This is a genomic window from Sphingopyxis sp. GW821-FHT02C12 (assembly GCF_059421785.1).
Genome location: NZ_JBWKVQ010000002.1, coordinates 782956 through 840315, shown reverse-complemented (window position 1 = coordinate 840315; position 57360 = coordinate 782956). Strand labels below are relative to the sequence as shown.

Here is a 57360-nt window from a genome sequence, read left to right as displayed (position 1 = left end):
GCGCCGCTGCTGCGCGCCACCGACGCGATGCTGCTCGACAATAGCGACATGGATGTGGCCGAAGGCATCGCCGCCGCGATCGCCTTCGTCGCCGAACGGGTCAGGCGACCCAGCTGATCTCGGGCAGCGCGTCGACCGCGGGCTTCGCCGGCGCGGCGTGATAGACGGCGGTTTCGCCGACGCCCTTCAACATTTCCATATGCGGCGGGCCGAATGCGCCGCGGTCCTTCGCCCGCAGCCAGGTGCTTTCCGAAATCGCGATCCCGTTGACCGGCGCCGTGCTCTCCAGCCGCGCCGCCATGTTCACCGTTTCGCCCCAATAGTCATAGGCCATGCGCGTCGCGCCGATCACCCCGCCGACCACCGGTCCGCTGTGGATGCCGACGCGCAGCCCGGTCTCGACCCCGGCGAGCGATTGCAGGTCGTCGACGACTTCGAGCACCGATCGCGCAAAGGCGATCGCGGTATCGGCGCTGTTGCGCGCGGTCAGGTTACCGCCGGCGATCGCCAGATAGGCGTCGCCGATCGTCTTGACCTTTTCGACCCCGTGCTGCGCCGCGCAGCGGTCGGCGTGGTTGAAAAAGGTGTTGAGCAGTTCGACCAGATGCCCCGGCGACACCCGCTGCGCCAGCTTGGTAAAGCCCGCCATGTCGATGAAGATCACGCTCGCGTCGGCATAGGAATCGGCGACGAGGCGCCCGTCGCGAATCCGCTCGACCGCCGCGACCGGCAGCATGTTGTAGACCAGTTCCTCGTTCCGCTTGCGCTCGGCCTCGAGCGCTTCGGCCAGCGCGAAGGCGCCGCGGCTCGACCGGTCGATCGCGAAATTGATCGCGACCATGATCATCGCGCCGCTGAGGTACGACAGCAGCGCATACCACAGCCCCGCGCCGTGGCTTTGCACCGCCAGCACCGTCGAGAGGAAAACCACGATATCGAGCGCCAGCCACAACAGGAACAGGCGCGGCCGGCTCGCCAGAACGACCGCCGCGAAGGCGCTGACCGAGAGCCTGTTCATGACGCCGACCGCGTGCATTTCCTCCTGCATGTCGATCAGTTCGTCGAACAGCACCAGATTGATATGGCCGAGCAGAAAGACGATGCCGAGCAGCGCGGCGAAATCGATTCCCGGCCGTGCGACATATCCGGACCAGAAGGTAGCGCCGATATAGGCGCCGGCGAGGATCAGCATGCAGCCGAAATAGACCGCGAGCGTCGCCGTATCCTCGTGACTGACAAACAGCGGATTGGCGATCGTATAAGCGAGCGCGACGAGCATGAAGAGCACGCCATAGATGCGCACGAAGGGCAGCCGCAGCATCCGCGCCGTTTCCTGGAAACGCGCCTCGACCGCCGGATCGGCGAAACTGCCACGATATGCCGTTTGCATGAGCCCCCTCTCGATTGCAGCGGGACGCTAAACCCAACATCTTACGATGGCGTTTATCCGTGCTTTCGCCTTGCCCGCGCTGCGCCGTTCGACTATAGGCCGCCGCGTCCGACGGGTGTTTTTGCCGGTCGAGGCACGGATGAACCGCCGCTCGTTCCGAGCGTCGGGCGTGACGGGGCGCACCCGTCGCGCCCTTTTTGCTTTGCCCGTCCCTCGCCGATGAAGGTCCGGAGGATGCTGTGCAATGCATTCGGCAGGCACGGCATATCGGCCATTAAGACCAGCGGAACCAACCGCTTGGCCGGAACAAACGAAGTAAGGAAGACACATCTATGGCCACTACGGCTTTCCCGACGCGCGACGATTTTGCCGCGATGCTCGATGAATCGCTTGGTGGTGCCGACGGCGGCTTTGAAGGCCGCGTCGTCAAGGGCACCGTGACCGCGATCGAAAACGACCTGGCAGTGATCGACATTGGTTTGAAGAGCGAAGGCCGCGTGCCGCTTCGCGAATTCGCCATGCCGGGCCAGAAGGCCGACATCAAAGTCGGTGACGAAGTCGAAGTCTATGTCGACCGCGTCGAAAACGCCAATGGCGAAACCATGCTGTCCCGCGATCGCGCTCGCCGCGAAGCCGCCTGGGACCGCCTGGAAGAAGAATTCAACAAGGAAGCGCGCGTCGAAGGCGTCATCTTCGGCCGCGTCAAGGGCGGCTTCACCGTCGACCTCGGCGGCGCCGTGGCGTTCCTTCCGGGTTCGCAGGTCGACATCCGCCCCGTGCGCGACGTCGGCCCGCTGATGGACCTGCCGCAGCCCTTCCAGATCCTCAAGATGGATCGCCGCCGCGGCAACATCGTCGTGTCGCGCCGCGCCATCCTCGAAGAAACGCGCGCCGAACAGCGCTCGGGCCTGATCCAGAACCTCGAAGAAGGCCAGATCATCGAAGGCGCCGTCAAGAACATCACCGACTATGGTGCGTTCGTCGACCTCGGCGGCATCGACGGCCTGCTCCATGTCACCGACATGAGCTACAAGCGCGTCAACCACCCGAGCGAAGTCATCAACATCGGTGACAATGTCCGCGTCCAGATCATCCGCATCAACCGCGACACGCAGCGCATCAGCCTCGGCATGAAGCAGCTCGAAAGCGATCCGTGGGAAGGCGTCGCCGCCAAATACCCCGTCGGTGCGAAGCTGTCGGGCACGGTCACGAACATCACCGATTACGGTGCATTCGTCGAACTCGAAGCCGGCATCGAAGGCCTGGTCCACGTCAGCGAAATGTCGTGGGTCAAGAAGAACGTCCACCCCGGCAAGATCGTTTCGACCAGCCAGGAAGTCGACGTCATCGTCCTCGAAGTCGACAGCGACAAGCGCCGCATCTCGCTGGGCCTCAAGCAGGCTCAGTCGAACCCCTGGGGCGCGTTCGCCGATGAGCATCCGGTCGGGTCGGTCGTCGAAGGCGAAGTCAAGAACGCAACCGAATTCGGTCTGTTCGTTGGCCTGCCGGGCGACGTCGATGGCATGGTCCACATGTCGGACATCGCTTGGGGCATCTCGGGCGAAGAAGCGCTGCACCTCCACCGCAAGGGCGAGGCCGTGCAGGTCGTCGTTCTCGACGTCGACGTCGAGAAGGAACGCATCAGCCTCGGCATCAAGCAGCTTGAAAAGGGTGCACCTGCCGTTGGCGGCGGCGTCGCCGCTGCCGGTTCGGTGAAGAAGAACGACGTCATCACCGTCACCGTCCTCGAAGTTCGCGACAACGGCCTCGAAGTCCAGGCCGGCGACGATGGCGCCACCGGCTTCATCAAGCGCGCCGACCTCGGCCGCGACCGCGACGAACAGCGCGCCGAACGTTACCAGGTCGGCCAGAAGTTCGACGCGATGGTCATCGGTTTCGACCGCTCGAAAAAGCCCAGCTTCTCGGTCAAGGCGATGCAGATCGCCGAAGAGAAGCAGGCCGTCGCGCAGTACGGTTCGTCGGACTCGGGTGCGTCGCTCGGCGACATCCTCGGCGAAGCGCTGAAGGCCGGCAAGAAGGGCTGATCCCAGCCCCTTGTCACCAGAATGAGACAGAAGGCCCGCCGGATGCGTCCGGCGGGCCTTTTGATTCGGCGATATCTTTTGCGCCCCGCTTGATTCATGTTAGTCTGGCGGCGCGTTGGGAGGGGTCTCACGCACCGAACCGGCAAAGACCGGGAGCCTGCATCCAGCGATGCGCGTGAAAAATAGGGGAAGCCAATGATCCGGTCGGAACTGGTTCAAAAGATCGCTAGCGAAAACAACGATCTGCGCCTCGAAGAGGTGGAGAAGATCGTCGATGTGTTTTTCGATTCCATCGTGGACCAGCTCGCCTCGGGCGGCCGTGTCGAATTGCGCGGCTTCGGCGCCTTTTCGACCCGCGGTCGCGAGTCGCGCACCGGCCGAAATCCGCGCACCGGCGCGGCGGTCGATGTGCAGGCCAAAAGCGTGCCCTATTTCAAGCCCGGCAAGGAAATGCGCGAGCGGCTCAACGACTGAGTTGCCAACGATCGTCCAGGTCCCAAAACTTCGTCATTGCGAGGAGCGAAGCGACGCGGCAATCCAGGTTGGCGTGAACCGCCCTGGATTGCTTCGCTTCGCTCGCAATGACGGAGCGCAATATTCCGCGCTCAATTCTTGAGGCGGTAGCCGGTCCGGAACATCCAGAAAATCACGCTCAGGCAGAGCGTCAGAAACAGCGCGACCGCGCCCATGCTGACCTCGATGCCTACGTCGCCCTGCCCGAAGAAGGTCCAGCGGAAGCCGCTGATCAGATAGACGACGGGGTTGAACAGCGTGATCGTCCGCCAGGCGGCAGGCAGCATGTCGAGCGAATAGAAGGCGCCGCCCAAAAAGGTTAGCGGATAGACGACGAGCAGCGGGATCACCTGCAACTGCTCGAAGCTTTGCGCCCAGATACCGATGATGAACCCGAACAGGCAGAAGGTCACCGCCATCAGGATCATGAAGGCGACCATCCACAGCGGATGGACGACCTGGACGTCGACGAACAGATGCGCTGTAGCGAAGATGATCGCCCCGATGATCACCGACTTGGTCGCCGCGGCGCCGACATAGGCGATCACCGTTTCGAGCGGCGACAGCGGCGCCGACAGCATCTCATAGATCGTGCCGGTCCATTTGGGCATGTAGATGCCAAAACTCGCGTTGCTGATGCTTTCGGTGAACATCGTCAGCATCATCAGCCCGGGGACGATGAAGGCGCCATAGGGCACGTTGCCGACTTCGCTCATCCGGCTGCCGATCGCCGAGCCGAAGACGACGAAATAGAGCGCCGTGGTGATGACGGGCAGCGCAAGGCTGGTCCAGACGGTACGCCCGAAACGCGCCAGTTCGAACAGATAGATCGCGCGGACGCCGCGCCAGTTCGCGGTCATGCGGCGGCTCCCTTCGCGCCCCGGGGCTCGTGGACGAGCCCGACGAAAATATCCTCGAGCGAGCTTTGCCGGGTGTGCAGGTCCTTGAACCCCACCCCGATGTCGCTCATCCGGCGCAGCAGCGACGGCACCCCGGTCGCCTCGGCCTGGCTGTCGAATTCATAGACCAGCTCATGCCCGTCGCCCGCCAGTTCGAGCTTCCAGTCGGCCAGCTCCGCGGGCACCGCCTCGAGCGGCTCGGCGAGGTTCAGCGTCAACGTCTTGCGTCCCATTTTCTTGATCAGCGCATTCTTCTCTTCGACCAGGATCAACTGCCCCTTGCTGATCACCCCGACGCGGTCGGCCATTTCCTCGGCCTCCTCGATATAATGGGTGGTCAGGATGATCGTGACCCCGCGTTCGCGCAGCCCGTGGACCATCTGCCACATGTCGCGACGCAGCTCGACGTCGACCCCCGCCGTGGGCTCGTCGAGGAACAGGATTTCGGGTTCGTGGCTCAGCGCCTTGGCAATCATCACCCGGCGCTTCATGCCGCCCGACAGCTCCATGATCTTGGAATCGCGCTTGTCCCACAGCGACAGGTCGCGCAGCAATTGCTCGATGAAGGCCGGGTCGCGGCGTTTGCCGAACAGGCCGCGCGAGAAGCTGACGGTCGCCATCACCGTCTCGAACGAGTCGGTATGCAGTTCCTGCGGCACCAGCCCGATCATCGACCGCGCGGCGCGATAGTCGCGGGCATGATCGTGCCCGGCCACGGTCACCGTCCCGCTCGTCGCGGTGACGATGCCGCACACGATGCTGATCAACGTCGTCTTGCCGGCGCCGTTCGGCCCGAGCAGCGCAAAAATCTCGCCCTTGTTGATGGTAAGGTCGACCGACGACAGCGCGGTGTGGCCGCTCTTGTACGTCTTGCCGAGTCCGGCGATGGTGAGAACAGCTTCCATGGGCGGTCATCTAGCTGACGGAACCGGACGGGTGAACCCGCAAACAGCGCTTGACCTCATCGGGGGCATCGGCTTGACCGGCACCGCTGGGCGGACGTGGCGAAATCGGTAGACGCAGCAGACTTAAAATCTGCCATCCTCTGGATATCCGGGTTCAAGTCCCGGCGTCCGCACCAGCGCCCCACCCTTCAAGGCCCCGCGGCGCGTTAGCACCCTTCCGGTTTCGCGCCGCTTGGCTATGATGACCGCGATGCCCCTGCACATTCCCCTTTCGCGAACCATCGGACGCCTGACCGCCGCCGGCCTGCTGGCGCTCGCGCTCGTCAGCTGCGGCCTGTTCGGCGAGCGCGGGCCGGTGCGGATCGCGGCGATCGGCGCCCTCAACAGCGCCGCCAACCCGATCAACGGCGAATTGTCGGCCGCCAATGCGGCGCTGCTCGACGCGACCTCGCAGGGGCTGGTCAGCTTCGACGGCGAGGGACAAATCGACGTCGGCCTTGCCGAGCGCTGGACGGTCACCGCCGACGGACGCAGCTATGTCTTCCGCATCCGTGAGGCCAAATGGGCGAACGGGCGCAAGGTCACCGCCGCCGACGTCGCCAACATCCTCGAGGGCTATCGCGCGCCGCGCAGCAAACATGTGCTCAAGGATGATTTTCCCGAGATCGAGACGATCAAGGCGATGACCGACAGCGTCATCGAAATCCGCCTGTCGGTGCCGCAGCCCGGGATGCTCGAACTGCTCGCGCAGCCGTCGATGGCGATCGTCAACCGCGGACTCGGCTGGGGTCCGATGCGCCCGAAACGCACCGGCCGCGCGATGCTGCTGACCCCGGTCGCCGATCCGCTCGCCGAGGATCCCGACGCCGCCGAAGCCGCGGCCGCCGATCCCGCCGCGTCGATCGAACTCACCGGCACCTCGGCGGCGGGGGCGCTCGCGCGCTTCAAGAACGGCTATGCCGACGGCGTCGTCGGCGGGCGCTTTTCGACCCTGCCCTATTTCGTCGCCTCAAACATCGGCCGCTCGCGGCTCGTCGTCGATCCGGTTCCGGGACTCTTCGGCCTCAGCATCGTCAGCATCGACGGTTTTCTCGGCGTCCAGGCCAATCGCGAGGCGCTGTCGCGCGCGCTCCGACGCGAGCGGATCGTCGGTGCGTTCGGGCTTCAGGAATGGGAGCCGCAAGTCACGCTGCGCCCCGACCTTTACACGCGCGACGTCGGACCGACCCCACTGCTGCCCGCCTGGGCCGACTATCCCGAACAAATGCGCTTCGAGCAGGCGAAACGCGCCGTCGATGCGTGGAGAGATAGCGGAAATGTCGTCGAACCATTGCGCATCGCGGTGCCGGACTCGCCGGGCGGCCGCATCCTTTTTGCTTATATCGCCGCCGACTTCACGCGCATCGGCATGCCCAGCCGCCGCGTCGCCATGACCGCGACGGCCGACCTCCGACTGATCGACGAAGTGATGCCCAACGACGATGCCCTGTGGGGGCTGCGCCGCCTGTCCTGCCGCGCCGACACAATGTGCCATCGCGACGCCCAGCAACGGATCGACGAAGCGACCGCCGCAACCAGCGCCGCCGACCGCGCGCGCCTGATCGGCGAGGCCGAGCAATTGCTCGCGGGCTATTCGCCCTTCATTCCGATCGCGACCCCGCTGCGCTGGTCGGTCGCATCGCAGCGGCTGACCGGGCTGCGCGCCAACGGCCGCAGCCAGCACCCCTTGAATCACTTGATTGCCCTACCCAACTAATACACCGAATAATGTTGGCGCGCTCCATTTCGAGCGCTGCTTGAAAGGACCCCGATGGCCCCTTCGTCTCCCGACACCGACGCGCTGTTCGACGCGCTGATCCAGAATCGCCGCGACCCCGCCGCGCTGCGCAAGCGGGTCGAGACGCTCGAGATCATCCTCGAACGCAGCTTCGTCATCCCGGGCATCAACCGCCCCGTCGGCCTCGACGCGATCGTCGGGCTGGTGCCGGTGGTCGGCGACGTCATCACCGCGGTCATGGGCGCCTATCTGATCTGGGAGGCGCGCAACCTCGGCATGCCGAAATGGAAGATCTGGCGCATGGTCGGCAATCTGGGAGTCGACACAACGCTCGGCGCGATCCCGCTCGTCGGCGACGCCTTCGACTTCCTGTTCCGGTCGAACACGCGCAACCTCAAGATCATCAAGAAGCATCTCGACAAGCATCATCCGGGGACGATCATCATCGATCAATGATATTCATCGTCGTTGCGAGGAGCCGATGGCGACGCGGCAATCCAGAGTGTACGGTAACCGCCCTGGATTGCTTCGCTTCGCTCGCAAAGACGAGGCTTATATTGCAGCGGCGGCTCTTCCCCTGGGCTGTATCGAGGTGCTAGCACAGCAGCACACCCCGGGGAGATTTCCAGATATGATCCGCGTTACACTTGCCGGGCTCGCCTTGAGCTGTTCCTTCGCCACCATCGCAGTCGCCGCCGAGAAAGAGGCCAAAGACCCCTATCTCTGGCTCGAGGACATCGACGGCCAGAAGTCGCTCGACTGGGTCAAAAAGGAAAATGCCGAGACCGACACGCTGCTCCTGTCGCGCCCCGGTTTCGAGGCCGATCGCAAGCGCGCGCGCAACATTCTCGACGACGACCGCCAGATCGCAATGCCCGGCGAAGTGATGGGCCCCACGATCACCAATTTCTGGCGCGACGCCGCCAACCCCCGCGGAATCTGGCGGCAGAGTCCGCTCGACGCGTATCTCGCGGGCAAGCCCGAGTGGAAGACGCTGATCGACGTCGACGCGCTCGGCAAGGCCGAGAAGCAGAGTTGGGTCTGGCACGGCGCCGACTGCCTCGCCCCAGCCTATACGCGCTGCCTCGTCTCGCTCAGCCCCGGCGGCACCGACGCCGATATCGTCCGCGAATGGGACCGCAGCACCGGAAAATTCTTCGACGGGGGCTTCACCGTTCCGCTCGCCAAGAGCAGCGTGACGTGGGAAAATGCCGACACCCTGCTCGTCGCGACCGATTATGGCGAAGGCAGCATGACCGCGTCGGGTTATCCGCGCATCGTTAAGCGCTGGAAGCGCGGCACGGCGCTGGCATCGGCCGAGACGGTCGCCGAAGGAGAAACCGAAGACGTCGGCATGAACGTCTTCGCCTTCACCGACGGCGACAAGCGCTGGCCGATGATCAGCCGCGGCAAGACCTTCTACACCGCCGATTACAAGCTGCCGAACATCGACGCGTCGCGCTATATCTCGACGATCGTCCCCGACACCGCGAGCGTGCGCGACGTCATCGACGGCCAGCTCGTCATCTTCCTCAACAAGGAATGGGCGGGCATCGCCGCGGGGTCGCTCGTGTCGTTGTCGCTCGAGGATATGTCGGCCGACCGTCAGATGCCCATCGTCACCGCAATGACGCCGACGAGCGCGCAGGCGATCGAAGATGTCGCCGCGACCGACAATATCCTGTGGGTGAAGGCGCTCGACGATGTCGAGGGCAAGCTGTTCGCGTTGCGCCGCGACCCCCATACCGGCAAATGGAGCCAGAAGGACGTCGCGCTCGCCGACAATGCGACGGTAACGATCGCCGGTGCCGTCGCAAAGCGCGACATCATCCTCGCGACCGCCGAAACGATGCTGATGCCGCCGACGCTTTACGCGGTGTCGGAGGGCAAGGCGGCCGCGGCGGTGCAGAGCCTGCCCGCGACCTTCGACGCCAAGGACATGACCGTCGAAAAGCGCTTCGCGACGTCGAAAGACGGGACGAAAATTCCCTATTTCCTCGTCCGCAAGACCGGCGCCACCGGCCCCGTCGCCGCGCTCGTCCATGCCTATGGCGGCTTTCGCGCCGCGCAGACGCCGGGCTATCTCACCGGCCAGCCCTATCGCGCCGGTCCGCTCGGCCTCTTCTGGGTCGAGGACGGCAATGCCTATGTCCTCGCCAACATCCGCGGCGGCGGCGAATATGGTCCCGCCTGGCATCAGGCGGCGCTTCGCGAGAAGCGCCAGAACAGCTTCGACGACCTGCACGCGGTCGCCGAGGATCTGGTCGCCACCGGGGTCAGCGCCAAGGGCAAGATCGCCATTTCGGGCCGTTCGAACGGCGGTGTTCTTGTCGGCGCGGCGATGGAACAGCGGCCCGACCTCTATGGCGCGGTCATTTCGGGTTCGCCGCTGAAGGATATGCAGCGCTACAACAAGCTGCTCGCCGGCGCCTCGTGGGTCGCCGAATATGGCGATCCCGACGTGCCCGAGGACTGGGCCTTCATGTCGAAATATTCGCCATACCAGAACATCAGGAAGGGCGTAAAATATCCGCCGATCTTCCTCTATTTGTCGACCAAGGACGATCGCGTCCACCCCGGCCACGCGCGCAAATTCGCCGCGCGACTGAAGGAACTCGGCAATCGCGTCTATTATCACGAATATATGGAGGGCGGCCATTCGGTCGGCGCCGACCATGCCGAAGACGCGATCCGCGCCGCGATGCTTCACGCCTTTCTGCTGCGCGAACTGGTCGAGAAGAAGTAAAGTAATAGCGCCGTAAAGTTAACCCCCTAGTATCGATTCGATTTTTCTGAGACGATGCTCCGTTCGCGCGAGTCGCGACCGTTGGCGTTCGATGCCGGACCAGGACATCGCGGCCAACTTGATAGTCAGGGGGCTGACATGAAAATCGATGCATATGACACGGCCACATTGGGTGGCCGGGCGAACAAGGCGTTGCCGGGCGACAACCAGTCGGCGGGCCGTCAAACCCTTTCGTCGCGCCAAAGCGACACCGCAGCGCAGGCAGCGAAACCGGGCGCCACGGACGGCGGCGCCGTCGATGCCGGACCGATCTTTACCGTCGGCTGGGGTGACTCCAAGTCCGCGCTGTCCGCCACCCACCTGTCCACCCTGACGTCGGCCGGCATGGTCGCCGCGGATGCCGATTTCGGCAAATTGCAGTTCGGCCTCGGCGACCTGTTCGTCGAATCGAGCCTCGCGGTGATGGGGCTGAACGACACCGCGCGCGCCAGCGCGCTCGCCGATTTTCAGAGCAGCAACAGCATCGCGCCGGTCGTCGAGGGCTATGTCGCGATCGACGCGACCGCACTCGACGGCAATGGTGCGGCCTTGCTCGCGCAGCTCGAAGCGCTCGGCTTCGAAGGCGGCATCGCCTATGGCGCGCTCGTCGGCGGCTATATTCCACTCAGCGCGATCGACGATCTGGCGGCGCTCGCCAACCTGAATTTCGCGCGGCCGGCCTATTCGATGTCGAGCGCCGGTTCGGTGCAAAGCCAGAACGTCTTTTCGGGCAACGCCGATTTGGTGCAGAATCATTACGGCCTCGACGGCAGTGGTGTGAAGATCGGCTTCATCTCCGACAGCTTCAACACCGCGACGCTGACCACCACGGGCGCCGCGCTGACCATCCACTATGCGCAGGACGTCGCCAGCGGCGACCTGCCCGCCGGGGTGGAGGTGCTGCTCGACAGCACCCTCGCCCAGAACCGCGACGAAGGCCGCGCGATGATGCAGCTCGCGCACGACATCGCGCCAGGCGCGACTCTGTCGTTCCACACCGCGCAGGGCGGTCAGGCGGTGTTCGCCGCGGGCATCCAGGCGCTCGCCGACGCCGGCGCCCATATCATCGTCGACGACATCATCTATTTTGCCGAACCGATGTTCCAGGACGGCATCATCGCACAGGCGGTCGATGCGGTGACGACGGGCGGCGTCCAATATTTCTCGTCGGCGGGCAATCAGGCGCAGCGCTCCTATGAATCGGTGTTCCGCGATTCGGGCGAGACCTTTACCGCCAACGGCATCACCTATCGCCTGCACGATTTCGATCCCGGCGCCGGGGTCGATTCGACCCAGTTGATGTCGCAGACCGGCTCGGTCATCTACGACCTGCAATGGGCGCAATCCTTCTTCTCGGCGAGCGGGGTCGGCGGGAATTCCGACCTGGCGCTTATCTTCCGCCAGACCAACGGCACGGTGATCACGATCATCGACAGCAACAATATCAACGCCGACGCCCTCGAACTCGCGCAGTTGAACGGCAACGGCAGCTTCACCCTCTCGATCGGCGTCGATCCTGTCGGCACCAATCCGACCTTCATCAAATATGTCACCTTCGGCGGCACCTGGTCGGCGAGCGAATATGCCACCAACAGCTCGACCTCGTTCGGCCATTCGAACGCGGCGGGCGCGATCGGCGTCGCGGCGGCGGACTGGTTCAACACCCCCGCCTTTGGCCAAAGCCCGCCGCTAGGCGAAAACTTCACCTCGCGCGGCGGTCAGCAAATCTATTTCGACACCGACGGCAATGCGCTGGCGACGCCCGAGACGCGCACCACCGTCGACATCACGATGGCCGACGGCGGCAACAACACCTTCTTCGGCAGCGACATCAGCAGCGACCTCGACACCCTGCCCAATTTCTACGGCACGTCGGCGGCGGCGCCCAATGCCGCCGCGATCGCGGCGCTGCTGCTTCAAGCGGCGCCGAATGCGACCCCGGCGCAAATCCAGGCCGCGCTCGAAACGACCGCGATCGATATCCAGGCGCTCGCCACCGGCCGCCCGACCCACAACATCGGCGTGCTCACGGGCACGGGTTACGACATCGACACCGGCTGGGGGCTGATCCAGGCCGATGCCGCGCTGGAAGCGCTGATCGGCGCCCGGGCGACGGCGGTCGGCGAAACGACGCAGGTTCGCGAGAATGTGACCGTCAGCGGCAATCTGATCGCCAACGATATCGTGGCATCGGGTGGCCAGTCCGCGGTCGTCCGCTCGGTCAATGGCGACGTGATCACCTTCGGCACCCCGATCACCTTGCCTTCGGGCGCGCTGCTGACGGTGAACAGCGACGGGACCTATACCTACGACCCGAACCACAAGTTCGACTATCTGATCAAGAACACGCTGGCGATACAGCTCGGCGCGGCCAACGGCTATGTACCCGACACCTTCACCTATAGCCTGGTCGGCGGGTCGACCGCCACGGTCACCGTGATGGTCCGCGGTCTCGAAGGCCCGGGCGACGAACTGCATGGCAATGGCGCCAACAATGTCATCACCGGCACCACGGCCAACGACATCTTCAACCTGTCGCAAGGCGGCGACGACACCGTGTCGGGGCTTGTCGGCAACGACCTCTTCTACTTCGGTGCCGCGATGACCGCCGCGGATCGGGTCAATGGCGGCGGCCACACCGACACGCTTGTGTTGCAGGGCAATTACAGCGCGGGCCTGACCTTCGCCGCGACCAGCCTGGTCAGTATCGAGCGCATCAATCTGTTGTCGGGCAGCGACACGAGCTTCCGCGATACCGCCGGAAACACCTACAGCTACGTTATCACGACCGTCGACGGCAATGTCGCCAGCGGCGCGCAGCTGATCGTCGATGCCAAGCCGCTTGGGGCGACCGAGACCCTGAACTTCGACGGATCGGCCGAAACCAACGGGACTTTCGTGCTGCGCGGCGGGGAGGGCAACGACACCATGGTTGGCGGCCAGGGCAACGACCAGTTCGCCGGCCGCGGCGGCGCCGACATCTTCCGCTTCTTCGCGGATTCAGGCCAGGATCTGATCACCGATTTCTTGTCGGGAACCGACAGGATCGACCTCTCGCAGCGCGGATTTCTGGACTATCAGGCTGTGATCGATGCGACCCAGGATGTCGGCGGCAACGCGGTCATCGATCTGGGCGGCGGCGATCTGGTGACGCTGCGCGGCGTGACCAGGGCGCAATTGCAGTCGGGCGATTTCATCTATGCCAGCCCGGCGGCGCAGGGTGCGGCGGCCGGTGACCTGCTGATGGCGTCCGGCGGCTGGGGCGGCGACTGGGGCGGCGATCTGTTCCTGGCGCCTGTCGGTTCCGGCACGACCGGACACGATAGCCTGGTGTTCGACACCGGCGGATTTGCCTCGCATTGGACGGCGGATACCGCACCCGATCAATGGACCGACTGGCAGATTGGATTGCAGCGGCACGACATCCATCTGTTCTGACGCGAACGCGCCGATCGCGCCGCGACAATAGGGGTCAGAAGGTGAGCACGACCTTCGTCCCCGGCGCGGCGTCGCCGATCGCCATCCGCCCCTCGTGCAGCGCGACGATCGCCGCGACGAGCGGCAGGCCCAGCCCGGTGCCCGGTTGCGCCGCCGTCTCGGGCAGGCGAAAGAAACGTTCCTTCACCCGCTCGCGATAGGCGGGCGCGATCCCCGGCCCGCTGTCGCTGATCGCGATACGCGGACGCCCGCCGACGCTATCGGCCTCGACACGGATGCTGCCGCCCTCGCCGCCATATTTGACCGCATTGTCGAGCAGGTTCGAAATCGCCTGGAACAGCAGGTTACGGTCGGCCTCCATGGTCAGCCCCGGTGCGATCCGCGCGGCGATCGTCTGGGCATGATCCTCGGCGTCGGGTCCGTGCAGTTCGACCGCGTCGGCGAGCAACAGCGAAAGGTCGACCGGCTTCATCCCGGCGAAATGCCGTCCGCTCTCGATCCGCGCGATCCGCAGCAGCGCATCGAAGATCGCCTGCAACCGTTCGGCTTCGGCGACCGCCTGTTCGGCGAGCCGCTCGCGCTCGGCGTCGTTGTCGGCCGTGCGCAGTTCGTCAAGGTCGGCGTGAAGCCGCGCCAGCGGGGTGCGCAGTTCATGCGCGACATTGTCCGACACCCGCCGCACCGACTCGACCGCTTCCTCGATCCGCCCGAGCATCAGGTTGAGCGTTTCGGCCAGCTCGTCGAAATCGTCGCCGGTGCCGCGCAGCGGGATACGCTCGGTCAGGCTGCCTGCCATCACGCGCCGCGCCGTGCGGGTCACCGCGTCGATGCGTCGGCTGATCGCCGCGCCCATCGCCAGGCTGCCACCGACCGCGAGCAGCGCCGCGATCGCGATCATCCACGCCGAATTGAGCGTGAACATCTCGTCGCGGTCGTCGATTTCCTCGACATCGCGCCCGACGATGAGGCGCGCGCCGTCGGCCAGGCGGCGCTCGACGACCAGCGCTTCGAAATCGATCTCCTGCCCTTCGAAATAAAGGTCGGCCTCCAGCAACTGCCATCCCGCGATCTGCTCGCGCGGCCAGCTCGGCAGATTGGCCGTCGCGACGACACCGCCGCTACCGACCAGCGCGTGGAAGGCGCGCGTCCGTCCGGCCGCTTCGCGCCGCCGGTAGAGCGCCCGGATCAACGCCGTGCGCCCTTCGTCCGCGTCGACGCGAACCAGCGCCGCGGCTTCGGCGCGCACCCGGTCGGCTTCGGCGGTCAGCGGGCGATGGACCCCGATCCACCAGGCGGTGCCGAACAGCAGGGCCAATGACGTCACGAACAACGCGACATAGATCAGCCCGAGCCGAAAGGTCAGGCTGCGCAGGACGCGTCGCAGGCGCCCGCCGCTCATCCCGCGCGCATCAGATAACCGGTGCCGCGCACCGTGTGGATCAGCGCCGCGTCGAAGCCGCGATCGACCTTTTGCCTTAACCGGCTGACATGCTGATCGATGATATTGGTCTGCGGGTCGAACTGATAGTCCCACACATGTTCGAGCAGCATCGACCGGGTCACCACCCGTCCCTCGTTGCGCGCGAGATAGGTCAGGATGCGATATTCGCGCGTCGTCAGGTCGATCGCCTTGCCCTGCCGTTTCACCTGCTGGCCGAGCAGGTCGATTTCGAGGTCGCCGACCGCAAGCTTCGTTTCGGCGACGATCGCCGGCCCGCGCCGCGCGAGCACGTCGACACGCGCGAGCAGTTCGGACATCGCAAAAGGCTTGGTCAGATAATCGTCGCCGCCGGCGCGCAGTCCCGCGACGCGTTCGTCGACCTCGCCCAGCGCGCTCAGGAACAGGATCGGCGTCGCGTCGCCTGTCGCGCGGATCGTCTGCACGATCGTCAGCCCGTCGACATGGGGCAGCATGCGGTCGACGATGATCAGGTCGAAACCGTCGGTGGTGGCGCGGATCAGCCCGGCGCGGCCGTCGGCTTCGTGCGTGACGACATGGCCGGCGCTTTTCAGCCCCTTGCCGATATGCTCCGCGACGCGGGCATCATCCTCGATCACCAGGATTTGCATCCCCTTCCCTTAGGCAAGCGGGCGGCGCACCGCCACGCTTTCGAACATTTGATTTTCGTCATCTTCGCCCCGCGATGCCAAACATGGCCAAAATCAAATCTTCGGCCCACCAAGGCGATAACCGCCGCCGCCATGGCTCGCTCCGGACAAGGAGCAGAACATGGGTCGGGCGGAAATGCATATTGCGGCGCGGGCACCGCAAACCGTCATCGCGCCGGCTCCGGCCCTGCTGTCGGTCTTCGACCTCGACCGCACCCTCTCCATCCTGCCGACCTACACCCCCTTTCTCTTCTTCGCGGCGCGCACGCGCGCGCCCTGGCGAATGCTGCTCGTGCCGCTGCTGCTGCCTCTCGCGCTGCTCTATGCGCTGAAGCTGCTGCCGCGTTGCCGGATGAAGCAGGCGATGCACCGGGTCGCGCTCGGCAGTGCGCTGCCCGAGCGCGAGGCCGCGCGCCTCGCCGATCGCTTCGCCCAGCACCTCGTCGCGCGCGGCCTCTATCGCCAGGGCCTCGCCCTGATCGAGCGCGAACGCGCCGCCGGCCGCCGCATCCTGCTCGCGACCGCGGCGCCGCATTTCTACACCGCCGCGCTCGCCCGCCGGCTCGGCATCGGCGATGTCGTCGCGACGGGCTCGTCGTGGCGCGATGGCCACCTCGTCCCCGCGATCACCGGCACCAACTGCTACGGCGCCGACAAATGCGCGATGGTTCAGGCTTTCCTCGCGCGCGCCGGCATCGCCCGCGACGCCGCGCATATCCGCTTCTTTTCGGACCACGCCTCCGACCTGCCGCTCTTCGACCTCTGCGACGAACCCGTCGCGGTGAACCCTTCGCCCCGGCTTGCCGCCATCGCCGCCGCGCGCGGCTGGCCGGTGCTCGACTGGCGCAAGCCCAAGGACTGACCCCATGCGCATCGGTTTCCTGTTCAACCACAGCGGCGGCCATCAGGTCGCCCACGCCCTCCCCGTCGCGCTGGCGCTCCGACGCCTGTCGAACCGCGCCGACATCCGCATCCTCGTCTCCGCTGGCAGCGAAGCCGAGGTGACCCGCCTCGTCGATCGCGAAGCCGGGCCGCGCCCCGACATCGTCCGCCTGCGCCCGGCATCGCGTCTGGCCCGGGCCACGCACCGAGCCAGCGGCCGCGCGCTCCCTACCGACAGCCTCTCGGTCCTCCGCCGCAACCTCGACCATTTCCGCGACCTAGACGCGCTCGTCGTCCCCGAAAAGACGTCGCTGCTGCTCAAGACGCATTTCGGGCTCGACAATCTCAAGCTGATCCACACCCGCCACGGCGCCGGCGACCGCGCGATCGGCTTCGACAAGGCGAGCGGCAAGTTCGACCTCGTGCTGATGTCGGGCGCGAAGATCCGCGACCGGCTGGCCGACGCCGGACTGCTGCGCGAGGATGGCCATGCGATCGTCGGCTATCCCAAGTTCGACCTGCCGCCGCGCAGCCCGCGCCCGCGGCTGTTCGTCAAGGACCGGCCGACCGTCCTCTATAATCCGCACCCTTCGCCCGCGCTGTCCAGTTGGTACCGCATGGGGCCGCAGATCCTCGACTGGTTCGCGCAGAGCGACCAGTATAACCTGATCTTCGCGCCGCATGTCATGCTGTTCCAGAAACGGGTGACCGCGTCGCTGTCGCCCTTCGCGCTCGGCTGGAACCGGCTGCCCGATCCGGCGCACTACGACCGCGACCATATGCTGATCGACACCGGTAGCCCGGCCAGCCTCGACATGACCTACACCGACGCCGCTGATATCTACCTCGGCGACGCGAGCAGCCAGGTTTATGAATTCCTCCGCCGTCCGCGCCCCTGCGTCTTCCTCAACCCGCGCGGCCACGCCTGGCGCGGCAATCAGGATTTCGCGCATTGGCAGGCGGGTCCGGTGGTCGAGACGCTCGAGGATTTCGCCGCCGCCTTCGAAGAGGTGCCGATGCTCGAACCCGCCGACCGCCGCCGCCAGCGCGACCAGTTCGCCTATAGCTTCGACCTCGACGAGCGTCCCTCGTCCGAGCGCGCCGCGATCGCGATCCTCGACTATATGGGGCGCGCATGACCGGCCTCGCCGCCCCCGCGCCCGTCGGCGCCTTCATCGAATATGGCCTGTTCAAGACGCTCGCCAAATGGCGCGCCCGGCTGTTGTCGGCGCTCCGCCGCACCGCCGCCGATCCGGTGCGCACCCGCTACGGCGTGCTGATGCGCGCCAACTGGCGCGACCGCACCTTCCAATATTGCTATCACGCCACCTATGGCCGCGTCCTTGCCGACTATCTGGCGGACCAGCGCCGCCCCTTTTCTTTCATCGACATCGGCGCCAACCAGGGGCTCTACAGCCTGATCGCCGCCGCCAATCCGCATTGCCGCACCGTCACCGCCTTCGAACCCGTCGCCGCGACGTTCGCGCGGCTGGCCGACAATATCGCGCTCAACGGCGACAGCGAAAAAGTGTGCGCCGTCGATGCCGCGGTCTCGCTCGAATCCGGCACCGCGACGATCGCCACCGACGCCGCGCACAGCGGCACGGCCAGCCTGCGCCACGGCGGCGCGGGCGGCGAAACGATCCGCATCCTCGGCATCGCCGATGTCGACGCGGCAATCGACGAACGTTTCCCGCTGGTCGTCAAGGTCGACGTCGAGGGACATGAGGAAACCGTGATCGAAGCCCTGGCGGCCTCGACGCACCTGCCGCGCATCGCCGCGATCTTCTATGAGGTCGACCGCCGCTGGACCGACGCGGCGGCGATCGAGGCCCGGCTGCGCGGCGCGGGCTTTGCTCGCTTCACCCGCTATGGCTTCGGGCGGCACTATGACGTGCTGGCGGAGCGCGCCTCATAGGCCCAGCAGCCAGCCCGCGACCCCGCCCGCCAGCACCAGCGCCGGAATCACGAACTTGCCCTTCAATTTCCACACCAGAACCAGCGCGACCGCGAAGATCAGCACCGGCGCCACGAACCCCGACGCGCGCTCGGCGGTCGACCAGCCGAGTTGGACCAAAGTCGCCGCGATGACCCCGACGACCGCGGCCGCAACGCCCGCGAGCACGCGGTGCAGCGCCGGATGTTCGACCACCGCCTCCAGCCGTTCGAAAAAGATCATCGAGAAGGCGAAGGCGGGAAGGAACATGCCGACGGTGATCGCGATCGCCCCGCTGAACCCGCCGGCGACATAACCTGCGAAGGTCGCGAAGATGACGAGCGGCGCGGGCAGGATGCCCGCCAGCGCGACGCCGTCGAGGAACGAACCGTCGGACAGCCAGCCGCGCCCGACCGTATCGGCGCGCACATAGGGAATGGCGGTATAGGCGCCGCCGAAGGTCAGCAGCCCGCCCTTCAGCCCCGCGATGAACAGGGCGAGCGTCGTCGCCGGACCCGACACCACCACGCTCGCTGCGGGATGGAAGCCGTTCGACGTCGGGATGAACCACGCCAGCGCCGCCGCCGCGACGAGGACCATCGCGGCAAGCGTTTTGCGCGCCGACAAGGCATAGACCAGCCCGCCGGCCAGCAGCGGAATCCAGAACGGCACCCCGGCGAGCGTCGCGGCAAAACTGACCCCCGCGATGATCCAGAGCGGCATATCCTCGAGGATATGGCTACCGATCCTTTGCACCGCGCGCAGGATAATCGCGAGCACGGCGACCTGGACACCGAAGAAGATGCTCGCCGTCCCCGGCTGGCTGACGATCCAGCTGTCATAGAGCCAAGCGGCGAGCAGCATCAGGAAGAAACCCGGCAGCATGAATCCCAGGCCGGCGAGCAGCCCGCCGATCCGCCCGCGCGCGACCATGCCGAGATGGACGCACAGTTCATGCGCCTCGGGCCCGGGCAAGACCTGCATCACCGCGAGCAGCCGGTTGAAACGCGTCGAGGAGATCCAGCGCTCCTCCTCGACAAGCACCTGGCGCACCATCGCGATCTGCGCGACCGGCCCGCCGAATGCGAGGAAGCCGAAGCGCAGGAACTTCAGGAACAGCCGGAAAAGTCCGAGCGAAGGGGGAGAAGGTTCAAGATTCGTCATGCCAAGCGCGCTCCTGCCGCGAAATGCGGCCCGTGGAGCGGAACTTGGGCGGCGAGCCGCCTGGACGGGCGTCCGCGTTTGCCCGTTCGCTTCCTTTATCACGGCGTTCCGTGAAGGAAATATAGTCTTGCTATCGCGGCTGCGAGTTTGGCTTTGGTTTGGGCTGGGGCTTGCCCTCCCTGCAGCCGAAGATACTCGGAAAATTGATCATGGGTCCCGCCGGCTTTTCGTTTAGAGCGTCCCCATCTCATCACCAGCGGGAGGCGATCTTGGCCCATTTGTTCAACCCGATCGACATCGGCGCACTATCGCTGCCCAACCGCATCGTCATCGCGCCGATGTGCCAATATTCCGCCGACGATGGCTGCATGACCGACTGGCATCTGATCCACCTCGGCCAGCTGGCGATGTCGGGCGCCGGCGCGCTGACGATCGAGGCGACCGCGGTGACGCCCGAAGGCCGGATCAGCTACGCCGACGTCGGGCTCTACGACGATGCAACTGAAGCCGCGATGGCGCGGGTGCTGACGTCGATCCGCCGCTTTTCCAACATCCCCGTCGCGATCCAGCTTGCCCACGCCGGGCGCAAGGCGAGCACCGCGAAGCCATGGGACGGCGGCGGCCAGATCGCCCTCGGCGATGCGAACGGCTGGCAAACGCTCGCGCCATCGGCGATCCCCTTCCTCGACGCGGAGAATGCGCCCCTCGCGCTCGACGACGCCGCGCTCGACCGCATCCGCACCGCCTTTGCCGACGCCGCGCGGCGTTCGGCCCGGCTCGGGATCGACGCCGTGCAACTCCACGCCGCGCACGGCTATCTGCTCCACCAGTTCCTGTCGCCGCTGTCGAACCGGCGCGACGATTCCTATGGCGGCAGCCTCGAAAACCGGATGCGCTTCCCGCTCGAAATCTTCGACGCCGTGCGCGGAGCTTTCGCGGGGCCGGTCACCGTCCGCGTGTCGGGGACCGACTGGGTCGACGGCGGCTGGACGATCGAGGAAACGATCGCCTTCGCACGCGCCCTCGAAGCGCGCGGCTGCGCGGCGATCAACGTGTCGAGCGGCGGACTGCACCCGGCGCAGCAAATCGCGCTGTCGCCGGGGTATCAGGTGCCGCTCGCGCGCCGGGTCAAGGATGCGGTCGCGATGCCGGTGATCGCGGTCGGGCTGATCACCGACGCCGCGCAGGCCGAGGCGATCGTCGCGAACGGCGACGCCGACATGGTCGCGATCGCCCGCGCCGCGCTCTACGACCCGCGCTGGCCGTGGCACGCCGCCGCCGCGCTGGGCGCGACGATCGCGGTGCCGCCGCAATATGAACGCAGCGAACCGCGCGAGCATCGCGGGCTGTACCGGATCGAGCGGGGTTAAACCCCCATCATGCCCGCGGTGGTCGCGCCGTCGATGACATAGTCGGCGCCCGAGATGAAACCCGCCTCGTCGCTCGCGAGGAACGCGACGAGCGCGCTCACCTCATCGAGCTGCGCCATGCGCTTCATCGGCGCCATGCCCTCGAATGCCGCGCGCGCGGCGGCGGGGTCGGGCGAACGGTCGATGACGCCGCGGATCATGTCGGTTTCGACGACGCCCGGCAGGACCGCGTTGACGCGAATCTTGTATCCCTTGCCCGCGCAATGGATCGCCGCCGATTTGACGAGCGCGACGACCGCGGCCTTGGTCACCGAGTAAGCGGCATAATTGCCCATCGCGCGGTGGGCGTTCATCGACGAATTGACGATGATCGATCCTGCCGCGCCGCCGGGATTCCGCGCCATCGCGCGAATCGCGTGCTGGACGGTCAGCATCACCCCGGTCTGGTTGACCGCTACGATATGGTTCCACGCGGCGATGTCGATATCCTCGACGCTCGCGTCGCCCGCCTCGGTCCCGGCATTGGCGAAGGCGATGTCGAGCCGGCCATATTCGGCCTCGATATCGGCCATCAGCGCGGGCCATGCCGCGGCGTCCTCGACGCGGTGGGTGCGGAAGATCGCGCCGGTGTCGGCTTCGACCTTCGCCGCTGCCGCAGCGTTCGAGCCGGTGAAGACGACGCGCGCGCCTTCGTTCGCCAGCCGTGCCACCGCCGCCGCGCCGATCCCGCTCGTCCCGCCGGTGACCAAAGCCACCCTGCCTTGCAGTCGTTGCTGCATCGCGCTTCTCCTCTCGCCTGCCCTCTTGCCAGTTTCAGCGCGAACGGGAACCTATCAATACAGCAAGGTGACGCCTGCGGATCATGCCCGCATGATGGCGCCATAACAGGAGGAGAGGACCGACGATGAGCGACAGCGAACATCCGCCCCGCATCGATTGCGTGCTGATCTGCGGCGGCGTCTGGCACGATATGGATTTCGCGCGGCTCGAACTGCTCCAGCTGCTCGCCGAGGACCCGCGCATCCGCACCCGGGTGTTCGAAAATTACGACAATATCGCCGCGATCGAGGCCGCCGATATCCTCATCAGCTATACCTGCGACGTCACCCCGTCGCTGCCGGCGCAGGAGGCGCTGCGCGACTGGCTGAAGCGCGGCGGACGCTGGTATGCGCTGCACGGCACCAATTCGATCCTGCGCCTGCTCGATACCGGCGTCTGGGACGCGCCGCGCTGGGCGCCGCTGATGATGGACCTGCTCGGCTCGCAGTTCATCACCCACCCCGCGATCGAACCCTATACGGTGCGCGTCGCCGACCCCGAACACGCGCTGACCAAAGGCATCGAACCCTTCGAGACCACCGACGAACTTTATCACCTCGAAACACATGGCGACCTGCATGTGCTGCTCGACACCGAGTGCACCGGGCCGGGCACCGGCTTCGTCGAGGCCGAGGATGCGCCGGGAACCTATCCGGTCTTCTACATCAAACAGCATGGCGCGGGCGCGGTGCTGTACCTCACGCTCGGCCATTGCCGGGGGCATTACGACCTGCAGCCGATGATGGACTGGTGGCCGACGGTCGATCGCTGCGCGTGGGACCTGCCGGTCTTTTACGACCTGCTGCGCCGCGGGATCGGTTGGCTGAAAGAGCGCGAGAGCGTTTGAGGCTCAACCACTTCGTCATTGCGAGCGCAGCGAAGCAATCCAGAGTTGCGTAAACCGCTCTGGATTGCTTCGCTGCGCTCGCGATGACGGGTCTAAGCCACCGCCCGCAATCGCCGCCGATCCTCGTGGATCAGCCCCGCCGCGCGGAGTGCCAGCGCCATCGCGGGGGCGTTGGTGTTGCCGGTCACCGGCGACGGCATCACCGAACAGTCGACGACGCGCAGACCCCCGACGCCGTTGACGCGCAGCCGCGCATCGGTAACCGCGCGATTGTCGCTGCCCATCCGGCACGTACCGACCCCGTGCAGCCCGCAGGTCGCGAGCCGGCGGAAGGCGGCAAGGATTTCGGCGTCGCTCTGCACCGCCGCACCGGGCAGCAATTCGCGCTCGACCAGATCGGCGAGCGCGGGCTGCGCCATATAGCGTCGCATCGCATGGACCGCCGCGATTGCCGTTCGCTCATCTTCCTTGGTCGATAGCCAGTTGGGCTTGATATCGGGCGCGGCATCGCTGCCGGGACCGGCGATCAGGATGCTGCCCTCGCTGGTCAGCCGCAGCAACTGGCCATAAATGGTCATCCCCGGCTTGCGGTCGATGGTGCTGAGCGGCACCGGATGCTTGTCGTCGCCGAGCGCGAAGGTGTAGCCGCCGAGATAGAGCTGCAGGTCGGGCCGGCCGTCGCGGCTGGTCAGGTTGAGGAAGGCGCCGACCTCGAACGGCCCGGTCGCCATGATGCCGCCGCGCGTCAGCAGATATTGCGCCATCGCGCGCGCCAGGCCGAGGCCGTAAAAGCTGCGGTTGCTGCCCACATCGCGCGACAGCCGGTGCGGCATGCTGAACCCCAGATGTTCGCGCAGCCGTCCGCCGACGTCGGGCGAATCGAACACCGGCTCGACCCCGGCGGCGCGCAGCACGTCGGCGGGACCGATCCCCGACCGCTGCAGCAGCAACGGGCTTTCGAGCGTCCCGCCACAGACGATGACCTCGCCGCCGCAATCGAAGCGGCGCGGTTGACCCGCAACCTTCGCCTCCACGCCCGTCACGCGTCCATTCTCGACGACCAGCCGTTCGGCCATGGCATGCGTCACGACATGCAGGTTCGGCCGCTTCTTCGCCCGCGCGAGGAAAGTCGTCGCCGCGCTCTCACGGCGTCCGCGCCGGACATTGTGCGCGTAAAAACCGACGCGGTCGGCCGTCGACGCATTGAGGTCGTCGACCGGCTTCAACCCCATCTCCATCCCCGCCTGCACCATCGTCTCGGCGAGCGGATAGCTGTGGATCTTCGGCGCGACCCCGACCGGCCCGCCCCGCCCGCGCATTTCGCTCGCGCCCAGCCCATGATCCTCGAGGCTGCGAAAGGCGTCGGTCATCGCGGCGCCGGTCCAGCCGGTGCAGCCGAGCTTTTCCCATTCGTCGTAATCGGCGGGCTCGCCGCGGCTCCAGATCATGCCGTTGACCGCCGACGATCCGCCCAGCCCCTTGCCGCGGATCCATACCTCGCCCGGCGCGCCGCCGTCGCCGCGTGGCTGCGACACGCCATAGGCCCAGATATGGTCGGGATTGGTGACGAGCTTCGCGACCCCCTTCGGGATCGCGACCCAGCGGCTGTCGTTGCGGCCGCCGGCTTCGAGCAGCAGCACGCGGACGTCGGGATCGGCGCTCAATTGTTCGGCCATCACGCAGCCCGCCGATCCCGCGCCGACGACGATGTAATCCCAGCTTTCCGCCATGGCCCTCTCCTCGCATCCGACCTGACAGCGGCGCGGCACGCTCGCACCTAGCGCAATAAATAGTCCCCTCGGGTCGCCGGCGGCATGATAGTGGCCGCATAAACACGGAGGATGGCATGGTAGAGGATCGCGGGCGGATCGCCGGCAAGACGGCGTTCGTCACCGGCGGCGCGTCGGGGCTGGGTCTCGACATCGTCCGCCGCTTCGTCGCCGAAGGCGCCAGCGTCGTGATCGCCGACATCGACACCGCCGCGGGCGAGGCGCTCGCCGCCGAACTCGGCCAGCGTTTCGTGAAACTCGACGTGTCGAACGAAGGGGAATGGCTCGCCGCGCTCGGCCCCTGCGACCGGATCGACATCCTCGTCAACAATGCCGGCATCACCACCATGGGTTCGATCGAGGACCTGACGCTGGCGGCCTTTCGCCACGAATTCGCCGTCGATGTCGACGGCGTCTTCCTCGGCTGCAAACACATCATTCCGAAGATGAAGGATCATGGCGGGTCGGTGATCAACATGTCGTCGATGTGCGGAGTGCGGGCGCAGGCCGACCTCGCCGGCTATAATGCGGCCAAGGCGGCGGTCACCCACCTCACCAAGTCGGTCGCGCTCCATTATGCCGCCAAAGGCTATGGCATCCGCTGCAACTCGGTGCATCCGGGAGCGATCCACACCGCGATGATCGACAAGGTGATGGCTCAAGTCGACGACCCCGAAGCGCTCTACGCCGGTTTCGTCGCCACACATCCCGTCGGCAGGCTCGGCAAGCCCGAAGAGGTTTCGTCGATCGTCCTCTATCTCGCTTCCGACGAGTCCGCCTTTGCCACCGGCGCCGAATTTCGCATCGACGGCGGCAGTTCGCTCTGATGGCGGGGCGCCTGGAAAGCCGTACCGCGCTCGTCACCGGCGCCGGTTCGGGGATCGGGCTGGCGATCGCCCGGCGCCTCGCCGCCGACGGCGCGCGGGTGCTGACGACCGACCGCGCCGGCGAGGTCGACATCGTCGCCGATGTCACCGATCCGGGCGCCAACGCCCGTTTCGTTGCCGAAGCCGAAGCGCGTTTCGGCGGACTCGACATCCTGATTCCCTGCGCGGGCATCACCGGCATGCAGCCGCTCGACGATCACAGCGATGAATTTTTCGACCAGATGATGGCGGTCAACGTCACCGCGGTGTTCCGGCTCGTCCGCGACGCATTGCCGCTGCTCAAACGCTCGCCGCACGGCCGGATCATCCTGATCGGGTCGGTGATGTCGAGTTTCGGCGAGGCGGGAATGACCGCCTACGGCGCGTCGAAACACGCGGTGCTGGGCATGACCAAATCGATCGCCGCCGAGGTCGGTGCCCATGGCATCACCGCCAACTGCATCCAGCCCGGCGCGATCGATACGCCGATGACCGCGCCCGCCTTTGGCGCCATGCCCGCGTTCAAGCAGCACTGGATCGACAAGGCGGCGCTCGGGCGGCTTGGCCAGCCCGAAGATATTGCCGACGTCGCCGCGTTTCTGGCCTCCGACGACGCGCGTTTCATGTCGGGCCACGGGCTGTTTGTCGACGGAGGCTCGACACAAAGAACCTGAATTCAACGCGTTGACTGCCTTTGCGGGACGCCTGATATTTTTGATGATTGTTCAAACCCGGCATAAAGCGGACCTTGCCTTCCAACGTGACCGACGAGCCTATGCGGCGGCACGAGAGGGAGGAAATCCGATGTCCACGCATGCCCGAATGCTGCCCGCCGTCTACGCGACCGTGTCGCTCGCTGCACTTGCCATCGCCACGCCGGCGTTCGCGCAGGACGCCCCCGCCACCGACGACAGCGGCGGCGCGCTCCGCGAAATCGTCGTCACCGCGCAGAAGCGCTCCGAAAGCGTCCAGTCGATCCCGATCGCGGTCACCGCGCTCGACCAGACCGCGCTCGAATCGGCGACGATCGACGACATCCGCGACATCGCCGGCCGCGTCCCCAGTCTCGTCGTCGACTCGGTCGGCGCCGGGCCGAGCGCCGCCGCCATCTCGATCCGCGGCATCAGCTTCGAGGATATCGAGAAGAGCTTCGACCCCGCGGTCGGCGTCGTTGTCGACGGCGTCTTCATCGGCACCAACACCGGCCAGCTGCTCGACAGTTTCGACCTCGAACGCCTCGAAGTGCTGCGCGGTCCGCAGGGCACCCTGTTCGGCCGCAACACCATCGGCGGCGTGATCAACGTCACCCGCACCAAACCGACCGACGATTTCGGGGTGCGCGGCCAGTTCGGCTATAGCCGCTTCGATACCAAGCGGGGGCGCCTGGTGGTCAACACCGGCACCCTCGGCGGCTTCATCGCGCTCAAGGCGTTCGGCTATTACGACAAAACCGACGGCTATTATTACAACGTCACCAAGGGCCGCCGCGAGGGCAAATATGAAACGCTGACCGGCGGCGTCACCGCGCTGATCACCCCCAGCGACGCGATCACCGCGCAGGTCACCTATCAGCACAGCCGCGAGCGCGGCGAAACGATCGCCGCGGCGCTGTCCGAAACCCGCCGCGACGTGATTTGCGCCGCGCCAGGTGCACCGGGCTTTTCACCGCTGACCGAATGCAACCGCTCGTTGCTGCCCAACCGCGGTCTGTATACGACCTTCAGCAACATCGACGCGCCGGTTCGCAACGATGTCGACAGCATCACCGGCAATATCGACATCGACCTCAGCGACGCCATCACGCTTTCGTCGGTGACCGGCTACATCAAGAACAAGGAGTCGGTGACGCAGGATTTCGACGGCAGCTCGGCGAATTTCTTCGAAACCAAGCGCAACCAGAAATATCACCAGTTCAGCCAGGAGCTTCGCCTGCTGGCCGATTTCGACATGGTGAACCTGCTCGTCGGCGGCTATTATTTCGACAGCGGCTACACGCTCGACCAGTCGACCAACTTCGGCGTCGTGCTCGGCGGCGGATCGACGGCGGTGCTGCGCCAATATGTCGATCACAGCGCGCGATCCTACGCCGGCTTCGCCGACGCGCAGATCAAGCTCAGCGACCAGTTCAAGGTGTCGCTCGGGGCCCGTTATACCGATGACAAAAAGACGATTTTCAACAATTACGGTCGCATCGGCGCGCTCGTCCGGATCACCCAGCCGACCTTCGACGGCACGACATGCGTCGCGGTGACCGGCACGATCAGCCCTGCGCCGGGGGTCGTCCTGCCCGCCTATAGCCCCGCCAACAATTGTTCGGGCAGCGACAGCTTCGGCAAGTTCACCTGGCGCGCCAATGCCGAATATACCTTCGAACCCGGCAAGCTCGCCTATGCCTCCTTCTCGCGCGGTTTCCGCTCGGGCGGCTTCAACGGCCGCGCGGCGTCGCCGACCTCGCTCGGGCCGTACCAGCCCGAAACGGTCGACGCCTATGAGGTCGGGCTGAAGGCCGACTGGCTCGACCGCACGCTGCGCACCAACCTCGCCTTCTACTACACCAAATATGACAACAAGCAGGAAGAGGTCGTCCAGCCCTCGCCGCCGGGATCGTCTAGCCCGCAGGAAACCGTGGTGCGCAACGCGTCGTCGGCCGACATCAAGGGGTTCGAGGCCGAGATCATCGCGCAAATGTCCGACGCGTTCAGCTTCAACGCTTCGTTCAGCTACACCGACGCCAATTACAAGAATTTCTTCAACGATGTCGTCGGCCTGACCCCGGGCAGCGCGCAGGATGGCATCCCCGACGACGTCTCGACGCTGACGCTGCGCCGCGCGCCCAAATTCGCATGGTCGGCGGGGCTGAACTACAGCAAGGAGATCGGGTCGGGCCGCTTCGACGCCTCGACGCTGCTGCGGTACCAGAGCAAATATGCCACCTGCATCGCGCCCAACAAGCCGATCACCCCCGGCGCGGTCACCAACGACAACCGCTGCTTCACCGAGGACCGCGAAAACCTGTCGGCGCAGATCGGTTATACCTTCCTGCTCGGCGACGATCGCGAGGTCAGCATGTCGCTGTTCGGGCGCAACCTGACCAACCACAAGGGGCTGTCATCGACCCTGCCGGTCGCCGGGCTCTTCACCTTCGGCGCGGCGCAGCAACCGCGCACCTATGGGGTCGAACTGGGCTTCCGTTTCTGACGGATTGAAACTTCCCGCCCCGGGCACGGCGGGAAGAAAGGGGGAGCAAGGGGCGGCGCGTTGCACCGCCCCTTGTTCGATCAAGCCCAGCGAACCGCACAAGGACCAGCGATGACCCAGGCCTTTTTCGACCATCCCTATCTGTCAGGACACCACCAGCCGGTGCGGTTCGAGGGCACCGCCCCCGACCTGATCGTCGAGGGCGAGATTCCGACCGACCTCGTCGGCGTCTTCTATCGCAACGGCCCCGAGCCGCTCTATCCGACGCGCGAGGGCGAGTATCACTGGTTCGACGGCGACGGCATGGTCTATGCCTTCCACATCGAAGGCGGCCGCGCGGCGATGCTCAACCGCTGGGTGCGGACCGAGAAATTCGAGCTGGAGAAAGCGGCGGGCAAGCGCCTGTTCGGGCTGTTCGGCAACCCGATGACCGCCGATCCCTCGGTCGCCGGCAAGCGCTACAACACCGCCAACACCAACATCATCGTCCATGGCGGCAAGCTGCTCGCGCTGATGGAAGGCGCGCCGGCGGTCCAACTCGACCCGCGCACGCTCGAGACCTTGGGCGAGGAACATTATGGTGGGACGATCACCACCACCTTCTCCGCCCATCCCAAGATCGACCATTTTACCGGCGAACTGATCAACATCGGCATGGCGATCAATGGCCCGATGGGCGCCCCGCAAATGCGCTACGACGTGATCGCCGCCGATGGCAGCGTCCGCAAGGCCGAAGTCATCGACATGCCGCACAACGCGCTGATGCACACCTTTTTCCTGACCGAAAACTGGGTCGTTTTCCCGGTCATTCCGATCGACGCCGACTTGGGTCGCTTCATGAAGGGCGGCCCGATGACCGCCTGGGTCAACGGCCGTCCGACAAAATTCGGGATGATGCCGCGCGAAGGCAGCGCGAGCGATATCCGATGGTTCGACTATGAACCGCGCCACATGTTCCACGAACTCAACGTCTGGGAACAGGACGGCAAGATCGTCGCCGATGTCGCCGCCGCCAACGGCACTGCGCTGTTCCCCGATGAGACGGGGGTCAAACGGACGCATGGCGACACCCAGCAAAGCCTGCGCCGCTGGACGATCGATCCGGGCACCAACGGCAACGGCACCTGGATCAAGGAAGAAACGCTCAACGACCGCGACATCCAGTTCCCGCGCCCCGACGACCGCTTCATGACGCGCGCCTCGCGCCACAGCTTCGCCAACATCAACTTGAACAGCCGCGACGGCCGCGCCGAGGGAATGGACGGTGTGCTGCGGTTCGACACGGTGAGCGGCCAGGAAGACTATTATCATTTCGGCAACGGCGCCTCGTGCGGCGAGATGGTCTTTGCGCCCAGGGTCGGCGCGCAAGGCGAGGGCGACGGTTATGCGATGACGCTCGTCCACCGCGCCGGCGCCGCGACGAGCGAACTCGCGATCTTCGACGCGCTCGACATCGCGGCGGGTCCGGTCGCGATGGTGCAGATACCGTTCCGCGTCCCGTCGGGTTTCCATTGCAATTTCTACGCGGCTGACTCCATGCTCTACCGGCAGGCGCTCGGCGAAGGGCGCGCATAAAGGGAGCGGGACAAAGGTGACGCAAAAGGTCGCAGCATTCGAGCGCGTCGCCGACGTCGCGCGGCGGAACGGGCGCGAACGGCCCGACAAGATTCTCTTCCATTTCGAAGGCCGCGCAACGCGCTATGCCGACTTCGACGCGAACAGCAACCGCGCCGCGAACGGACTGATCGCGCTTGGGCTGAAACCCGACGACCGCGTCGCCTATCTCGGCAAGAACAGCGATCTCTATTTCGAGGCGGTGATGGCGGTGGCCAAGGCCGGCGGCGTGATGACTCCGGTCAACTGGCGCCTCGCGGTGCCCGAGATCGCGTGGATCATCGCCGATTGCGACGCGCGTTTCCTGCTGGTCGGCCCCGAATTCACCGATTTGGTCGCGACAAACCGGGATACTTTTCCCGGCATCGACCATGTCATCGCGACCGAAGGCGCGGCGAGCGGCTTTCCCGATTACAGCCGCTGGCGCGACGGTTTTGCCGACACCGACCCCGATATCGCGCGCGGCGAGACCGACGCGGTGATCCAGATGTACACCTCGGGCACCACCGGAAAACCCAAGGGCGCGGTGCTCACCAACGGGTCGGTGCTGCGCTCGCGGCTCGACCGCGACCCCGCGCTTCAGGCCGATTGGGAGCGCTGGGACGAGGACGACGTCGGGCTCGTCGCCATGCCCAGCTTCCATATCGGCGGCACCGGTTACGGCATCACCGTGATGACCAATGGCGCGACCGGCGTCATCACCCGCGAATTCGACCCCGGCGGGGTGCTCGACCTGATCGAGGCGCATGGCATCTCGAAAATCTTCATGGTCCCCGCGGCGATGCAGATCATCGTCAACCAGCCGCGCGCCCGCGAGGTCGATTTCTCGCGCCTCCGCCACATCTCCTATGGCGCCTCGCCGATCCCGCTCGACCTGCTGCGCCAATGCATCGACATCTTCCAGTGCGGTTTCGTTCAGATGTACGGGATGACCGAGACGTCGGGCACCATCGCCGCGCTGCCCCCCGAGGATCACGACCCGGCGGGCAACGAACGGATGCGCTCGGTCGGCAAACCGCTGCGCGGGGTCGAGATGCGGGTGATCGACGGCAGCGGCAACGCCCTGCCCCCGCGCGAAATCGGCGAAATCGCGATCCGCGCGCAGGCCAACATGCGCGAATATTGGGGCCGGCCCGAGGCGACGGCGGAGACGATCGACGGCGACGGCTGGCTGCGCACCGGCGACGCCGGCTACACCGACGAGGACGGCTATTTCTACCTCCACGACCGGGTGAAGGACATGATCATCTCGGGCGGCGAAAATGTCTATCCGGCCGAGGTCGAGAATGCGATCTACGGCCATCCCGCCGTCGCCGACGTCGCGGTCGTCGGCGTCCCCGACGAGAAATGGGGCGAGGCGGTGAAGGCGTGCGTCGTGCTGAAGGACGGCGAGACCGCCGACGCAGCCGAGATCATCACTTGGGCGCGGACACGGATCGCGGGCTATAAATGCCCCAAGTCGGTCGATTTCATCCCCGCGCTGCCGCGCAATCCGTCGGGCAAGATTTTGCGGCGCGAACTGCGCGCACCCTATTGGGAAGGCCGCGAGCGGCAAATCGGCTGAAGATCCTCCCCATCGCGAAGCGTTGGGGAGGTGGCAGCGCAAAGCGCTGACGGAGGGGTTTTGGCGCTAACGTCGCTACCTTTCCACCACCGCCTGCGGCGGCGGTCCCCCTCCCCATCGCTTCGCGTGGGGAGGATTTTCAGGCCTGCAACTTCGCCATCGCCGCACCCACCGCCGCCGCAATGTCATGCTCCTGCGGGTTACCGCGCAGCGCCAGCCCGCCATTCGGCTGCAAATTTTCGCCGGTCACAAACGCCTCGTCGCTCGCCAGCCACAGGCACGCATTCGCCACATCCTGCGCCGTGTTGAGCCGCCCCAGCGGATAACGCGGCAAAAAGGCATCGACGAGCCCCGGGGTCGCGAACGCCCCCTCGGTCATCGGCGACTCGGTAAATGCCGGCGACACGATATTCGCGCGGATGCCCGCGGCGCCGAAATCATTGGCGACGCAGCGGATCAGCGCCTCCGACCCCGTCTTGGTCCCGATATAAGCCGCATGATTGCCGATCGGCGATCGCGTCGTCGCCGACGAAATCTGGATGATCGACCCGCCGGTCGGATCGTTCGCCAGCATCGCGCCGACGAAGGCCTGGAGGAAATGATGCACCCCGGTGAACTGCAACGCGACGATGGCGTCCAGTTCCTCCTCGGTCACCTCGAGCAGCGGCTTGAGTAGCCCCCAGCCGCTCGCGTTCATCGCGATGTCGATCCCGCCCATCGCCGCCTTCGCCGCATCGGCGAGCGCAAAGACCGACGCCTTGTCGGTGATGTCACACAGCGCGGCGTGACCGCCGATCTCTGCCGCCAGCGCGTCGAGGGGTTCCCGCTTACGCCCCGCGACCATCACCGTCGCGCCTTCGCGCGCGAACAGCCGCGCGGTCACCTGCGCCATATTGCCCGTCGATGCGGCGCCGATGATGACGGCGCGTTTGCCTGCCAGCCTGCCCATGTCGTTCTCCTCAGAGTTTCAAGAGTTGCTTGCCGCGGTTCTGGCCGCTGAACAGGCGTTTCAGCGTCGCGGGCGCATTTTCGAACCCGTGCTGCACATCCTCGCGGTAATTCAGCCGGCCATCGAGCACGAAGCCCTCGAGCCGCTTGCGGATCTCCGGAAACTCGGCTGCCCAGTCGAGCACGATGAACCCCGCCATCGAGCCGCGGCGGAAGATCAGGTTGAAGTAATTTTGCGGCCCCGCGGGCAGCGATCCGCTCTCGTACCGGCTGATCCCGCCGCACACCGCGACGCGGGCGCCGGTTGCGATCTCGCCGAGCATGTCGTTCAAAATCGCGCCGCCGACATTGTCGAAGATCACGTTGACGCCGCCGGGGCAAAGCTCCTTGATCTGCTTTCGAACATTACCCGCCTTGTAATCGATCGCGGCGTCATAACCGGCTTCCTCGACCAGCCAGCGGCACTTGTCCTCGCCCCCCGCGATGCCGACCGCGCGGCAGCCGGCGATCTTGGCGAGTTGGCCGACGACCGATCCCGTCGCCCCCGCCGCCCCTGAAACCAGCACCGTATCGCCCGCGACGGGACGCCCGACCTTGAACAGCCCGCAATAGGCGGTAACGCCGGTGGTGCCGAGAACCGAGAGCATCGCGGTCGGCGGCAGTGCGGTGTCGATCTTCACCAGCCCGTCGCCGTTCGAGACATGCCATTCGGTCCAGCCGGTCGACCCCATCACCAGGTCGCCGGCCGCGAAACCCGGATGACGGCTCTCGACGACTTCGCTGATCCCGCTTCCGCGCATCACGTCGCCGATCGCCATCGGCGCGACATAGTCGGCGATATTTTCCATCCAGCCCTTCTGCGCCGGGTCGAAGCCGAGGTAGAGCGTCTTGAGCAGCAATTCGCCGTCGCCGGGCGCACCGACCTCCTTTTCGGCCAGCACGAAATCGCCGTCCTCGATCCCGCGTCCGCGCGGATGTCCGTTGAGCAGCCATTGGCGCGATGTCGGCATCGATACTCTCCCTGTTCTTTGTCCGGAAATTGCGCCCGCGTCCCGCCGTCAGCCACCGCCAAAAGTGCCAGTCGATCGGCGCCGCGGTCGGCGTAGGGTGCGATCAGGGAGAGAAAAGATGCCTGAGGTCCGCCGCAGTTTCTGCCGCTTCTGCCACGCCAATTGCGCGATGCTCGTCACGATCGACGAAGGCCGCGTGACCAAGGTGCAGGGCGACCCCGACGACCCGGTGTTCGGCGGGTACACCTGCATCAAGGGCCGCCAATTGCCCGAGGCGCATCACGGCCCGCAGCGGCTGACGGTGTCGCGTAAACGCGTCGATGGCGCGTTTCAGGACATCGCGATGGAGACCGCGCTCGACGAGATCGGCGCCAGGCTGTCGGCGATCATCGCCGAGCATGGCCCACACGCGGTCGCGGTCTATGGCGGCACTTACGCCTTCCAGAACAGCGCCGGGGTCGGCAGCGCGATGGCCTTCGCGCAGGGACTCGGCACGCGCAACATCTACACCTCGGTGACCCTCGATCAGCCCGCCAAGGTCTATACGACGATGCGCTACGGCAACTGGATGGGCGGCATGCACACCTTTGCCGAGGCCGACGTCGCCTTTTTCATCGGCAACAACCCGATCGTCTCGCACTACGGCCCGCCGGGCGGCCTGCCCCCCTTCTCGCCCTCACGCCGCCTGCGCGATGCGCTCGACAAGGGGCTGAAGCTGATCGTCGCCGACCCGCGCGAGAGCGACGTCGCGGCGCTCGCGCATATCCACCTGCCCGTGCGCCCCGGCGAAGACCCCGCGATGCTCGCCGGGATCATCCATGTCATCCTGTCCGAAGGACTCTACGACAAGGGCTTCGTCCAGCAATATGTCGATGGCCTCGACGACCTCCAGCGCGCCGTCGCCGATTTCACCCCCGCCGTCGCCGCCGGCCGCGCCGGGGTCGATGAGGCGCAGCTCGTCGCCGCCGCGCGCATGTTCGCGACCGGCACCAAGGGTGTGGTCTCGACCGGCACCGGCCCCGAAATGGCGGGCCAGGGCACGCTCACCCAATATCTCGTCTCGTCGCTCAACATCCTCTGCGGGCGCTTCTGCCGCGAGGGCGAGAAAAGCTCGATCCCGCGGGTCTTCACCGCGGTCAGCCCGCGCCGCGCGCAAGTGTCGCCGCCGATGGCGCTCTATGGCGAGGGCTTTCCCGCCTCGCGCATCCGCGGCCTCACCCATCTCGGCATGGAAATGCCGTGCAACGTCCTCGCCGACGAGATGCTCACCCCCGGCGAAGGCCAGATCCGCGCGCTGATCGTGATCGGTGGCAATCCCGTCGTCGCCTTCCCCGATCAGGACAAGATGACCCGCGCGCTCGGCGGTCTCGACCTGCTCGTTTGCATCGACGTCAACGCCGAGAGCGCGACCGCGAAACGCTCCGACTATATCCTCGCCCCGACCATGTGCCTCGAACGCGAGGACATCAGCAACCTTTCCGAATGGTGGTACGAAATCCCCTACGCCCGCTATACCGAGGCGATGATCGACGCGCCCGGCGACCTGATCGAGGAGTGGGAAATGCTCTGGGGCCTCGCGCACCGCATTGGCAGCCCGATCCCGCTCGCCGGCGGCCCCTGTCCGATGGACGAGAAGCCCAGCAAACAGACATTCCTCGACCTGATGACCGCCGGCTGCGTCGTCGCGCCGGGCCAGGTCCGCGCCGACACCGTCGACGGCCGGGCCGTGATCTATCCTGACCTGCACCCGGTCGTCGAAGCCGGCGATCCCGATGCCCCCGGCCGGTTCGACCTTACCGCCGGGGCGATGCCCGACCAGCTGATCGCTTATGCGACCGCCGGCCAGCCGACTCCCGATTTCCCCTACCGCATGGTGTCGCGGCGCAGCCGCCACCGCTTCAATTCGACGGGTCAGAACCTGCCCGCGCTCACCGCCAAGCGCACCACCAACCCCGCCTTCCTCCACCCCGACGACATGGCGCGCATCCCGTGCAGCGAGGGCGATATCGTCCGCATCCGCTCGGCAGCGGGCGAGGTCGTCGCCGAGGCGCGCGCCGCCACGGGCATGCGCCCCGGCGTCGTGTCGATGGCGCATGCGTTCGGCGGTCCCGACGTCGGCGCCGACGAGGTGCGGACCCGCGGCAACTCGACCAACCGCCTCGTCAGCGAAACCGTCCGTTACGACCCGATCACCGGCCAGTCGCTGCAAAGCGCGATCCCGGTCGCCATCACCCCTGCCTGAGGACTACCCATGCCCGACAACCGCCGTTTCCTGCTGACCCGCCGTCCGAACGGCCAACCGGTCGCCGACGATTTTTCGCTGGTCACCGAACCGACGCCCGAGCTCGCCGACGGCCAGTTCCTGATCCGCAACCATTATGCCTCGCTCGACCCCGCAATCCGCGGCTGGATGGACGATGCGCCAAGCTATATGCCGCCGATCCCGCTCGGCGACCCGGTCCGCGCCTCGACCGTCGGCGTGGTCGAGGCGAGCAAGGCCGAAGGGTTCGAACCCGGCCAGTGGGTGCTCGGCCTCAACGGCATCGAGGATTATTCGGTCGGCACCGTCGGCGGCTTCACCCAGCCGATCGACGCCTCGCTCGTCCCGTCGGTGACCAACTATCTCTCGGTCCTCGGCGCGGTCGGCATGACCGCCTATTTCGGTTATATCGACGTCTGCGAACCCAAGCCGGGCGATGTCGTGCTCGTAACCGGCGCGGCCGGCGCGGTCGGCTCGCTCGTCGGACAAATCGCGAAAATCAAGGACGCGAGCAAGGTCATCGGCATCGCCGGAGGTCCCGAAAAATGCGCGAAGCTGACGGGCCGCTACGGCTTCGACGCCGCGATCGACTATCGCGGGAAAGACCTTCAGGCGCTCACCGCCGCGATCCGCGCCGAGGCGCCCGACGGCGTCGACATCATCTTCGAAAATGTCGGCGGCGACATCCTCGACGCCGGCCTCAACAATCTGCGCCACGGCGCGCGCATCGGCCTCTGCGGCCTGATCAGCGAGTACAACAGCGTCGAAAAGATCGGCGCGCGCAACATCTGGCAGCTCATCGTCCACCGCGCCTCGATCCGCGGGCTGCTCGTCGCCGATTATATCCCGCGCTTCGCCGAAGGCGGCGCCGAAATGGCGGCCTGGCTGCAACAGGGCAAACTCGTCGCCGACGAACATATCGACGAAGGGATCGAGAACAGCTTCGACGCCTTCATGCGGCTCTTTGCGGGGAGCAATCAGGGCAAGATGATCCTGAAGATCGCATGACGGGGCCACGGCAACTTCTCGTCCTCTCGGGCGGGCATCCCTATGAGGCCGAACCCTTCGCCGGCCTGCTCGCGAGCTTCACCGGCTGGACGGTGACGCATCTGATCCACCCCGAGGCCGAGACGGCGATCGCCGAAGGCGCGGCTCAGGACGCCGCCGCGATCCTCTTCTACGACATGCCGGGCTATCGCTTCGAGGATGGCAAGGCGGCGACGCGGCCGCCCTCCTTCACCTATCGCCGCGCCATCGCCGACCATTTCGCGCGCGGCGGCGGTGCGGTCGCGATGCACCATGCGATCGCGGGCTGGGCCGAGTGGCCCGAGTGGGCCGAGATGGTCGGCGGGCGTTTTCTCTATGCGCCCGGCGAAGCGAACGGCGCTGCGCATCTCGACTCGGGCTATCGCCACGAGGTCCAATACGACGCCATCGTCCTCGACCCCGAACATCCCGTGACCGCCGGACTGCCGTCCCGCTTTCCGCTCTGCGACGAGCTGTATCTGGCCCCGGTCTGGGGCGCGGCCAAACCGCTGCTCCGCGCCGACCACGCCTTCGTTCGCGACAATTTCTATTCGGCGGCGCAGGCCGTCGCGGGGCAGATGTTCAGCAATACGGGCTGGGACCATCGCCCCGAAACCGACCTCATCGCCTGGGAAAAACCCGTCGGCGCCGGCCGCCTCGTCTACCTGCAGCCCGGCGACGGACCCGCCGCTTATGCCGACCCGAACTTCCGCCGCCTGCTCGCCAATGCCCTCGCCTATGTCGCCCCCGATTTGGCAGTCGCCTAACGAAATTGTGCATCGCGCCCGGGGAGCGGCTGCATATAGTCGGGCGTATAAGAACAAGATTGAGGGAAGAGGCGCGTGAACGACATCGCCGCAGGCAGTTTTTTCGAACCACAGGTGATTGCGGACCCGTTCGACTATTATCGCGCGTGGATGCCCAAGAGCCCGGTCGTCCAGCTGTCGGAGGGCATGTTCCTCGTCCTCTCCTACGATCTCTGTTCGCAGGCGACCGGCGACGTCGAAACCTTCTCGAACAATTTTCAGGGTACCTTGTCGGGCGCGATGGCCGAGGATGGCGATGTCGCGGCGATCCTCGCCGACGGCTGGCCACAGGTCGATACGCTGCTCACCGCCGACCCGCCGACCCACACGCGCTTTCGCAAGCTCGTCAACCTTGCCTTCTCGATGAAGCGCGTCGCCGCGATCGAGGAGAATATGCGCGGCGTCGTGATCGACCTGATCGACAAGATGGCGGCAAAAGGCGAAGCCGATTTCGTGCGCGATTTCGGCATCCCCCTGCCCGTCGCGATGATCGCCAGCCAGATCGGCATGACGAACGACGATCTCGACAAGGTGAAGCGCTGGTCCGACGCCTTCGTCGACCGCCTCGGGCGGATGATCCCCAAGGATCGCGAACTCGAATGTGCACGCGAAGTCGTCGAATTTCAGCATTTCGTCAAAGCCAAGATCGACGAGCGCCGCGCCAACCGCACCGAGGACCTGCTCTCCGACCTCGTTTACGCAGAGGTCGATGGCGAACGCCCGCTCGAAGACGCGGAAATATTGTCGATCATGCAGCAGCTGATGGTCGCGGGGAACGAGACCACGACCTCGGCGCTCGCCGGCGGCTTGCTCCAGCTGATCGAAAACCCCGACCAGATGGCGAAGGCGGTCGCGGCGGTCGACGAAGACAATGAGCGCGCGATCCTCAACCTCGTCGAAGAAGTGCTGCGCACCGAAAGCCCGACCGCGGGCATGTGGCGCATGGTATTGAAGGATGCCGAACTCGGCGGCGTCGCGATCCCCAAGGGCGCGATGGTCCAGCTGCGCTATGCCGCCGCGAACCGCGACCCGGCCAAATATCCCGATCCCGACCGTTTCGACATCGAACGGACCAACGCGCGCAGCCATCTCGCCTTCGGCAAGGGCATTCATATGTGCGTAGGCAATATGCTGAGCCGTAAGGAAATGGCCGTCGCCTACACCGAATTGCTCAAACGCCTGACCGACTTCCGCGTCGCCGACGGCCACCAGCCGAGCTGGCCGCCGAACATGCTGCTGCGCGGGCTCACCACCCTGCCGATCAACTTCGGGCGGCGCGCATGAATTTCGATCTCGACGAAGGCCAGCAGATGGCTCGCGAGTCGATCGGCCGCTTCCTCGGCCCGGTCGACGTCGCGGCACGCCACGCGATGCGCGGGCAGGCCGGCGGCTATTCGCGCGATCGCTGGCGGCAACTCGCCGACCTCGGCCTGCTCGCGCTCGCCGCGCCCGAGACGATGGGCGGCATGGGCGGCACGATGGTCGATCTCGCGCTGGTCGGCGAAGCGCTGGGCAAGGGCCTTGCGATGGATCCCTGGCTCGAAAATGGCGTGCTGCCCATCCGTCTTGCCGCTGCCGTGGGCGAAACGGCGCTGGTCGGCGACCTGCTCGCGGGCGAGCGCTTCGCCGCCGTCGCCTTTGCCGAGCCCGGACGCCGCTATGAAACCGAAGCCGCCGGGACGCGGGTCGAGGATGGCCAGGTCGTCGGTGCCAAGACCTTCGTCCTCGGCGCACCGCTCGCCGACCTGCTGCTCGTCACCGCCGCCGGAAACCGGCTTGTCAAGGTCGCGTCCGATGCGGCGGGCGTGGTGCGGCAAGATTATCCGGTCATCGACGGCTCTTATGCCGCGACGCTCGACCTCCACCGCGCGCCGGCCGAACCGCTCGACCTGCCCGCAGCGAAATTCGACCGCGTCATCGGCGACGTCCGCCTGCTCGCCGCTGCCGAAATGCTCGGCCTCGCGCAGACGATGTTCGACGACACCCTCGCCTATGTCGGCGAGCGCCAGCAGTTCGGCGCCGCGATCGGCAGCTTCCAGGCGCTCCAGCACCGGCTCGTCGAATGCTATGCCGCGCTCGAACAGGCGCGTTCGATGGTGCTGCGCACCGCGATGCTCGACCCGACGACCGACGATGCCAACTGGCCGCGCATCGCCGCAGGCGCGAAGGCCTTTGTCGGCGAAGCGGCGACGCGGATCGGGCTCGAAGCGGTGCAGATGCACGGCGGAATGGGCCAGACCGATGAACTCGCGATCGGCCATGCGCTGAAACGCGTCATGCTGCTCGACAAATTATTGGGCGATCAGGCCCATTGCCTGCGCAGCTATGCGAGGGCCGCATGACCGCATTGACCCCCATCGCCCACGGCCTGTGGACCGACGAGGCCGAACCGCGGCTGATCGGCGGGCGCCGCGCGAACGGCGAAATCATCTTTCCGGTTCCCGACGGCGATGCCGCCGCGCTGGTCGAACCGGTCGCGCTGTCGCGCCACGGCACGCTGTGGTCGTGGACCACGCAGGGCTTCGAACCCAAGGCCCCCTATAGCGGCCCCCAGCCCTTCCAGCCCTTTCTCATCGGCTATGTCGAGCTACCCGGCGAAGTGATCGTCGAGACGCGGATCGTCGATGCGACCGCCGCCGACCTGCAAATCGGCATGGCGATGGAATTCGCCGTCGTCGCCTTCGACGACAACCGTTCGACCTATGCCTTCAGGCCCCGGAGCACCGCATGAACGACGACGTTTATATCATCGGCGCGGGCATCCACCCCTTCGGCCGCACCGACGGCCGCTCGGGCCGCGACCAGGGCGTCTATGCCGTGCAACAGGCGCTCGGCGACGCCGGCATCGCGTGGGACGACGTCGAATTCGCCTATGGCGGCTCGGCGGCGGCGGGGTCGGCCGATATCATGGTCAACGAACTGGGCCTGACCAGCGTCCCCTTCATCAACGTCGCCAACGGCTGCGCGACCGGCGGCAGCGCGCTGACCTCGGCGCGCAACGCCATCGCGGCGGGGGCGTGCGATATCGCGCTCGCGGTCGGCTTCGACAAGCATCCGCGCGGCGCCTTCAACGCCAAGCCCGCCGAATATGGCCTGCCCGAATGGTATGGCGAAACCGGCATGATGCTGACGACGCAATTCTTCGCGCTCAAGATCCAGCGTTACATGGCGCTCCACGGGATCAGCCGCCGTACCCTCGGCCTCGTCGCCGAAAAGGCGTTCCGCAACGGCACGCTGTGCGACCATGCCTGGCGGCGCTCGCCGGTCGATCTCGACACGATATTGAACGCGCCGATGGTCAACGACCCGCTGACCAAATATATGTTTTGCTCGCCCGCCGAAGGCGCGGTCGCGCTGGTGCTGGCGAGCGCGAAGAAGGTGCGCGAACTGGGGTCCGACGCGGTGCGCATCGCCAGCGTCGCCTTCCGCACCCGCCCCGAGGGATCGTTCGAGGTCTTCGCGCCGTCGGTCAGCGTCGATGGCGGCGGCAAGCCGACCCAGATCGCCAGCCGCGCCGCCTTCGAAATGGCGGGCATCGGTCCCGGCGACGTCTCGGTCGCGCAATTGCAGGACACCGAATCGGGCGCCGAGATCATGCACATGGCCGAAAACGGCTTCTGCGCCGACGGCGACCAGGAACAATGGTTCGCCGAGGGCTGGAGCGAGATTGGCGGCAAGCTGCCGATCAACACCGACGGCGGTTGCCTCGCCTGCGGCGAACCGATCGGTGCGTCGGGGCTGCGGCAGGTATACGAAAATACAGTGCAACTGCGCGGTCGCGGCGGCGAACGGCAGGTACCGAACGAACCCAAGGTCGGTTATTCTCATGTCTATGGAGCGCCCGGCCTGTCGGCGGTGGCGATCCTCGAACGCTAGTGAAATCATGGATTTAGACCTCACCAAAGACGAACTGGATTTCCGCGAGGAGGTCCGCGACTTCCTCCGCACCTCGCTGCCCGACTATGTCCGCGACGGCGCCAAGCGCACCCCCGGGGTCTTTGTCGAGCCCGATATCGGGCTCGTCTGGCACCGCATCCTCAACGACAAGGGCTGGGTCGCCTATCACTGGCCCGAGGATTGCGGCGGCACCGGCTGGACCCCGATGCAGCGCTATATCTTCGAAAAGGAATGCGCGGTCGCCGGCGCGCCGGCGCTGTCGGTGCTCGGCCTCCGTCTCGTCGGCCCCGTCATCTGCGCCTTCGGCACGCAGGAGCAGAAGGACCGTTTCCTCCCCGCGATCCGCGCCGGCACCGATTATTGGTGCCAGGGCTATAGCGAACCGCAAAGCGGCTCCGACCTCGCCTCGCTGCGCACCCGCGCGCGGCGTGACGGCAACGACTATGTCGTCGACGGGTCGAAAATCTGGACGACCCACGCGCATCACGCGAACTGGATCTTCTGCCTCGTCCGCACCGACGGCGAGGTCAGGAAACAGGCGGGGATCAGCTTCCTGCTCGTGCCGATGGACCAGCCCGGGGTCACCGTCACGCCGATCGTCACCATGGCCGGCGACCATGAGGTCAACCAGGTCTTCCTCGACGCCGCGCGCACCTCGGTCGACAACCGCATCGGCGAGGAAGGCCAGGGCTGGACGATCGCCAAATTCCTGCTCGAGAACGAGCGCGGCGGATCCTTCCACGCGCCGCGCCTGATCCGCGCGATCGACCATCTCGAACAGCTCGCAGGCATAGCGCCGAGCGGGCACAATGGCTCGCTCGGCGGCGACATCCAGGTCGCGACGCAAATCGCGCGGCTGCGGCTCGAAGCCGAAGCGCTCGAAACCACCGAATTGCGCATCCTCGCCGACATCGCCAAGGGCCGGCCCGCCGGCCCCCAGACCTCGCTCGTCAAGCTGATCTCCTCCGAACTCCACCAGCGGATCGATGGCCTCGCGATGGACCTCCATGGCTATGACGGCCTGCAACTGCCGACCGTCCGCCCGCTCTACGGCAATGAAGCCCCGCCCCCGATCGGCGACGCCGACGCGCAGGTCGCCGCCGCGCGCTATCTCAACAGCCGTGCCTGGACCGTATTCGGCGGTTCGAGCGAAGTTCAGAAAAACATCATAGCAAAGACGGTGCTCCGCTTATGACACATGCATTGCGACTTGCCGGCCAGTATGAAATAGTCCCGATCATGGGAGAACAGGCAGAAAAACTGCCGGTCGACGGGTTCGCGCCCCCAATGGATGCCAGGACGCTCGTCGACGCGGTCACGATCCGCAACGTGGAGGATATCCACGATGCCGCGGTGCTGCTGCGCGACTATGCGGCGGCCTTCGGCCTGCGCGCCGCACTCTGCGACGATATCGCGTCGAAGGAAACGATGGTCGACGCCGATGGTGCCGTCCTCGCCGCCGACCTGTTCGGCTGGCTTGGCGACGGCGAACGCTGGTGGGAAGATCATCGGCTGGCGCTCCATTCGCCACTGCCGCGCTCGTGCCGCTACGAAAGCGAGCCCTTCTGGTGCAACAGCGACGGGTTCCGCACCGCGCAGCCGAACCCCTATCTCGATGAAATCGACCCGGCGCGCTATTTCGCCGCGAACCCGCGCTACAAGGCGGCGATCGTTATTCCGGTGCATCTGCCGTTCGGCCAGATTTCGGCCAACAGCTTTCATCCGACCGATCCCGACATCGACGACCTGTCCGATTTGTTCGCGGAAATCGGCGACACGCTGTCGCTGGCGACGCGGCGCTTCATTGCGGGCTATGCCTCGGCGATGCGGACCAAAAGGCGCATTCCGTCGGACTGCGAGCTGTCGAAGCGCGAGGTCGAGTGCCTGCGTTGGGCGGCGATCGGCAAGACCGATCGCGAGATCGGCATGATCATCTCGCTGAGCCACGCGACGGTGCGCTATCACGTCCACCGCGCCGGCGAGAAGCTGAACTCGGTCAACCGCGCCCAGACGATCTTCAAGGCCGGGCAACTGGGGTATCTGGGGGCGAACAGCTAAACCCCGTTATTGCGAGGAGCAAACCGACGCGGCAATCCAGAGCCTGCGTAAACCGCTCAGGATTGCTTCGCTTCGCTCGCAATGACGAAGCTTTTGGCGAAAAGTCCGCGCTCTATCCCAGCGACCTTAGCGGCGCGCTCCCGTCCCATCCCTTCGCCGCATCGCGCATCATCGCGAACAGCTCGCGCGTCCCCGCCTGCGGTTCGAGCAGTTCGACCAGCGTCCCCGGCCCGGTCCCCGGATCGGCGTAGATCACCCCGCCGCTTTCGCCGACCGGCGCCTCGAAAATAATCTCCGCGCCGACCTCGCCGCACCGCGCCCGCGCCTCGGCGATCGAGTCGACCAGCACGCAGACATGGTGCAGCCCCTCGCCCACCGCATATTCGCCGCGATATAGCGATTTCGCGTCATTCTCGGGCCGGATCAGCTCGATCTGCATCTCGCCCCAATACCCCAGCGCCATGGTGAACACCGGATCGCTCGGCTCGCCGCGATAGCGCCCGCCGGGAAGCGTCACGTTCGGCAGCAGGAAAAACGGCCCCGCGCCCATCACCTCGGTCCATTGCTTCAGCGCCGCGTCGAAATCCGCCGGCACGAAAGCCAACTGCATGATCTCGCCCAGCGATGCGAGCGTGGCGGGTCGGGTCATCGGGTCTCTCCCCCTCAAAAGCGATAGCGCACAAGCGCCGGGCTTTGTGCGATAAGCTGTTCGAGACCCGGAGTCATACTGGGCAAAATGTGAGGAGAGCCATGGCCGAGTCCGATCCCCATATCGTCCAGAAGGATTGGCCCGCCGTCCGCAAGCGCAATGCGCGGACCGGGCTGCGCAAGCTGGTATCGATCGTCGCCGAAAACCGCACCGATCGCGCAGAGGCGCCGCTGCCGCTGCACAAGAGCATCTACACCGGCGAAGCCCGCAACGCGGCCGAGATGCAGCATATTTTCCGCAATGAACCGATCGTCGCCGGCCTGTCGGGCGACATTCCCAAGACGGGCGACACTTTGGTCTTCGACTCGGTCGGCCCGTCGATCCTCGTCGCGCGCGGCAAGGACGGGGTCGCGCGCGCCTTCCTCAACATGTGCACCCACCGCGGCGCCAAGCTGGTCGAGGAGACCGAACCGTGGAGCGGCCCGCGCCCGCGCCTCGTCTGCCCCTTTCACGCCTGGACCTTCGACCCCGCCGGCACCCTCGTCGGCCAGCCGGGCAAGGAGGGTTTCGCCGATTGCGAGATCGGCGCCCGCAACCTCATCGAACTGCCCTGCACCGAGCATCTCGGCCTCATCTTCGTGCGCGCCAATCCCGACGGTGCGCCGATCGATGCCGAGACGCATCTGGGCGACTTTGGCCCGGTGCTCGCGCAGCTCGAACTGCACCGCGCCGAACCGGTCAGAAAGGGTATCCTCACCGCCGATTCCAACTGGAAGTTCGCACTCGACACCTATGGCGAGAGCTATCATTTCAAGATGCTCCACGCCTCGACGATCGGCGGCACGCATTACAGCGACCGCAACGTCTATGAACCGATCGGCCGTCACCACCGCGTCAGCTTCCCCGACCTGTCGATCGGCGCGCTCGTCGGCAAGGACGAAAGCGAGTGGCCCGACACCGAATATGGCGGGGTCCATTTCCTGTTCCCGAACACCGTGATCTTCTTCGGCGCGGTCACCCCCGGCGTTTATTTCACGCAGGTTTTCAGACTGTTCCCCGATGGCCCCGGCAAGATGTTCTGCCAGTTCGCGGTCTATGCCCCGTTCGGCGTCGAAAGTGAGGAGCATCGCACCATGTGCGAAATGGCCTATGACATGACCGCGACCGTCGTGCAGACCGAGGATTATCGGGTCGCCAGCAATGGCTATGCCAATCTGATGACCGCGCCCGCCGACTTTCGCGTCGTCCTCGGCGCGAACGAACCCGCGCTCCACGGCGTCCACCGCTCGATCGCCGCCGCGTGCAAGATGCCGCTCGACCAGCTTGCCTGACCTTTCGGAGTTATCGATGAACGACCTCTCCCCTCCCCAGGCCCCGGACTTCGACGGCGACCGCGACCGCGACGACCGCTGCCCCGGCACCAGCTACACCGACATGCTCAGGGCCGATACGCGGCGCGTCCCCGACTATCTGTTCGCCGAATCGAACCAGGAGCTCGGCGACGACCCGATCGCGATCGAGCGCTATGTCAGCGACGATTGGGCGAAACTCGAGCGCGAAAAGATGTGGCCGAACATCTGGCAGTTCGCGGCGCGCGAAGAGGATATGCCGAACCCCGGCGACACCGTCGTCTATGACATCAACGAAAAGAGCATATTGCTCGTCCGCCAGAAGGACGGCTCCGTCAAAGCCTTCTACAATGTCTGCCTCCACCGCGGCCGCAAGCTGCGCACCGAGAGCGGCCCCGCGGTGAATCTGCGCTGCCCCTTCCACGGCTTTTCCTGGCACCACGACGGTCGCTTCAAGGAAGCGCCCTGCGCATGGGACTTCAAGCATCTCGACGACAAGGACATGAGCCTGCCCGAGCTGAAGGTCGAAAGCTGGCAGGGCTTCCTGCTCGTCACCGAGAACCACGACCTGCCGCCTTTCCGCGAATGGATCGGCCCCGGGGTCGAGCATTATGACAATTGGCGGCTCGACGAATGCCACACCGCCGCCTGGGTCGGCCGCGTCATTCCCGCCAACTGGAAGGCGGTCGCCGAGGCGTTCATGGAGGCGTGGCACAGCATCGTCACCCATCCGCAGATCCTCGGTTTCACCGCCGACGCGAACACCCGCTACGACCTCTATGGCGATTTCCTCAACCGCGCGATCACCCCGGCGGGCGCGATGTCGCCGCACATCAAGGGCAAGGACCAATTCTATGTCCTGAAATCGCTCGAGGATTTCATCGGCGGCGGTGACAGCCGCGCACGCCGTGCGACCGGCGATCCGACCGACCTCAAGGGCTTCGACGCCGACGATCCGATGCTCGCGCGCAAGGTGCTGGCGCAGGCGAACCGCGATGCTTTTGGCGCGATGAACGGGCATGATTATTCGGCCGCGACCGACAGCGAGATGCTCGACAATTTCACCTACAATGTCTTCCCCAACTGGTCGCCATGGGGCGGGCTGGTGCCGAACATCGTCTATCGCTGGCGGCCGTGGGGCGACACCGACCATTGCCTGATGGAGGTCCGCATCCTGATGCGCACGCCCAAGGGCGAGCAGGCCCCCAAATCGGCCCCGATGCACCTGATCCCCGACGACCAGCCCTTCGCCAGCGCCAGCCACCTGATCGGCGCCGCGCTCGCCGGGGTGTTCGACCAGGATATGGAAAACCTGCCCTATGTGCAGGAGGGCATGAAGTCCTCGCCCAACGGGGTGATCGAACTCGGCCATTATCAGGAAAGCCGCATCCGCCATTTCCAGCGCACGCTGGGGAAATATGTGGACGGGCAATTGCCATAAAAAGGGTGCTCATATCTTTTGTTGCGAACCGGTGAAACGAGCGTGGGCTTTGGGGTGGGGAGCGGACATTTAGCCCTCTCCCCTTTAGGGGAGAGGGTTGGGAGAGGGGGACATCGTCACGCCCCTCTCAACTCCGGCTAGCCGGTAAACCGGCAAGCCTGCGTATCTCTCCCCTGAAGGGGAGAGAGCATTATTCCTTCCGCGGCAACCAACGCCCGAAAGCGGTCATCGCATGCGCATCGGTATCGAACGGTTGAAATAGGTAGAAACCGGACACTTCTAAATCTAAGCTGGCGCATGACGTTGATCGGTACAGCTTATCTGGTTTACCTGCCTACCCCGGCTTTCCGAGAGATTATGGCAGAATTTACCGAACCAGATGATTTCGGCTCCATATATTCCGTTCGGCAGGGCCATCCCGATCGACACTGCGCCCCTGGGCGAGCAGAGTTGAGCGCAGCCCATTGGTCGATGTTCCTGGCATTGTTGAAGGACGATTTCCCGGAATTGAGACAAACCGCATTGGCGCGTGGGTTCGACGCCTGTTGGGAGGTGCATTCTCTCGACATTCAGGCGGGTGAAGACGCTGTTGCCGATGCCAAAACCTTGCCAGCATACTGAGCGTCCGCAACCGGTCGAAAACAGTCGTTCCTTGGATTTGCAAGAGATCCAATCGCAAAAAAAAAAAGCGGAACTACGCCTTCACCGCCGACCAGTCCTGCCGCGCCGCCCACTCCGCGAACGGCGTCGGCGTCACCCCGAGCAGCCGCGCCGCCGGCACCGCATCGAGCGCGACCGGCGACACCGGCTGGTCGTTGTACCAGCGATAGAATTTGGCCATCCCGTCATAAATGCTCGCCGGCTGGACCTCGCGCGAGCCGGTGACGAGTTCGCTCATCCGCGCCGCGAATTCGTCGGGCGACAGGCTTTGGAAGCGCACCGGGCGCCCCGCCGCGACGCTCAGCCGCTCGGCCACTTGGCCACCGACCAGCGCCTCGGGTCCGCCCACCGCGATCCGGTCGGCGACCAGATCCTCGTGGAGCAATGCCGACACCATATAGGCCGCGACATCCTCCAGGCAGACCCAGCTGATCTTCAGCGTCTCGGCCGCCGGATAGGCGAACACGCCGCTGTTGACGATCGCCGGGCGCGACCAGATGCGCGCGATATTGTCCATGAACACCATCGGTTCGATGATCACATAGGGCACGCCGCTGTCGTGGATCGCGCGCTCGATGTCGCGCCGCCCGTCGTGCGCCGACAGGCCCAGATCATGGTCGGCAACGAAGCAGCTGGTGTTGAAGACGATCTTCCCCAGCCCCGCCGCCCGCGCGGCCTCGGCGATATTGCGCCCCATCGTCGCGGCGCGGTCGCGGTCGAATTCGAACGGCAAATGCATCGCCAGCGCATCCTGGCCGCGAAAGGCGGCGGTCAGGCTCGCGACGTCGTACAGGTCGGCCGCGACCTCGGGTACATCGGAATGCGGCGTCGTCGCCATCGCGCCCGGCCGCCGCACGCCAGCGGTCGGTTCGAAGCCTCTCGCCTTGAGCGCCGTCAGCAAGGGAATCCCCTGATCGGCGGGCGCGCCGAGGACGATGATTTTCTTCATGCCACGCCCTCCAATTGCTTCGCCGACACGGTCGCTGCGTGGCGCCCGGCGAGGAAGCCGAACACCATGCCAGGCGCGATCGTTCCACCCGGGCCGCCGTAAGTCATGCCCATCGCCGAGGCCATGACATTGCCCGCGGCGTAAAGCCCCACAATCGGCCCGCCATCGACGCTCAGCACCTGTCCATGGACATCAGTCTGCGGCCCCCCCTTGGTGCCGAGCGCCCCGCTCTTGATCTCGACCGCGAAGAAGGGCCCCTGGCCGATCGGTCCCAATGTCGCCGCGGTCGATCCACGCCCGTCGGGATCGCCCCACCATTGGTCGTGCGCCGCATCGCCGCGCCCGAAATCGGGATCACGCCCGGTGGCGCAATGGGTGTTGAAGCGGTCGACCGTCGCTTCGAGCGCGTCGGGATCGATCTCCAGCCGCTTCGCCAGTTCGGACAGGCTCTCGGAGCGCATCGCCCATTGCGGCGGCGCGACCCCGCGCTCGCCGCTGATCATCCCGAAACCGAAGCGGTCGATATATTGCTGGTCGAAGATCAGCCAGCACGGCAGGTTCTTATAATCGAACGCGCTGACGTCCTGATCGTGGAACGCCGCGCCGATCGCATTGTAATTCGCCGCCTCGTTGGTGAAGCGCCGCCCCGCGCGGTTGACCATGATCGAATGCGGCAGGCTGCGCTGCCCCGCGACCAGCGTCTTGCCGGTCGAACTTTCGCTCTCGGGCACCTCGGCGACCGGCATCCACCAGGCTTCGCGCATATTGCCGAGCATCGCGCCGACGCGCATCGCCATCTTGAGCCCGTCGCCGCTGTTGGTATTCGGACTCAGCGGGTGCGTCATCGGCCCGCGAAGGAAGGCGCGGAGCAGATCCTTGTCCCATTCGAACCCGCCCGTCGCGAGCACCACCGCATCGGCGGCAACCTCGACCTCGCCATCGGCGGTCTCGAATAGCACCCCGGCGACCCGCTCGCCGTCCATCAGCAAGCGCACCGCGCGATGCCCCGTCTGCGGTTCGATCCCGCGATCGAGGCACGCGCGCAGCAGGCGGCCAACCAGCGCCTGCCCACTCCCGCGCAGGTCGCCGTCGATCCGGCGCTGCAACTCCTCGGGCGTCAGCGGCTGCGGCTTCGCCTGTCCGAGCGGCGTGTCGTAGATCGAGAAATAGGGCATCGGATAATAGGGCGACAGCGTGACCCGGTCGGCCCACTCGCCCAGTTCGTGAAACGAATAGAGCGGGCAATCGAGCGACCGCCCGCCATTCGGCATCCCGCCCGGAAACTCGGCGTGATAGTCGGGAAATTCGGGGATCGGCCGGAACTGCACCGGGGTGTTCGCCTCGAGGAACGCGACCATCTCCGGCCCGTGGTCGAGAAACGCCTCGACCAGAGGCTGCTGCATCAGCCCGTGCGACATCGACATGAGGTATGTCAGCGCCTTTTCACGGCTGTCCTCGACGCCAAGCGTCGCCTCATGATGGTTGTTCGGGATCCAGATCATCCCGCCCGACCAGGCGGTGGTGCCACCAACCTGATCGCCCTTTTCGAACAGCGAGACCCGCGCCCCGGCCTCATGCGCCGCAATCGCGGCGGTGAACCCCGCGCCGCCGGTACCGAGGACGATGACATGCGGCGCTTCGGCCATGGCTTATGCCTTCAATTGGCCGACTATGTCGGCCGTGTCGAAATAATGGATACGCATCGACGCCATCTTGCCGGCGTCGTCGAACGCGGTGACCTCGGCGATATGCGTCTCGAAGCGCTTGCCGCTCGATTTCGCGGTCACGGTGAAGTGGAGCAAGGCGACGGCATATTTTTCGCCCCCGACCAGTTCCTGCCATTTGACCACCGGATCGTCCCAATAACCCATGACATGCGTGTAGAGCCGTTGCAGCGCATCGCGCCCGCGCCATTCGCCCCCATAAGGAAGCGAGGCCGGTTCATGGATGACGAAGTCGTCGGCCATGAAGTCGGCAACCGCGTCCCAGTCGCCCTCGGCGACCGCGGCGTACATCGCCTTGCTGGCTTCGAGCGGGGTCATTCGATCGTCCCGACCAGCGCGCCGACCGGATAGACTTCGCCCTCGACACCGATCGGGCGGATGATCCCCGCGACCTGCGCCTCGACCTCGACCGTCGTCTTGTCGGTTTCGACGGTATAGAGGATGTCGCCAACCTCGACGCGCTCGCCGTCGCCGAACATCCATTCGTTCAGCGTCATTTCGGTCGCCGACATGCCGACCTTCGGGATGCGCAATTCCTCCGCCATCGCCTCAGCCTTTCCAGTTCATTGCGGCGCGTACCGCATCGGCGATCTTATCCTTGTTCGGGATCCACGCCTGTTCGAGCGCATTCGCCATCGGCACCGCCGAGAAGGCCCCACCGATGCGCGTCACCGGGGCTTTCAGCTTGCCGAACAGCTTTTCGTTGAGCCGTGAGGCGATTTCGGCGCCAGTGCCATATTGCTTGACCGCTTCGTGGAGCACGACCGCGCGCCCGGTCTTTTCGACCGACGCCGTCACCGTCGCCTCGTCATAGGGCGCGATGGTGCGCAGATCGATCACCTCGACCGAAATCCCCTCGCCCGCCAGTCGCTCGGCAATCTCAAGCGCATCGAGCACGGTGCGGCCATAGGTGATGATCGAGCAATCGCTGCCCTCGCGCGTCACCGCCGCCTTGCCGAGCGGCACGACATGCCCCGGCCCCGGATCGTCCGATTTCAGCCCGTAACAGAGAATATTCTCGATGAAGATCACCGGGTCGTTGCACGCGATCGCGGCGCGCATCAGCCCCTGCGCATCGGCGGCATTCGACGGGGTGACGATCTTCAGTCCCGGCACATGCGCGAACCACGCCTCGAGCATATCGCTATGCTGCCCGCCGAACCCGACCCCGACCCCGGTCGTCGTGCGCAGCACCAGCGGCACATGCGTCTGCCCGCCCGACATGAAGCGCAGCTTCGCCGCATGGTTGACGATCTGGTCCATCGCCACCGTCACGAAGTTCATCAGCATGATCTCGGCGATCGGGCGGAAGCCCGCGAGCGCCGCGCCGACGCACGCCCCGACGATCGCCTGCTCCGAAATCGGCGTCGCGCGGACGCGGTTCTCGCCATATTTCTCGGTCAGCCCGGCCGAGATTTTGAACACACCGCCACCCTGCTTCGCCGCGACATCTTCGCCGAGCAGGATCACCCCCTCATCCTCGGCCATCGCCTCGTCGATCGCGCGGTTGATCGCCTGCGTTACTGTGATCTGCGCGCTCATGCCGCAATCTCCTCTTCGAAGACATCCTTACGGATTTCCTCCGGCCCCGGCAGCGGGCTGTTCGCCGCGAACTCGGCGGCGGCGTCCATCTGCGCGTCGAGATCGGCGACGATCGCGTCGAGCTCGGCCTCCGAAAACTGGTGGTCGAGCATCAACTGGCGGAGCCGCGGCAGCGGGTCCTCCGCCGCCATCTCGGCGAGATGCTCCTTCGGCATGTAGGAGAAGTCGGCGCCGAAGAAATGCCCCATCATCCGGTAACACATCGCCTCGATCAGCGTCGGCCCCTCGCCCGCCCGCGCGCGATCGACCGCAGCCTTGGTGGTGTTGTACATGACGATCGCGTCGTTGCCGTCGACCTTCACACCTTCCATCCCATAGGCCTTGGCGCGGGTGACGATCGAATCGACCTTGGTGTGGTCGGCGAACGCGGTATGCTCGCCATAACGGTTATTCTGGCACAGGAAGATCACCGGCAGTTTCCACAGCTGCGCCATGTTCATCGCCTCGTGGAAGGCGCCGATATTGGTCGCGCCATCACCGAAACAGACGATCGTCACCTTGCCGTCGCCGCGGTTCTGCGACGCGAGCGCGAGCCCGTTGGCGATCGGCAATCCCGATCCGACGACCCCGGTCGTCACCATCACCCCCGAGTCCGGATGGGTGATGTGCATCGACCCGCCCTTGCCGCGGCAGGTGCCGCCGACCTTGCCCGCGATCTCGGCGAACAGCGGGTTCAGCGGCACCCCCTTGGCGATCTGGTCGTGCTGGCCGCGATAGGTGGTGACGAGATAATCGTCCTGTTCGAGCGCCGCCATCGCCGCCGCCGACACCAGTTCCTGCCCGCGCACGGTGTAATAGATCACCGCGAGCTTGCCGGCCATCAGCAGCGAACGGAATTTCTCGTCGGCACGCGCGACGCGCATCGTGCGGGTGTAGATATCGCGCAACTTGTCGCGATCGATCGTCTCGGTCATGCGAATTCTCCGATGCCATATTGGGGGTTGGCGCTGGCGGCAGCGCTGGGGCGCGCCGCAACACGGTCGCGCCAGGCAGCAAGATTGGTCAGCGCCGGATCGAGCGGCTGCCCGACCATCGCGCCGAACTCGACGAAGCTGTAAAGCAAGATGTCGGCAAGGCTGAACCGCTCGCCCGCGAGCCACGGCCCCGCCCCGACGATCCGGTCGAGCTGCGCCAGCCCGTCGGCGGCGAGCCGCTTCAGGTCCGCCGCCGCGTCGGGCAGGCAGAGCAGCCGGCTCTGAAACATCGGCAGTCCCTCGGCACCGCGAAAGCCCGCGGTCATCGGCACGACGACGAGCTGGTCGACGATCCGCACCAGCATCCGCGTCCGCCCGCGTTCCTCGGCTGTCGCGCCCAGCAGCGCATGACCGCCCAGCGTCTCGTCAAGATATTCGCAGATCGCAATGCTCTCGGCGATACACTGCCCATCGTCGAGTTCGAGCAAGGGCGTGTGCCCGAGCGGACTTTTCGCGCAGAAATCGGGCTGGCGGTTTTCGGCCGTCATAATGTCGACGAACCGGCGTTCGACCGCGACCCCCGTCTCGGCGAGGTACATCAGCACCACGCGCGGATTGGGGCCGAGCGACTGGTAAAGCTTCATTGCGCGCCCCTCAGAACTGGACGCGTTTGGTGAAACCGCCGTCGATGACGAGATGCGCGCCGGTCATGTACGGACAGGCGGGCGACGCCATGAACACGATCCCCTTCGCCACTTCCTCGGGTTCGCCGAAGCGGCCCATCGGCATCTGCGCCAGCGTGCCTTCATAGAGCGCCGGCACCGCCGACTTGATGACCTCCCAATTGCCGCCGGGGTAATAGATCGCGCCGGGCGAGACGATGTTGACGCGGATATTCTGCGCCGCGAGCGACTGACTCAATTGCGAGCCATAGGTGATCAGCGCCGCCTTCAGCGCGTTGAACGCCTGTGGGACGATGAAGGTCTCGACCGCCGCGGTCGACGACATGAAGATGATCGACCCCGACCCCGACGCCGCGAGCGCCTCGGTCAGCACCTCGACCCCGTGCACCGCGCCCATCACGTCCATGTCGAGCCCGCGCTGCCAGTCGCCCGTCGCGCCCTGCCCCGACGAACTCGCGGTGTGGATGAAGATGTCGCAGCCGCCGAGCGCATCGCGCGCCTTCGCCAGCCAGGCGCGATAGCCGTCGGGATTGCCGGTCATGTCGAACTGCTCGCCGAACACCTTGCCCGGCCCCGCCGCATCGATCGCCGCGACCGCCGCCGCGACCTTCTCGGCATCGCGCGAGAAAAAGGCGACGTCGGCGCCCTCGGCGGCGAAAATCTTGAGCGACGCCAGCCCCAGGCCGTGCGCGCCGCCGTTCATGATGACTTTCTTGCCCTTGAGACCCAGATCCATCGCATCCTCCTCTTGTGATTTTGAAGAGGAGAGTATCGCGCGCGCCGATGGGCGAACATCAGCAAAAATGGGAGCGGCGGATCGTTCGCCAGCGAAAGATTATCCCGCCGCTTCCTCTTCGACGAATCCCGGCCAGCGCCGCATATAATGGACGAATTCGTCGCTCAGCCCTTCGCCGAGCAGGTGCGGCACCGACGCGGGCAGCGGCGGCGAGCGATAGGCCGGGTCGCGGCGGACGCGTTCGGGGAAGTCGTGGCGCAGGATGGCGGCGCGTCCGATGACGACGAAATCGCAACCGGCGTCGAGCACATCGCGCGCGTCTTGGGCGGTCATCACCTTGCCCGCGGCGCCGATGCGAACGTCGCCGCGCGGCAATTCAGCGAAATAGCTCAGCAGCGAGCGGCCCTTGAGCTTGTCATCCTCGGGTTCCTTGCGGACGTCCCACAGCGACATGTCGAGATAGTCGATCTTGCCTCCGGCCATCGCCTGCACCGCCACATCGCGGATTTCCTCGAGCACCAGCCCGAAGCGTTCGGGCGACAGGCGCAGGCCGAGCTGGAAATCGGGCCGCGTCGCGGCGCGAATCCCGTCGACGATCTCGAAGATGATACGCGCGCGGTTTTCCAGGCTGCCGCCGTAATCATCGCTGCGGCTGTTCGACTCCGCAGACAGGAATTCGGCCAGGATATAGCCATGCGCGCCGTGAATCTCGACGCCGTCGAACCCCGCGCGGTCGGCGCGCACCGCGCCCGCGATAAAATCGTCGCGCAGCGCCGCGACCTCGGCCTCGGTCAGCGCGCGCACGCCGCGGTCGGGCACTGCGGACGGCGCGACCGGCGCGCCCACCAGCGCCGTCTCGGCGCGGCTGCCGGCATGGTGCAATTGCACCGACGAAAGCGAGCCCTTCGCCCGGATCGCGGTGGCGAGCGCGGTCAGTCCCGCCACATGCTCCTCGTCGAAAACGCCAAGCTGCCCGGTAAAGCCCTGCCCCACCGGCTGCACATGCGCCGCCGCCGTCATCGTCAGCCCGAACCCGCCCGCGGCGCGCATCTCCAGCCACTTATGTTCGGCGTCCGACAAGCGACCGTCGGCATGGCTTTGCCGGTTGGTCAGCGGCGCGAGCATGAAACGGTTTTTCAGCGCGGGGCCGCGCGAGAGCGAAAGCGGTTCGAACAGCCGATCGGACAACAGGAGGGACCTTTCCAGACAGGGACGCAGGACGCCGGTTATCGCAGCGTGAAGCCCCGATATCCCTCGGCGGCCGCATCGGCGCAAATTTCGCGGTAGCGGCCAAGCCCGCCGATATAAACCGGGAATGTGCGCGGCTTGCCCGGCACATTGGCCCCGGTGTACCAGGTGTTGGCGGTCGGATAGAGCGACAGCGAGCCGAGCGTCGTCACCTTCTGCATCCAGCCGTCCTCGGCATCGGCATTCGCCTCGATCGAGCGGATGCCCTCGCTGCGCATATGGGTGATACAATCGCACACCCAGTCGACATTCTGCTCGTTCAGAATGATGAAATTGGCCAGCGCCGACGGACCGTTCGGCCCGGCGATGACGAACAGGTTCGGGAAGCCCTCGATCATCAGGCCGAGGTGCGAGCGCCCGCCATCGGCCCATTTGTCCTTGAGCGCGCGGCCATCCTTGCCCTTGATGTCGATCGACAGCATCGCGCCGGTCAGCGCGTCATAGCCGATCGCGGCGATGATGATATCGACCTCGACCTCGCCTTCGGCGGTGCGGATGCCCTTTTCGGTGATCTCGACAATCGGATGCTCGAGGCAATCCTTCAGCGTCACATTGTCGCGATTATAGGCCTCATAATAGCCGGTATCGAGGCACGGGCGCCGCGCGAAGATCGGATAGCCGCGCGGGGTCAGCCGGCGCGCGGTGTCGGGGTCCTTCACCGTCTCGGCGATCTTGCCGCGCACGAATTCGGCAACGACTTCATTGGCATCGCGGTTGGTGAGCAGGTCGGAAAAGAGCCCGAGGAAGGACAGGCCGCTATGCGCCCAGGCATCCTCCATCAATTTCTCGCTTTCGGCGGGCGTCACGCTGAACACCGGGCGATGCGTGATCGGGCGTACGCCGCCGGTCAGCGAGTGACGCGCCGCCGCGCGCAGCCCCGGATAATGCGCCTTGATATGCGCGACATAGTCGTCGTCGAGCTTGCGGTTGCGCATCGGCAGCGTGAAGCTCGGCGTGCGCTGATAGACGGTGAGATGCGCGGCCTGTTCGGCGACGACAGGGACGATCTGGATGCCCGACGATCCGGTGCCGATCACCGCGACGCGCTTGCCCTTGAGATCAACGTCGTGATGCGGCCATTTGCCCGACAGATAAAGCTCGCCCTTGAACTTGGCGGCGCCGGGAATGTCGACCTGCTTCGGCACCGACAGCGGCCCGGTCGCCATCAGGCAATAATTCGCTTCGTAGACGACCCCGCCATCGGTCTCGATCCGCCACAGCGCGGCGTCCTCGTCATATTGCACCGCAGTCGCGCGCGTCTCGAAACTGATGTCGCGCTTGAGGTCGAGCTTGTCGGCGACGAAACGCGCATAGGACAGGATTTCTGGCTGCGCCGCGAACTGCTCGCTCCACGTCCATTCCTGCTGGATCTCGTCCGAAAAGGAGTAGCTGTAATCGATGCTCATCACGTCGCAGCGCGCGCCCGGATAGCGGTTCCAGTACCAGGTGCCGCCGACATCGTCGCCCGCCTCGATCAGATGCACGTCGAGCCCCATGCCGCGCGTACGGT

General features: G+C 65.8%; 50 protein-coding genes and 1 tRNA gene (2 of these 51 cut by a window edge). 30 read left to right on the top strand and 21 right to left on the bottom strand.

All coding sequences use genetic code 11. The features are described from left to right. Window positions 1–117 carry the 3' end of a (d)CMP kinase gene (locus AC07U1_RS19285; RefSeq protein ID WP_495177854.1) on the top strand. Its footprint begins 513 nt before the window's first position, so the window shows 117 of its 630 coding nt (coding positions 514–630); its start codon lies off the left edge, out of view; it ends in the stop codon at window positions 115–117. On the opposite strand, the gene AC07U1_RS19280 is transcribed toward AC07U1_RS19285, so the two are convergent. Beyond that, a complete protein-coding gene (locus tag AC07U1_RS19280; RefSeq protein WP_187140343.1) occupies window positions 101–1390 on the bottom strand; it encodes an adenylate/guanylate cyclase domain-containing protein in 1290 nt (429 codons plus the stop codon). The genes AC07U1_RS19285 and AC07U1_RS19280 overlap by 17 nt on opposite strands. Window positions 1391–1722: 332 nt before the next feature. On the opposite strand from AC07U1_RS19280, the gene rpsA reads away from it, so the two are divergent. Then, window positions 1723–3435, top strand: coding sequence for a 30S ribosomal protein S1 (gene rpsA / locus AC07U1_RS19275; protein WP_056350484.1), 1713 nt, complete (start codon window positions 1723–1725; stop codon window positions 3433–3435). 195 nt (window positions 3436–3630) lie between these two features. Further along, on the top strand, window positions 3631–3909 hold the full coding sequence (locus tag AC07U1_RS19270; protein ID WP_056350482.1) for an integration host factor subunit beta: 279 nt from the start codon (window positions 3631–3633) through the stop codon (window positions 3907–3909). Window positions 3910–4040: 131 nt separating this feature from the next. Here the strand turns inward: AC07U1_RS19270 and AC07U1_RS19265 are convergent, their stop codons facing one another. Further along, window positions 4041–4808, bottom strand: a complete 768-nt coding sequence (locus AC07U1_RS19265) for an ABC transporter permease (RefSeq protein ID WP_056350481.1) — start codon at window positions 4806–4808, stop codon at window positions 4041–4043. Continuing rightward, entirely contained in the window at window positions 4805–5752 is a 948-nt protein-coding gene (locus AC07U1_RS19260) for an ABC transporter ATP-binding protein (RefSeq protein ID WP_495177855.1), read from the bottom strand. The genes AC07U1_RS19265 and AC07U1_RS19260 overlap by 4 nt, the downstream gene beginning before the upstream one ends. Before the next feature lie 90 nt (window positions 5753–5842). Between AC07U1_RS19260 and AC07U1_RS19255 the strand changes: the two genes are divergently transcribed. The 5 genes from AC07U1_RS19255 (at window position 5843) to AC07U1_RS19235 (ending at window position 13752) form a co-directional block, all read left to right on the top strand. Further along, a tRNA-Leu gene (locus AC07U1_RS19255) sits at window positions 5843–5928 on the top strand. A 65-nt stretch (window positions 5929–5993) separates the two neighbouring features. After that, entirely contained in the window at window positions 5994–7508 is a 1515-nt protein-coding gene (locus AC07U1_RS19250) for an ABC transporter substrate-binding protein (RefSeq protein ID WP_495197781.1), read from the top strand. 54 nt (window positions 7509–7562) lie between these two features. Then, window positions 7563–7985 carry a DUF4112 domain-containing protein gene (locus AC07U1_RS19245; protein ID WP_056350477.1) on the top strand — a complete coding sequence of 141 codons (423 nt, stop codon included), beginning with the start codon at window positions 7563–7565 and terminating at the stop codon, window positions 7983–7985. A gap of 175 nt (window positions 7986–8160) precedes the next feature. Then, window positions 8161–10275: a prolyl oligopeptidase family serine peptidase gene (locus AC07U1_RS19240; RefSeq protein ID WP_495177857.1), complete on the top strand. Its 2115-nt coding sequence runs from the start codon at window positions 8161–8163 to the stop codon at window positions 10273–10275. A gap of 138 nt (window positions 10276–10413) precedes the next feature. Continuing rightward, window positions 10414–13752 carry a S8 family serine peptidase gene (locus tag AC07U1_RS19235; protein ID WP_495177858.1) on the top strand — a complete coding sequence of 1113 codons (3339 nt, stop codon included), beginning with the start codon at window positions 10414–10416 and terminating at the stop codon, window positions 13750–13752. Between the two features lie 34 nt (window positions 13753–13786). Here the strand turns inward: AC07U1_RS19235 and AC07U1_RS19230 are convergent, their stop codons facing one another. After that, complete coding sequence (locus AC07U1_RS19230; RefSeq protein WP_495177859.1) at window positions 13787–15151, bottom strand: sensor histidine kinase; 1365 nt, start codon at window positions 15149–15151, stop codon at window positions 13787–13789. Next, window positions 15148–15822, bottom strand: a complete 675-nt coding sequence (locus AC07U1_RS19225) for a response regulator transcription factor (RefSeq protein WP_056350469.1) — start codon at window positions 15820–15822, stop codon at window positions 15148–15150. Before AC07U1_RS19225 ends, AC07U1_RS19230 begins: the two co-directional genes overlap by 4 nt. 160 nt (window positions 15823–15982) lie before the next feature. Here AC07U1_RS19225 and AC07U1_RS19220 point away from each other — a divergent pair, with 160 nt between their 5' ends. Genes AC07U1_RS19220 through AC07U1_RS19210 form a run of 3 tightly spaced genes read left to right on the top strand, consistent with a single transcriptional unit; the run spans window position 15983 to window position 18661 of the window. After that, window positions 15983–16723: an HAD family hydrolase gene (locus AC07U1_RS19220; protein ID WP_495177860.1), complete on the top strand. Its 741-nt coding sequence runs from the start codon at window positions 15983–15985 to the stop codon at window positions 16721–16723. A gap of 4 nt (window positions 16724–16727) precedes the next feature. After that, the gene (locus AC07U1_RS19215; RefSeq protein ID WP_495177861.1) at window positions 16728–17882 is read left to right on the top strand and encodes a CDP-glycerol glycerophosphotransferase family protein; all 1155 of its coding nucleotides are present in this window, start codon (window positions 16728–16730) and stop codon (window positions 17880–17882) included. Beyond that, window positions 17879–18661 (top strand): FkbM family methyltransferase, encoded by a 783-nt coding sequence (locus tag AC07U1_RS19210; RefSeq protein ID WP_495177862.1) that lies wholly within the window; start codon window positions 17879–17881, stop codon window positions 18659–18661. Before AC07U1_RS19215 ends, AC07U1_RS19210 begins: the two co-directional genes overlap by 4 nt. Here the strand turns inward: AC07U1_RS19210 and chrA are convergent. Beyond that, window positions 18656–19843, bottom strand: a complete 1188-nt coding sequence (gene chrA / locus AC07U1_RS19205; RefSeq protein WP_495177863.1) for a chromate efflux transporter — start codon at window positions 19841–19843, stop codon at window positions 18656–18658. The two genes, AC07U1_RS19210 and chrA, sit on opposite strands and share 6 nt — an antisense overlap. Before the next feature lie 269 nt (window positions 19844–20112). On the opposite strand from chrA, the gene AC07U1_RS19200 reads away from it, so the two are divergent. Further along, on the top strand, window positions 20113–21213 hold the full coding sequence (locus tag AC07U1_RS19200; RefSeq protein ID WP_495177864.1) for an NADH:flavin oxidoreductase/NADH oxidase: 1101 nt from the start codon (window positions 20113–20115) through the stop codon (window positions 21211–21213). Here AC07U1_RS19200 and AC07U1_RS19195 read toward each other — a convergent pair. Further along, entirely contained in the window at window positions 21210–21992 is a 783-nt protein-coding gene (locus tag AC07U1_RS19195; protein ID WP_495177865.1) for an SDR family NAD(P)-dependent oxidoreductase, read from the bottom strand. The genes AC07U1_RS19200 and AC07U1_RS19195 overlap by 4 nt on opposite strands. A 125-nt stretch (window positions 21993–22117) precedes the next feature. On the opposite strand from AC07U1_RS19195, the gene AC07U1_RS19190 reads away from it, so the two are divergent. Continuing rightward, window positions 22118–22879, top strand: a complete 762-nt coding sequence (locus AC07U1_RS19190) for a ThuA domain-containing protein (RefSeq protein WP_495177866.1) — start codon at window positions 22118–22120, stop codon at window positions 22877–22879. A gap of 92 nt (window positions 22880–22971) precedes the next feature. Here the strand turns inward: AC07U1_RS19190 and AC07U1_RS19185 are convergent, their stop codons facing one another. Next, window positions 22972–24609, bottom strand: coding sequence for a GMC family oxidoreductase (locus tag AC07U1_RS19185; RefSeq protein WP_495177867.1), 1638 nt, complete (start codon window positions 24607–24609; stop codon window positions 22972–22974). 116 nt (window positions 24610–24725) lie between these two features. Between AC07U1_RS19185 and AC07U1_RS19180 the strand changes: the two genes are divergently transcribed. The 5 genes from AC07U1_RS19180 (at window position 24726) to AC07U1_RS19160 (ending at window position 31890) form a co-directional block, all read left to right on the top strand. Continuing rightward, complete coding sequence (locus tag AC07U1_RS19180; protein ID WP_495177868.1) at window positions 24726–25475, top strand: glucose 1-dehydrogenase; 750 nt, start codon at window positions 24726–24728, stop codon at window positions 25473–25475. Beyond that, window positions 25475–26188 carry an SDR family NAD(P)-dependent oxidoreductase gene (locus tag AC07U1_RS19175; protein WP_495177869.1) on the top strand — a complete coding sequence of 238 codons (714 nt, stop codon included), beginning with the start codon at window positions 25475–25477 and terminating at the stop codon, window positions 26186–26188. Before AC07U1_RS19180 ends, AC07U1_RS19175 begins: the two co-directional genes overlap by 1 nt. A gap of 130 nt (window positions 26189–26318) precedes the next feature. Continuing rightward, window positions 26319–28712, top strand: coding sequence for a TonB-dependent receptor (locus AC07U1_RS19170; protein WP_187140360.1), 2394 nt, complete (start codon window positions 26319–26321; stop codon window positions 28710–28712). A 111-nt stretch (window positions 28713–28823) separates the two neighbouring features. After that, window positions 28824–30287, top strand: a complete 1464-nt coding sequence (locus AC07U1_RS19165) for a carotenoid oxygenase family protein (protein WP_495177870.1) — start codon at window positions 28824–28826, stop codon at window positions 30285–30287. 16 nt (window positions 30288–30303) lie between these two features. Then, a complete protein-coding gene (locus AC07U1_RS19160; protein WP_495177871.1) occupies window positions 30304–31890 on the top strand; it encodes a fatty acid--CoA ligase in 1587 nt (528 codons plus the stop codon). A gap of 139 nt (window positions 31891–32029) precedes the next feature. Here the strand turns inward: AC07U1_RS19160 and AC07U1_RS19155 are convergent, their stop codons facing one another. Together AC07U1_RS19155 and AC07U1_RS19150 are read right to left on the bottom strand one after the other, a co-directional pair. Continuing rightward, window positions 32030–32839, bottom strand: a complete 810-nt coding sequence (locus tag AC07U1_RS19155; protein ID WP_495177872.1) for an SDR family NAD(P)-dependent oxidoreductase — start codon at window positions 32837–32839, stop codon at window positions 32030–32032. A 10-nt stretch (window positions 32840–32849) separates the two neighbouring features. After that, on the bottom strand, window positions 32850–33848 hold the full coding sequence (locus tag AC07U1_RS19150; protein WP_187140364.1) for an NADP-dependent oxidoreductase: 999 nt from the start codon (window positions 33846–33848) through the stop codon (window positions 32850–32852). 118 nt (window positions 33849–33966) lie between these two features. On the opposite strand from AC07U1_RS19150, the gene AC07U1_RS19145 reads away from it, so the two are divergent. The 9 genes from AC07U1_RS19145 to AC07U1_RS19105 all read left to right on the top strand — a co-directional run bounded on the left by AC07U1_RS19145 (window position 33967) and on the right by AC07U1_RS19105 (window position 43895). Next, window positions 33967–36090, top strand: a complete 2124-nt coding sequence (locus AC07U1_RS19145) for a molybdopterin-containing oxidoreductase family protein (protein ID WP_495177873.1) — start codon at window positions 33967–33969, stop codon at window positions 36088–36090. Window positions 36091–36099: 9 nt separating this feature from the next. Then, the gene (locus AC07U1_RS19140; protein WP_495177874.1) at window positions 36100–37116 is read left to right on the top strand and encodes an NADP-dependent oxidoreductase; all 1017 of its coding nucleotides are present in this window, start codon (window positions 36100–36102) and stop codon (window positions 37114–37116) included. After that, complete coding sequence (locus AC07U1_RS19135) at window positions 37113–37901, top strand: ThuA domain-containing protein (RefSeq protein ID WP_495177875.1); 789 nt, start codon at window positions 37113–37115, stop codon at window positions 37899–37901. The genes AC07U1_RS19140 and AC07U1_RS19135 overlap by 4 nt, the downstream gene beginning before the upstream one ends. Window positions 37902–37976: 75 nt before the next feature. Beyond that, a complete protein-coding gene (locus AC07U1_RS19130; protein ID WP_495177876.1) occupies window positions 37977–39224 on the top strand; it encodes a cytochrome P450 in 1248 nt (415 codons plus the stop codon). Continuing rightward, window positions 39221–40282: an acyl-CoA dehydrogenase family protein gene (locus AC07U1_RS19125; protein WP_495177877.1), complete on the top strand. Its 1062-nt coding sequence runs from the start codon at window positions 39221–39223 to the stop codon at window positions 40280–40282. Before AC07U1_RS19130 ends, AC07U1_RS19125 begins: the two co-directional genes overlap by 4 nt. Continuing rightward, window positions 40279–40671 carry a Zn-ribbon domain-containing OB-fold protein gene (locus AC07U1_RS19120; protein ID WP_495177878.1) on the top strand — a complete coding sequence of 131 codons (393 nt, stop codon included), beginning with the start codon at window positions 40279–40281 and terminating at the stop codon, window positions 40669–40671. The genes AC07U1_RS19125 and AC07U1_RS19120 overlap by 4 nt, the downstream gene beginning before the upstream one ends. Continuing rightward, a complete protein-coding gene (locus tag AC07U1_RS19115; protein WP_495177879.1) occupies window positions 40668–41816 on the top strand; it encodes a thiolase family protein in 1149 nt (382 codons plus the stop codon). Before AC07U1_RS19120 ends, AC07U1_RS19115 begins: the two co-directional genes overlap by 4 nt. A 7-nt stretch (window positions 41817–41823) precedes the next feature. Continuing rightward, window positions 41824–43032, top strand: a complete 1209-nt coding sequence (locus tag AC07U1_RS19110) for an acyl-CoA dehydrogenase family protein (RefSeq protein WP_495177880.1) — start codon at window positions 41824–41826, stop codon at window positions 43030–43032. 44 nt (window positions 43033–43076) lie between these two features. Further along, entirely contained in the window at window positions 43077–43895 is an 819-nt protein-coding gene (locus tag AC07U1_RS19105; protein ID WP_495177881.1) for a helix-turn-helix transcriptional regulator, read from the top strand. Between the two features lie 112 nt (window positions 43896–44007). Here AC07U1_RS19105 and AC07U1_RS19100 read toward each other — a convergent pair whose 3' ends face one another. Next, complete coding sequence (locus tag AC07U1_RS19100; protein WP_495177882.1) at window positions 44008–44544, bottom strand: VOC family protein; 537 nt, start codon at window positions 44542–44544, stop codon at window positions 44008–44010. A 101-nt stretch (window positions 44545–44645) separates the two neighbouring features. Between AC07U1_RS19100 and AC07U1_RS19095 the strand changes: the two genes are divergently transcribed. The 3 genes from AC07U1_RS19095 (at window position 44646) to AC07U1_RS19085 (ending at window position 47955) form a co-directional block, all read left to right on the top strand. Next, entirely contained in the window at window positions 44646–45875 is a 1230-nt protein-coding gene (locus AC07U1_RS19095; protein WP_495177883.1) for an aromatic ring-hydroxylating oxygenase subunit alpha, read from the top strand. A 16-nt stretch (window positions 45876–45891) separates the two neighbouring features. Next, window positions 45892–47334: an aromatic ring-hydroxylating oxygenase subunit alpha gene (locus AC07U1_RS19090; RefSeq protein WP_495177884.1), complete on the top strand. Its 1443-nt coding sequence runs from the start codon at window positions 45892–45894 to the stop codon at window positions 47332–47334. A 297-nt stretch (window positions 47335–47631) separates the two neighbouring features. Continuing rightward, complete coding sequence (locus AC07U1_RS19085) at window positions 47632–47955, top strand: hypothetical protein (RefSeq protein WP_492740654.1); 324 nt, start codon at window positions 47632–47634, stop codon at window positions 47953–47955. Between the two features lie 73 nt (window positions 47956–48028). On the opposite strand, the gene AC07U1_RS19080 is transcribed toward AC07U1_RS19085, so the two are convergent. The 10 genes from AC07U1_RS19080 to AC07U1_RS19035 all read right to left on the bottom strand — a co-directional run. Then, window positions 48029–48943, bottom strand: a complete 915-nt coding sequence (locus tag AC07U1_RS19080) for an SDR family oxidoreductase (RefSeq protein ID WP_492740655.1) — start codon at window positions 48941–48943, stop codon at window positions 48029–48031. Continuing rightward, the gene (locus tag AC07U1_RS19075) at window positions 48940–50589 is read right to left on the bottom strand and encodes an FAD-dependent oxidoreductase (protein ID WP_495177885.1); all 1650 of its coding nucleotides are present in this window, start codon (window positions 50587–50589) and stop codon (window positions 48940–48942) included. Before AC07U1_RS19075 ends, AC07U1_RS19080 begins: the two co-directional genes overlap by 4 nt. Before the next feature lie 3 nt (window positions 50590–50592). Continuing rightward, window positions 50593–50985, bottom strand: a complete 393-nt coding sequence (locus tag AC07U1_RS19070; protein WP_495177886.1) for a nuclear transport factor 2 family protein — start codon at window positions 50983–50985, stop codon at window positions 50593–50595. Next, the gene (locus tag AC07U1_RS19065) at window positions 50982–51212 is read right to left on the bottom strand and encodes a biotin/lipoyl-containing protein (RefSeq protein WP_056350414.1); all 231 of its coding nucleotides are present in this window, start codon (window positions 51210–51212) and stop codon (window positions 50982–50984) included. The genes AC07U1_RS19070 and AC07U1_RS19065 overlap by 4 nt, the downstream gene beginning before the upstream one ends. Before the next feature lie 4 nt (window positions 51213–51216). Then, on the bottom strand, window positions 51217–52209 hold the full coding sequence (locus AC07U1_RS19060; RefSeq protein WP_495177887.1) for an alpha-ketoacid dehydrogenase subunit beta: 993 nt from the start codon (window positions 52207–52209) through the stop codon (window positions 51217–51219). Further along, on the bottom strand, window positions 52206–53183 hold the full coding sequence (locus AC07U1_RS19055; RefSeq protein WP_495177888.1) for a thiamine pyrophosphate-dependent dehydrogenase E1 component subunit alpha: 978 nt from the start codon (window positions 53181–53183) through the stop codon (window positions 52206–52208). The genes AC07U1_RS19060 and AC07U1_RS19055 overlap by 4 nt, the downstream gene beginning before the upstream one ends. Continuing rightward, on the bottom strand, window positions 53180–53827 hold the full coding sequence (locus tag AC07U1_RS19050; RefSeq protein WP_492740660.1) for a glutathione S-transferase family protein: 648 nt from the start codon (window positions 53825–53827) through the stop codon (window positions 53180–53182). Before AC07U1_RS19050 ends, AC07U1_RS19055 begins: the two co-directional genes overlap by 4 nt. A 10-nt stretch (window positions 53828–53837) precedes the next feature. Further along, entirely contained in the window at window positions 53838–54602 is a 765-nt protein-coding gene (locus tag AC07U1_RS19045; RefSeq protein ID WP_495177889.1) for an SDR family NAD(P)-dependent oxidoreductase, read from the bottom strand. Between the two features lie 99 nt (window positions 54603–54701). Next, window positions 54702–55790 (bottom strand): NADH:flavin oxidoreductase, encoded by a 1089-nt coding sequence (locus AC07U1_RS19040; RefSeq protein WP_495177890.1) that lies wholly within the window; start codon window positions 55788–55790, stop codon window positions 54702–54704. 38 nt (window positions 55791–55828) lie between these two features. Continuing rightward, window positions 55829–57360 carry the 3' portion of a flavin-containing monooxygenase gene (locus AC07U1_RS19035; RefSeq protein WP_495177891.1) on the bottom strand. The gene runs 73 nt beyond the window's last position, so only the last 1532 of its 1605 coding nucleotides appear in the window; its start codon lies off the right edge, out of view; it ends in the stop codon at window positions 55829–55831.

Excerpts from the sequence above, each read along its gene's own strand:
- AC07U1_RS19110 (WP_495177880.1), top strand. The coding sequence starts at position 41,824 with ATGGATTTAGACCTCACCAAAGACGAACTGGATTTCCGCGAGGAGGTC.
- AC07U1_RS19050 (WP_492740660.1), bottom strand. The coding sequence starts at position 53,827 with ATGAAGCTTTACCAGTCGCTCGGCCCCAATCCGCGCGTGGTGCTGATG.
- AC07U1_RS19105 (WP_495177881.1), top strand. The coding sequence starts at position 43,077 with ATGGGAGAACAGGCAGAAAAACTGCCGGTCGACGGGTTCGCGCCCCCA.
- AC07U1_RS19085 (WP_492740654.1), top strand. The coding sequence starts at position 47,632 with ATGACGTTGATCGGTACAGCTTATCTGGTTTACCTGCCTACCCCGGCT.
- AC07U1_RS19190 (WP_495177866.1), top strand. The coding sequence starts at position 22,118 with ATGAGCGACAGCGAACATCCGCCCCGCATCGATTGCGTGCTGATCTGC.
- AC07U1_RS19150 (WP_187140364.1), bottom strand. The coding sequence starts at position 33,848 with ATGCCGACATCGCGCCAATGGCTGCTCAACGGACATCCGCGCGGACGC.
- AC07U1_RS19175 (WP_495177869.1), top strand. The coding sequence starts at position 25,475 with ATGGCGGGGCGCCTGGAAAGCCGTACCGCGCTCGTCACCGGCGCCGGT.
- AC07U1_RS19270 (WP_056350482.1), top strand. The coding sequence starts at position 3,631 with ATGATCCGGTCGGAACTGGTTCAAAAGATCGCTAGCGAAAACAACGAT.
- AC07U1_RS19045 (WP_495177889.1), bottom strand. The coding sequence starts at position 54,602 with ATGGATCTGGGTCTCAAGGGCAAGAAAGTCATCATGAACGGCGGCGCG.
- AC07U1_RS19100 (WP_495177882.1), bottom strand. The coding sequence starts at position 44,544 with ATGACCCGACCCGCCACGCTCGCATCGCTGGGCGAGATCATGCAGTTG.
- AC07U1_RS19165 (WP_495177870.1), top strand. The coding sequence starts at position 28,824 with ATGACCCAGGCCTTTTTCGACCATCCCTATCTGTCAGGACACCACCAG.
- AC07U1_RS19230 (WP_495177859.1), bottom strand. The coding sequence starts at position 15,151 with ATGAGCGGCGGGCGCCTGCGACGCGTCCTGCGCAGCCTGACCTTTCGG.
- rpsA (WP_056350484.1), top strand. The coding sequence starts at position 1,723 with ATGGCCACTACGGCTTTCCCGACGCGCGACGATTTTGCCGCGATGCTC.
- AC07U1_RS19185 (WP_495177867.1), bottom strand. The coding sequence starts at position 24,609 with ATGGCGGAAAGCTGGGATTACATCGTCGTCGGCGCGGGATCGGCGGGC.
- AC07U1_RS19135 (WP_495177875.1), top strand. The coding sequence starts at position 37,113 with ATGACGGGGCCACGGCAACTTCTCGTCCTCTCGGGCGGGCATCCCTAT.
- AC07U1_RS19240 (WP_495177857.1), top strand. The coding sequence starts at position 8,161 with ATGATCCGCGTTACACTTGCCGGGCTCGCCTTGAGCTGTTCCTTCGCC.
- AC07U1_RS19280 (WP_187140343.1), bottom strand. The coding sequence starts at position 1,390 with ATGCAAACGGCATATCGTGGCAGTTTCGCCGATCCGGCGGTCGAGGCG.
- AC07U1_RS19065 (WP_056350414.1), bottom strand. The coding sequence starts at position 51,212 with ATGGCGGAGGAATTGCGCATCCCGAAGGTCGGCATGTCGGCGACCGAA.
- AC07U1_RS19170 (WP_187140360.1), top strand. The coding sequence starts at position 26,319 with ATGTCCACGCATGCCCGAATGCTGCCCGCCGTCTACGCGACCGTGTCG.
- AC07U1_RS19080 (WP_492740655.1), bottom strand. The coding sequence starts at position 48,943 with ATGAAGAAAATCATCGTCCTCGGCGCGCCCGCCGATCAGGGGATTCCC.
- AC07U1_RS19090 (WP_495177884.1), top strand. The coding sequence starts at position 45,892 with ATGAACGACCTCTCCCCTCCCCAGGCCCCGGACTTCGACGGCGACCGC.
- AC07U1_RS19215 (WP_495177861.1), top strand. The coding sequence starts at position 16,728 with ATGCGCATCGGTTTCCTGTTCAACCACAGCGGCGGCCATCAGGTCGCC.
- AC07U1_RS19245 (WP_056350477.1), top strand. The coding sequence starts at position 7,563 with ATGGCCCCTTCGTCTCCCGACACCGACGCGCTGTTCGACGCGCTGATC.
- AC07U1_RS19155 (WP_495177872.1), bottom strand. The coding sequence starts at position 32,839 with ATGGGCAGGCTGGCAGGCAAACGCGCCGTCATCATCGGCGCCGCATCG.
- AC07U1_RS19055 (WP_495177888.1), bottom strand. The coding sequence starts at position 53,183 with ATGACCGAGACGATCGATCGCGACAAGTTGCGCGATATCTACACCCGC.
- AC07U1_RS19060 (WP_495177887.1), bottom strand. The coding sequence starts at position 52,209 with ATGAGCGCGCAGATCACAGTAACGCAGGCGATCAACCGCGCGATCGAC.
- AC07U1_RS19220 (WP_495177860.1), top strand. The coding sequence starts at position 15,983 with ATGGGTCGGGCGGAAATGCATATTGCGGCGCGGGCACCGCAAACCGTC.
- AC07U1_RS19140 (WP_495177874.1), top strand. The coding sequence starts at position 36,100 with ATGCCCGACAACCGCCGTTTCCTGCTGACCCGCCGTCCGAACGGCCAA.
- AC07U1_RS19120 (WP_495177878.1), top strand. The coding sequence starts at position 40,279 with ATGACCGCATTGACCCCCATCGCCCACGGCCTGTGGACCGACGAGGCC.
- AC07U1_RS19235 (WP_495177858.1), top strand. The coding sequence starts at position 10,414 with ATGAAAATCGATGCATATGACACGGCCACATTGGGTGGCCGGGCGAAC.
- AC07U1_RS19095 (WP_495177883.1), top strand. The coding sequence starts at position 44,646 with ATGGCCGAGTCCGATCCCCATATCGTCCAGAAGGATTGGCCCGCCGTC.
- AC07U1_RS19225 (WP_056350469.1), bottom strand. The coding sequence starts at position 15,822 with ATGCAAATCCTGGTGATCGAGGATGATGCCCGCGTCGCGGAGCATATC.
- AC07U1_RS19260 (WP_495177855.1), bottom strand. The coding sequence starts at position 5,752 with ATGGAAGCTGTTCTCACCATCGCCGGACTCGGCAAGACGTACAAGAGC.
- AC07U1_RS19115 (WP_495177879.1), top strand. The coding sequence starts at position 40,668 with ATGAACGACGACGTTTATATCATCGGCGCGGGCATCCACCCCTTCGGC.
- AC07U1_RS19180 (WP_495177868.1), top strand. The coding sequence starts at position 24,726 with ATGGTAGAGGATCGCGGGCGGATCGCCGGCAAGACGGCGTTCGTCACC.
- AC07U1_RS19250 (WP_495197781.1), top strand. The coding sequence starts at position 5,994 with ATGACCGCGATGCCCCTGCACATTCCCCTTTCGCGAACCATCGGACGC.
- AC07U1_RS19070 (WP_495177886.1), bottom strand. The coding sequence starts at position 50,985 with ATGACCCCGCTCGAAGCCAGCAAGGCGATGTACGCCGCGGTCGCCGAG.
- AC07U1_RS19195 (WP_495177865.1), bottom strand. The coding sequence starts at position 21,992 with ATGCAGCAACGACTGCAAGGCAGGGTGGCTTTGGTCACCGGCGGGACG.
- AC07U1_RS19210 (WP_495177862.1), top strand. The coding sequence starts at position 17,879 with ATGACCGGCCTCGCCGCCCCCGCGCCCGTCGGCGCCTTCATCGAATAT.
- AC07U1_RS19075 (WP_495177885.1), bottom strand. The coding sequence starts at position 50,589 with ATGGCCGAAGCGCCGCATGTCATCGTCCTCGGTACCGGCGGCGCGGGG.
- chrA (WP_495177863.1), bottom strand. The coding sequence starts at position 19,843 with ATGACGAATCTTGAACCTTCTCCCCCTTCGCTCGGACTTTTCCGGCTG.
- AC07U1_RS19145 (WP_495177873.1), top strand. The coding sequence starts at position 33,967 with ATGCCTGAGGTCCGCCGCAGTTTCTGCCGCTTCTGCCACGCCAATTGC.
- AC07U1_RS19265 (WP_056350481.1), bottom strand. The coding sequence starts at position 4,808 with ATGACCGCGAACTGGCGCGGCGTCCGCGCGATCTATCTGTTCGAACTG.
- AC07U1_RS19125 (WP_495177877.1), top strand. The coding sequence starts at position 39,221 with ATGAATTTCGATCTCGACGAAGGCCAGCAGATGGCTCGCGAGTCGATC.